This is a genomic window from Streptomyces sp. PKA51, from assembly GCF_057552455.1.
In genome coordinates this window covers 1-57487 of the sequence record NZ_BAAJPZ010000021.1, presented here as the reverse complement: position 1 = coordinate 57487, position 57487 = coordinate 1, and the positions used below count along the sequence as shown (strand labels likewise).

50 protein-coding genes and 1 riboswitch (1 of these 51 cut by a window edge) are annotated in these 57487 nt (G+C 72.4%); of the genes, 33 read left to right on the top strand and 17 right to left on the bottom strand.

Annotated elements, in window-relative coordinates:
- The 11 genes from rpsB to AC27L3_RS24730 all read left to right on the top strand — a co-directional run.
- Window positions 1–46, top strand: the final stretch of a protein-coding gene (gene rpsB / locus AC27L3_RS24780) for a 30S ribosomal protein S2 (RefSeq protein ID WP_487236265.1). It extends 812 nt beyond the left edge of the window; the window shows 46 of its 858 coding nt (coding positions 813–858); its start codon lies off the left edge, out of view; it ends in the stop codon at window positions 44–46.
- A gap of 182 nt (window positions 47–228) precedes the next feature.
- Window positions 229–1065 (top strand): translation elongation factor Ts, encoded by an 837-nt coding sequence (gene tsf / locus AC27L3_RS24775; protein WP_487236264.1) that lies wholly within the window; start codon window positions 229–231, stop codon window positions 1063–1065.
- 162 nt (window positions 1066–1227) lie between these two features.
- Window positions 1228–2007 (top strand): UMP kinase, encoded by a 780-nt coding sequence (gene pyrH, locus AC27L3_RS24770; RefSeq protein WP_344435940.1) that lies wholly within the window; start codon window positions 1228–1230, stop codon window positions 2005–2007.
- A gap of 167 nt (window positions 2008–2174) precedes the next feature.
- Window positions 2175–2732: a ribosome recycling factor gene (gene frr, locus AC27L3_RS24765; RefSeq protein WP_487236263.1), complete on the top strand. Its 558-nt coding sequence runs from the start codon at window positions 2175–2177 to the stop codon at window positions 2730–2732.
- Window positions 2732–3859 carry a phosphatidate cytidylyltransferase gene (locus tag AC27L3_RS24760; protein ID WP_487236262.1) on the top strand — a complete coding sequence of 376 codons (1128 nt, stop codon included), beginning with the start codon at window positions 2732–2734 and terminating at the stop codon, window positions 3857–3859. The genes frr and AC27L3_RS24760 overlap by 1 nt, the downstream gene beginning before the upstream one ends.
- Window positions 3860–4560: 701 nt before the next feature.
- Window positions 4561–5319 (top strand): NgoMIV family type II restriction endonuclease, encoded by a 759-nt coding sequence (locus AC27L3_RS24755; protein ID WP_487236261.1) that lies wholly within the window; start codon window positions 4561–4563, stop codon window positions 5317–5319.
- Between the two features lie 96 nt (window positions 5320–5415).
- Complete coding sequence (locus AC27L3_RS24750) at window positions 5416–6507, top strand: DNA cytosine methyltransferase (protein WP_487236260.1); 1092 nt, start codon at window positions 5416–5418, stop codon at window positions 6505–6507.
- Window positions 6508–7020: 513 nt separating this feature from the next.
- A complete protein-coding gene (gene rlmN / locus AC27L3_RS24745) occupies window positions 7021–8127 on the top strand; it encodes a dual-specificity RNA methyltransferase RlmN (RefSeq protein ID WP_487236259.1) in 1107 nt (368 codons plus the stop codon).
- Between the two features lie 74 nt (window positions 8128–8201).
- Window positions 8202–8307, top strand: a riboswitch (TPP riboswitch).
- Entirely contained in the window at window positions 8303–9406 is a 1104-nt protein-coding gene (locus AC27L3_RS24740) for a thiamine ABC transporter substrate-binding protein (protein WP_487236258.1), read from the top strand. It overlaps the preceding riboswitch by 5 nt.
- On the top strand, window positions 9382–11100 hold the full coding sequence (locus AC27L3_RS24735) for an ABC transporter permease (RefSeq protein WP_487236257.1): 1719 nt from the start codon (window positions 9382–9384) through the stop codon (window positions 11098–11100). Before AC27L3_RS24740 ends, AC27L3_RS24735 begins: the two co-directional genes overlap by 25 nt.
- Entirely contained in the window at window positions 11101–12150 is a 1050-nt protein-coding gene (locus AC27L3_RS24730) for an ABC transporter ATP-binding protein (RefSeq protein WP_487236256.1), read from the top strand.
- A 240-nt stretch (window positions 12151–12390) separates the two neighbouring features.
- On the opposite strand, the gene AC27L3_RS24725 is transcribed toward AC27L3_RS24730, so the two are convergent.
- From AC27L3_RS24725 to AC27L3_RS24705, 5 genes are all read right to left on the bottom strand, one after another.
- On the bottom strand, window positions 12391–13317 hold the full coding sequence (locus AC27L3_RS24725) for a hypothetical protein (RefSeq protein WP_487236255.1): 927 nt from the start codon (window positions 13315–13317) through the stop codon (window positions 12391–12393).
- An 84-nt stretch (window positions 13318–13401) separates the two neighbouring features.
- Window positions 13402–14616 carry a hypothetical protein gene (locus AC27L3_RS24720; protein WP_487236254.1) on the bottom strand — a complete coding sequence of 405 codons (1215 nt, stop codon included), beginning with the start codon at window positions 14614–14616 and terminating at the stop codon, window positions 13402–13404.
- The gene (locus tag AC27L3_RS24715; RefSeq protein ID WP_487236253.1) at window positions 14598–15332 is read right to left on the bottom strand and encodes an ABC transporter ATP-binding protein; all 735 of its coding nucleotides are present in this window, start codon (window positions 15330–15332) and stop codon (window positions 14598–14600) included. Before AC27L3_RS24715 ends, AC27L3_RS24720 begins: the two co-directional genes overlap by 19 nt.
- Before the next feature lie 197 nt (window positions 15333–15529).
- The gene (locus tag AC27L3_RS24710) at window positions 15530–16927 is read right to left on the bottom strand and encodes an aspartate aminotransferase family protein (RefSeq protein WP_487236252.1); all 1398 of its coding nucleotides are present in this window, start codon (window positions 16925–16927) and stop codon (window positions 15530–15532) included.
- Window positions 16912–17412, bottom strand: coding sequence for an Lrp/AsnC family transcriptional regulator (locus tag AC27L3_RS24705; protein WP_487236251.1), 501 nt, complete (start codon window positions 17410–17412; stop codon window positions 16912–16914). The genes AC27L3_RS24710 and AC27L3_RS24705 overlap by 16 nt, the downstream gene beginning before the upstream one ends.
- 171 nt (window positions 17413–17583) lie before the next feature.
- Here AC27L3_RS24705 and AC27L3_RS24700 point away from each other — a divergent pair, with 171 nt between their 5' ends.
- A complete protein-coding gene (locus AC27L3_RS24700) occupies window positions 17584–19035 on the top strand; it encodes a gamma-aminobutyraldehyde dehydrogenase (protein WP_487236250.1) in 1452 nt (483 codons plus the stop codon).
- Window positions 19036–19123: 88 nt separating this feature from the next.
- On the top strand, window positions 19124–20296 hold the full coding sequence (locus AC27L3_RS24695) for a polyamine ABC transporter substrate-binding protein (RefSeq protein ID WP_487236249.1): 1173 nt from the start codon (window positions 19124–19126) through the stop codon (window positions 20294–20296).
- Between the two features lie 10 nt (window positions 20297–20306).
- Here AC27L3_RS24695 and AC27L3_RS24690 read toward each other — a convergent pair whose 3' ends face one another.
- Window positions 20307–20996, bottom strand: a complete 690-nt coding sequence (locus tag AC27L3_RS24690; protein WP_487236248.1) for a glycerophosphodiester phosphodiesterase — start codon at window positions 20994–20996, stop codon at window positions 20307–20309.
- A gap of 7 nt (window positions 20997–21003) precedes the next feature.
- A complete protein-coding gene (locus tag AC27L3_RS24685; RefSeq protein WP_487236247.1) occupies window positions 21004–22026 on the bottom strand; it encodes an adenosine deaminase in 1023 nt (340 codons plus the stop codon).
- A gap of 116 nt (window positions 22027–22142) precedes the next feature.
- Here AC27L3_RS24685 and AC27L3_RS24680 point away from each other — a divergent pair, with 116 nt between their 5' ends.
- The gene (locus tag AC27L3_RS24680) at window positions 22143–22904 is read left to right on the top strand and encodes a DUF4190 domain-containing protein (protein ID WP_487236246.1); all 762 of its coding nucleotides are present in this window, start codon (window positions 22143–22145) and stop codon (window positions 22902–22904) included.
- On the opposite strand, the gene ybiA is transcribed toward AC27L3_RS24680, so the two are convergent.
- On the bottom strand, window positions 22853–23488 hold the full coding sequence (gene ybiA / locus AC27L3_RS24675; protein WP_487236245.1) for a riboflavin biosynthesis intermediates N-glycosidase: 636 nt from the start codon (window positions 23486–23488) through the stop codon (window positions 22853–22855). The two genes, AC27L3_RS24680 and ybiA, sit on opposite strands and share 52 nt — an antisense overlap.
- Window positions 23489–23591: 103 nt before the next feature.
- On the opposite strand from ybiA, the gene AC27L3_RS24670 reads away from it, so the two are divergent.
- From AC27L3_RS24670 to AC27L3_RS24650, 5 genes are all read left to right on the top strand, one after another.
- Window positions 23592–24041 (top strand): DUF4190 domain-containing protein, encoded by a 450-nt coding sequence (locus tag AC27L3_RS24670; protein WP_487236244.1) that lies wholly within the window; start codon window positions 23592–23594, stop codon window positions 24039–24041.
- A 263-nt stretch (window positions 24042–24304) separates the two neighbouring features.
- The gene (locus AC27L3_RS24665) at window positions 24305–25468 is read left to right on the top strand and encodes an ABC transporter ATP-binding protein (RefSeq protein WP_487236243.1); all 1164 of its coding nucleotides are present in this window, start codon (window positions 24305–24307) and stop codon (window positions 25466–25468) included.
- 152 nt (window positions 25469–25620) lie between these two features.
- Entirely contained in the window at window positions 25621–26499 is an 879-nt protein-coding gene (locus tag AC27L3_RS24660) for an ABC transporter permease (protein ID WP_487236288.1), read from the top strand.
- Window positions 26499–27284, top strand: a complete 786-nt coding sequence (locus tag AC27L3_RS24655; protein WP_487236242.1) for an ABC transporter permease — start codon at window positions 26499–26501, stop codon at window positions 27282–27284. The genes AC27L3_RS24660 and AC27L3_RS24655 overlap by 1 nt, the downstream gene beginning before the upstream one ends.
- Before the next feature lie 5 nt (window positions 27285–27289).
- Window positions 27290–28699 carry an NAD(P)/FAD-dependent oxidoreductase gene (locus tag AC27L3_RS24650; RefSeq protein WP_487236241.1) on the top strand — a complete coding sequence of 470 codons (1410 nt, stop codon included), beginning with the start codon at window positions 27290–27292 and terminating at the stop codon, window positions 28697–28699.
- On the opposite strand, the gene AC27L3_RS24645 is transcribed toward AC27L3_RS24650, so the two are convergent.
- Window positions 28696–29241 (bottom strand): phosphatase PAP2 family protein, encoded by a 546-nt coding sequence (locus AC27L3_RS24645; protein ID WP_487236240.1) that lies wholly within the window; start codon window positions 29239–29241, stop codon window positions 28696–28698. The genes AC27L3_RS24650 and AC27L3_RS24645 overlap by 4 nt on opposite strands.
- 312 nt (window positions 29242–29553) lie before the next feature.
- Window positions 29554–30906: a 4-aminobutyrate--2-oxoglutarate transaminase gene (gabT, locus tag AC27L3_RS24640; protein ID WP_487236239.1), complete on the bottom strand. Its 1353-nt coding sequence runs from the start codon at window positions 30904–30906 to the stop codon at window positions 29554–29556.
- Between the two features lie 193 nt (window positions 30907–31099).
- Here gabT and AC27L3_RS24635 point away from each other — a divergent pair, with 193 nt between their 5' ends.
- Window positions 31100–33529, top strand: a complete 2430-nt coding sequence (locus AC27L3_RS24635; RefSeq protein ID WP_487236238.1) for an ATP-binding protein — start codon at window positions 31100–31102, stop codon at window positions 33527–33529.
- An 85-nt stretch (window positions 33530–33614) separates the two neighbouring features.
- Window positions 33615–35201 carry a PucR family transcriptional regulator gene (locus AC27L3_RS24630; RefSeq protein ID WP_487236237.1) on the top strand — a complete coding sequence of 529 codons (1587 nt, stop codon included), beginning with the start codon at window positions 33615–33617 and terminating at the stop codon, window positions 35199–35201.
- Window positions 35202–35212: 11 nt separating this feature from the next.
- On the opposite strand, the gene AC27L3_RS24625 is transcribed toward AC27L3_RS24630, so the two are convergent.
- From AC27L3_RS24625 to AC27L3_RS24610, 4 genes are read right to left on the bottom strand one after another with little or no spacing between them, the layout of a single operon-like run.
- Window positions 35213–36397: a cytochrome P450 gene (locus tag AC27L3_RS24625; RefSeq protein WP_487236236.1), complete on the bottom strand. Its 1185-nt coding sequence runs from the start codon at window positions 36395–36397 to the stop codon at window positions 35213–35215.
- 46 nt (window positions 36398–36443) lie between these two features.
- Entirely contained in the window at window positions 36444–37655 is a 1212-nt protein-coding gene (locus AC27L3_RS24620; protein ID WP_487236235.1) for a cytochrome P450 family protein, read from the bottom strand.
- Window positions 37652–40747 (bottom strand): non-ribosomal peptide synthetase, encoded by a 3096-nt coding sequence (locus AC27L3_RS24615; protein WP_487236234.1) that lies wholly within the window; start codon window positions 40745–40747, stop codon window positions 37652–37654. Before AC27L3_RS24615 ends, AC27L3_RS24620 begins: the two co-directional genes overlap by 4 nt.
- Window positions 40747–41214: a pyridoxamine 5'-phosphate oxidase family protein gene (locus tag AC27L3_RS24610; protein WP_487236233.1), complete on the bottom strand. Its 468-nt coding sequence runs from the start codon at window positions 41212–41214 to the stop codon at window positions 40747–40749. The genes AC27L3_RS24615 and AC27L3_RS24610 overlap by 1 nt, the downstream gene beginning before the upstream one ends.
- Window positions 41215–41585: 371 nt before the next feature.
- Here AC27L3_RS24610 and AC27L3_RS24605 point away from each other — a divergent pair, with 371 nt between their 5' ends.
- The 8 genes from AC27L3_RS24605 (at window position 41586) to AC27L3_RS24570 (ending at window position 52484) form a co-directional block, all read left to right on the top strand.
- Complete coding sequence (locus AC27L3_RS24605; RefSeq protein WP_365967483.1) at window positions 41586–43031, top strand: aldehyde dehydrogenase family protein; 1446 nt, start codon at window positions 41586–41588, stop codon at window positions 43029–43031.
- A 175-nt stretch (window positions 43032–43206) separates the two neighbouring features.
- Window positions 43207–45141: an acyl-CoA dehydrogenase family protein gene (locus tag AC27L3_RS24600; RefSeq protein ID WP_487236232.1), complete on the top strand. Its 1935-nt coding sequence runs from the start codon at window positions 43207–43209 to the stop codon at window positions 45139–45141.
- Between the two features lie 99 nt (window positions 45142–45240).
- A complete protein-coding gene (gene dxr, locus AC27L3_RS24595; protein ID WP_487236231.1) occupies window positions 45241–46491 on the top strand; it encodes a 1-deoxy-D-xylulose-5-phosphate reductoisomerase in 1251 nt (416 codons plus the stop codon).
- Window positions 46488–47789: a M50 family metallopeptidase gene (locus AC27L3_RS24590; protein ID WP_487236230.1), complete on the top strand. Its 1302-nt coding sequence runs from the start codon at window positions 46488–46490 to the stop codon at window positions 47787–47789. The genes dxr and AC27L3_RS24590 overlap by 4 nt, the downstream gene beginning before the upstream one ends.
- A gap of 195 nt (window positions 47790–47984) precedes the next feature.
- Window positions 47985–49142, top strand: a complete 1158-nt coding sequence (gene ispG / locus AC27L3_RS24585; protein WP_365967487.1) for a flavodoxin-dependent (E)-4-hydroxy-3-methylbut-2-enyl-diphosphate synthase — start codon at window positions 47985–47987, stop codon at window positions 49140–49142.
- A gap of 126 nt (window positions 49143–49268) precedes the next feature.
- Window positions 49269–50114 (top strand): GNAT family N-acetyltransferase, encoded by an 846-nt coding sequence (locus AC27L3_RS24580; RefSeq protein ID WP_487236229.1) that lies wholly within the window; start codon window positions 49269–49271, stop codon window positions 50112–50114.
- 56 nt (window positions 50115–50170) lie between these two features.
- The gene (locus AC27L3_RS24575; RefSeq protein ID WP_487236228.1) at window positions 50171–50740 is read left to right on the top strand and encodes a GNAT family N-acetyltransferase; all 570 of its coding nucleotides are present in this window, start codon (window positions 50171–50173) and stop codon (window positions 50738–50740) included.
- Window positions 50741–50783: 43 nt separating this feature from the next.
- The gene (locus AC27L3_RS24570; RefSeq protein ID WP_487236227.1) at window positions 50784–52484 is read left to right on the top strand and encodes a proline--tRNA ligase; all 1701 of its coding nucleotides are present in this window, start codon (window positions 50784–50786) and stop codon (window positions 52482–52484) included.
- Window positions 52485–52702: 218 nt separating this feature from the next.
- On the opposite strand, the gene AC27L3_RS24565 is transcribed toward AC27L3_RS24570, so the two are convergent.
- Genes AC27L3_RS24565 through AC27L3_RS24555 form a run of 3 tightly spaced genes read right to left on the bottom strand, consistent with a single transcriptional unit; the run spans window position 52703 to window position 54651 of the window.
- Window positions 52703–53638, bottom strand: a complete 936-nt coding sequence (locus AC27L3_RS24565) for an aminoglycoside phosphotransferase family protein (protein WP_487236226.1) — start codon at window positions 53636–53638, stop codon at window positions 52703–52705.
- Window positions 53639–53692: 54 nt separating this feature from the next.
- Window positions 53693–54130 carry a DUF4439 domain-containing protein gene (locus tag AC27L3_RS24560; RefSeq protein ID WP_487236225.1) on the bottom strand — a complete coding sequence of 146 codons (438 nt, stop codon included), beginning with the start codon at window positions 54128–54130 and terminating at the stop codon, window positions 53693–53695.
- Window positions 54127–54651, bottom strand: a complete 525-nt coding sequence (locus AC27L3_RS24555; RefSeq protein WP_487236224.1) for a hypothetical protein — start codon at window positions 54649–54651, stop codon at window positions 54127–54129. Before AC27L3_RS24555 ends, AC27L3_RS24560 begins: the two co-directional genes overlap by 4 nt.
- Window positions 54652–54842: 191 nt before the next feature.
- Between AC27L3_RS24555 and rimP the strand changes: the two genes are divergently transcribed.
- From rimP to AC27L3_RS24535, 4 genes are all read left to right on the top strand, one after another.
- Entirely contained in the window at window positions 54843–55370 is a 528-nt protein-coding gene (gene rimP, locus AC27L3_RS24550; RefSeq protein ID WP_487236223.1) for a ribosome maturation factor RimP, read from the top strand.
- 2 nt (window positions 55371–55372) lie between these two features.
- Window positions 55373–56371, top strand: coding sequence for a transcription termination factor NusA (gene nusA, locus AC27L3_RS24545; RefSeq protein ID WP_344435983.1), 999 nt, complete (start codon window positions 55373–55375; stop codon window positions 56369–56371).
- 227 nt (window positions 56372–56598) lie between these two features.
- Window positions 56599–56877, top strand: a complete 279-nt coding sequence (locus tag AC27L3_RS24540; RefSeq protein ID WP_344435984.1) for a YlxR family protein — start codon at window positions 56599–56601, stop codon at window positions 56875–56877.
- A gap of 172 nt (window positions 56878–57049) precedes the next feature.
- On the top strand, window positions 57050–57487 hold a 438-nt coding region (locus AC27L3_RS24535; protein WP_487236222.1), incomplete at its 3' end, for a translation initiation factor IF-2 N-terminal domain-containing protein.

Genomic DNA, 57487 nt, shown 5'->3' with positions numbered 1-57487 from the left:
CGCCGCCGAGGCCGAGAAGCCGGCCGCGGACGCCGAGCAGGCCTAAGGCTCTGCCGCACCGGGCGTACGGCGGGGGTGGGAGTGCCCCCGCCGTACGCCCGGCGGATCCACTGTCGGACCCCGTCAGCGGGACGGGAGCCGGCAGGTGTGGTGACCTCAAGACGGACCGGCCTGCCCGAGGCCCCGCGTGGAGCCCGGCAAGGCCCAGTGCACGAGAAGGATTGAAGGATGGCGAACTACACCGCCGCTGACGTCAAGAAGCTCCGTGAGCAGACCGGCGCCGGCATGATGGACTGCAAGAAGGCGCTCGACGAGGCCGAGGGCAACCTCGAGAAGGCCGTCGAGATCGTCCGCGTCAAGGGCCTGAAGGGCGTGGCCAAGCGCGAGAGCCGCACCACCGAGAACGGCGCCGTCGCCTCCCTCATCGCCGACGACAACACCTCCGGTGTCATCGTCGAGCTGAAGTGCGAGACGGACTTCGTCGCCAAGGGCGAGAAGTTCATCGCCGTGGCCGACGCCCTGGCCGCCCACATCGCCAAGACCGCTCCGGCCGACGCCGAGGCCCTCATGGCCTCCGAGATCGAGGCCGGCAAGACCGTCCAGGCGTTCGTGGACGAGGCCAACGCCACCCTCGGCGAGAAGATCGTCGTGGACCGCTTCGCGCACTTCGCCGACGGCAAGGTCTTCGCCTACATGCACCGCACGGCCGCCGACCTGCCCCCGCAGGTGGGTGTCCTCGTCGAGCTCGACAAGGACAACGCCGAGGTCGCCAAGGACGTCGCGCAGCACATCGCCGCCTTCGCGCCGAAGTTCCTCTCCCGCGAGGAGATCCCGGCCGACGTCGTCGAGAACGAGCGTCGCATCGCCGAGGAGACCGCCCGCGAGGAGGGCAAGCCCGAGGCCGCCCTGCCGAAGATCGTCGAGGGCCGCGTCACCGGCTTCTTCAAGGAGCAGGTCCTGCTGGACCAGGCCTTCGCGAAGGACAACAAGAAGACCGTCCAGAAGGTTCTGGACGAGGCCGGCGTCACGCTCAAGCGCTTCGCCCGCATCCGCGTCGGCGCCTGAGCCGTCCGCAGGGCAGCGAATGACCCGCGACCCGATAGGGTCGTATGCAGTCGGCCGCCCACCGGCCGGCCGCTGATGTGACGAGGAGGCCATTGCCGCTGAGGGAACCGCAAGGATCCATCCGGCAATGGCCTTCTTGGTATGTGCACGAGGAGAACTCCAATGAACCAGGGTGCGGACGCCACGCAGGCCGCCGACGACACACACGCCGAGCAGGGCACACGCCGTCGGTTCCTGCTGAAACTGTCAGGTGAGGCCTTCGCCGGCGGCGGTGGGCTCGGCGTCGACCCCGATGTCGTGCACGCCATCGCCCGGGAGATCGCGGCCGTCGTCCGCGAGGGCTACGAGATCGCCGTGGTCATCGGCGGCGGCAACTTCTTCCGCGGCGCCGAGCTGCAGCAGCGCGGCATGGACCGGGCCCGGTCCGACTACATGGGCATGCTCGGCACCGTGATGAACAGCCTCGCCCTGCAGGACTTCCTTGCCAAGGAGGGGGTCGAGACCCGGGTCCAGACCGGCATCACCATGGGCCAGGTCGCCGAGCCGTTCATCCCGCTGCGCGCCGTGCGGCACCTGGAGAAGGGCCGCGTCGTGATCTTCGGCGCGGGCATGGGCATGCCCTACTTCTCCACCGACACCACCGCCGCCCAGCGCGCCCTGGAGATCCACGCCGAGGCGATCCTCATGGGCAAGAACGGCGTCGACGGGGTCTACGACTCCGACCCGAAGAAGAACCCCGACGCCGTGAAGTTCGACGCCCTCGAGTACGGCGAGGTGCTCGCCCGCGGCCTGAAGGTCGCCGACGCCACCGCCATCAGCCTGTGCATGGACAACAAGCTGCCGATCCTGGTCTTCGAGCTCCTCGCCGAGGGCAACATCGCCCGTGCGGTGAAGGGTGAGAAGATCGGCACGCTCGTGAGCGACCAGGCCACGCGGGACTGACGACCCGCAGCCGTCCGCCTCGGCCACCGAAATGAGGCGGACGGCAACTCCGCGCCGGGGGAAGACCTCGGCACGGGGATGGACAACTGCCTGCCGGTCGGACACCGTGCAGGAGAAGACGCGCGCAGGGGCGAGGCTCTGCTTACTGATAACACCAGGAGCAAGTGGTGATCGAAGAGATCCTCCTCGAGGCCGAGGAGAAGATGGAGAAGGCCGTCGTGGTCGCCAAGGAGGACTTCGCGGCGATCCGCACCGGGCGTGCGCACCCGGCGATGTTCAACAAGATCGTGGCCGACTACTACGGTGCGCTGACGCCCATCAACCAGCTGGCGTCGTTCTCGGTGCCGGAGCCGCGCATGGCCGTCGTCACCCCGTTCGACAAGACCGCGCTGCGCAACATCGAGCAGGCGATCCGCGACTCGGACCTCGGCGTCAACCCGAGCAACGACGGCAACATCATCCGGGTGAACTTCCCCGAGCTCACGGAGGAGCGCCGCCGGGAGTTCGTCAAGGTCGCCAAGACCAAGGCCGAGGACTCCAAGGTCTCGATCCGTTCCATCCGCCGCAAGGCCAAGGACGCCCTCGACAAGCTGGTCAAGGACAAGGAGTCCGGCGAGGACGACGTCCGTCGTGCCGAGAAGGAGCTCGACGACACCACCGCGAAGTACGTCGCGCAGGTGGACGAGCTGCTCAAGCACAAGGAAGCCGAGCTCCTCGAGGTCTGATGAACGACGCATCCTGGGGAGCCCCGCCGCGCCCCGGCCACTGGGGGGCCACCGACGCCGGACCCCCTCCCGGCACCCGCTGGGAGGACGGTCTCCCGGCGGGTCCTGTGCACGACATGGGCGACGCGGCGCAGACTCGCCCCATGCCCATTGTGCCCGGAGAAGGCGGATACCAGGACGACGATGCCGACCGTGACCAGGGGGCCCCGCACCTCGGCGGCCCCCTGTTCCGCGACGAACGCGATCACCGTGACACAGGGGAGCCCGCCATCCGGCCGCACGAGCCCGCCCCCCAGGCGCCCAAGGCGAAGAAGAGCGCCGGCCGGGACCTGCGCGCGGCGATAGGGGTGGGCGTCGGCCTCGGTGCCGTCATCCTCGCCTCCCTGTTCATCTACAAGCCCGTCTTCCTCGGCGTCGTCGTGATCGCCGTGGTGGTCGGGCTGTGGGAGCTGACCTCCCGCCTCGCCGAGCGCAAGGGCATCCGGGCCCCCCTGGTGCCGCTGGCGATCGGCGGCGCCGCGATGACGGTCGCGGGGTACGTGAGCGGCGCGGAGGGCGCGTGGGTGGCCATGGCCTTCACCGCGCTCGCCGTGCTGGTGTGGCGCATGACGGAGACGCCGGACGACTACCTCAAGGACGTCACCGCCGGCATCTTCGCGGCGTTCTACGTGCCCTTCCTCGCCACCTTCGTGGCGTTGATGCTGGCCGCGCAGGACGGCGCCTGGCGGGTGCTGACCTTCCTGATCCTGACCGTCGTCAGCGACACCGGGGCGTACGCGGTGGGCTGGCGGTTCGGCAAGCACAAGCTCGCCCCGCGCATCAGCCCCGGCAAGACCCGCGAGGGCCTGGTCGGCGCGGTGCTCTTCGCCATGGTGGCGGGCGCGCTGTGCATGCAGTTCCTCATCGACGACGGCGTCTGGTGGCAGGGCCTGCTGCTGGGCCTGGCGGTCGCCGTCAGCGCCACGCTGGGCGACCTCGGCGAATCCATGATCAAGCGGGACCTGGGCATCAAGGACATGGGCGCCCTGCTCCCCGGCCACGGTGGGATCATGGACCGGCTGGACTCGCTCCTGCCGACCGCACCGGTGGTCTGGTTGCTGATGGTGGCCTTCGTCGGGGCCGGCTGATCCTCAAGACCGCCCTGACCTGCGTCTTCACCGCGAGGGGGCCCGTCGTCCACAGGACGGCGGGCCCCCTCGCCGCGTCTGCGACACTGGTAGGACCATGCCAGGCCTGCTCCGGGGGACCAACGGCAGGACGGTAAAGGGCCTCTCATCCGCCGGTTTCCGTGCAGACGAGGGGCCTTCGTGCGCGTGGGTACGGTTTCGGGCCGGGCTCGGCTGATGCCCGCGATGGCGAGTGCCGGCTTCCACTCGGGTCGAAGGTTTTGCGCAAGACGATGCCACTGGCGCTGTTGGCGAAGCAGCACTCGCTTGAGTCGTCGACGCGCCGTTGTGCTTCATCCACACCCTTCGGCAGGGCGAATGCGGCGGTGCTTCGGATGAGCCTGACCGCCCGGTATCGCCGCGTGGTCCGCGCCGTGAAGACTTGTCCCGGCGCCAGGGCACGATGCAGTGCACCTGGGCGGTCGGTGGCCGGAGGGACTTGGCTGCTGCACGGCTTCGGATGAGGCCCGTTGTCGACAGCAGCCGACAGGCGAGGCCAGAAGAAGTCTTGTTTGCGACAGGCTGAAAGCCTGTGTGAGATCGTCGCGGATCACTTGCGGGTCCTCGGCGATGGGTGAGGATCCTGTGCGGGCCTGCGACAGATTGCACAAGAACCTTGCCACGTGCGCCAGTTCGGTGCTTGTACCGCGTACGATCTCCGCATGAACGCGCCATTCGCCACCCAACTCCTTGGGTGGAAGCCCGGTAAGAAGAACGCCAACTCGGCTGGTCTCGTACCGAACTGTGCCGATTCGGACAGCGCTGCTTCTGTGGAACTGGCTGCCGGCATGCTCGATGCCTTGGGAGTCGACCCCGGCGTCGCGTCCGCGGTCCCTGCCGACCCCGGAGGTCCGCTCGAGGTCGCGGTACAACAGCACCTGGCCACTTCTCTCGAAGTGACCGAGGAACGAATGTGGCACGTACAGCGCGGGCGCGTGATTTCTGATTTCTCTCAGTATGGACACCTTCGCAAGGTGGACGAGCTTCTCAAAATGGAATCAGCGCTCCGGGTCACCATTGGAACCGATTATCTCATCAAGCCCGATGTCACCGTTGCGATCCTTGGGGCGCCTACGGTCCATGGTGTCCCGTTTCTGCATGCGGCGGTGAGTTGCAAGTGGACGATCAGAAGCGATCGGGTCCAGAATGTGCGGCACGAGTTCAATCAGATGATCAAGCATCGCCGCGGGCGGCTCCCTCATCTGGTGGCTGTGACGGCCGAACCTCTCCCAAGTCGTTTGGCTTCCATTGCTCGAGGCACCGGGGAAGTCGACGCTGTTTACCATATTGCCTTTGATGCTCTTGCCGATTCCGTCGCGCAGTACGGAAACAAGACCCAGAAAGAAGCCTGGGAAGAGTGTGTCCAGCAGGGACGGCTCCTCAGCTATTCATCCCTTGCGGATTCCATAGCTTCCTGGTAGCTCCCGGACGGGGTTTGGGTCGTTGTCAGTGCCCTGCGGTACGCTCTTGCGTTGCTGCAGGGCCGTACATCCGCAACTCGACACCATGGAGATCACGTGCAACCCGTCCAGATCGTGGACCTGTTCGCCGGCCCGGGCGGGCTGGATGTGGCAGCCGAGAAGCTCGGTGTTCCCACGGTGGGCGTTGAGTGGGACTCCGCCGCCTGCATGACTCGTCGTGCGGCCGGACTCGGCACGGTTGAAGGCGACGTGCGTCGCTACGGGCCTTCGAGCTTCCCGGATGCCGACGTGCTGGCCGGTGGACCTCCCTGTCAAACCTTTACTGTCGCCGGCAGCGGGGCCGGACGACGCGCCCTGGACGACGTCCTGCGGTTCGTGGATCGCATGGTGGCCCGCGAGGACCGTGAAGAGATCGTGAAGGATCTCGCCAAGATGGAAGACGAACGCACCGGGCTGGTGCTGGAGCCTCTCCGCTGGGCGCTTGAAGCGATCGACAAACGCGACAAACCTTACAGGGCGATTGTTCTGGAACAGGTGCCTGCGGTGCTCCCCGTGTGGGAAGCCTATGCAAAGGCCCTCCACAGCGAGGGCTACTCGGTTGACTGCGGAATTTTGCAGACGGAGGCCTACGGGGTCCCTCAGACGCGAAAGAGGGCTGTGTTGATCGCCCGATTCGGTGTGGAATCCGTCGAGCTGCCACGTCCGACTCACCGCACTTACAGGAAGGGCGTTCCGCGCGAGGCCGGCGACGTGTCATTGGCGCCTTGGAGGACGATGGGCGACGTCCTTGATCGCGACTATCGATTCCTTGTGATCTCCAATTACGGGACGGGGGGGGACCCCAAGGCGCGGGGTCGGCGCGGCTCGTGGGAGCCGTCGGCAACCGTCACCGGAAAGATTTCACGAAACCGTGTGGTGTCTCCGGAGGAGCGGGAGCTCGAGCGGTTTACGTTCTCGGAGGCCGGATGCCTTCAGACGTTCCCGAAAGACTATCCGTGGTCCGGCAAGGACATCGGCCAGCAGATCGGTAACGCCGTACCGCCGCGTCTTGCCATGCACATTCTCAGCGCTGCCTTTGGTTGGGCGCCACCGACCGAAGCCGTCCTGCAGAAGCTGGATCGATGGCGGCCTGAGGTGCCCGCAGCCGAGTGCGACACCGCCCTTGAGGTCTCGGCCGCAGCGGTGTAGCACCGGTGTCGTCACGCTCGCGAGGGATGCCTGCCGCGAGTGACGCCGGCGGGGCGATCGCAAAGCGGCTCCGGTCCGTGGATGGCCGCCGCCGTGTGGTGAGGTCGGTGAAGTCTGCTGACCTGCGAGAATGTCACCTCACCGAGTGATCGCGCGCGGCGAAGCAGGGCGGGTGGACGACCCTTGACGTGCTTGATCTGCAAAGGTGCATGGACGGCCTCCAACGCCGAGGAGATGCGGAAGCGGGGATTCCTATTCGGAGGCAAGTAGCAGCCGCGGGCACCGTTGCCACCACGCCCGAAGACCAGCGGTCACGCCTACACGTAGTGGGCGCCGTTCGCCTACGGTTCCGTGACCGTGATCAGCCTCCGGCGCTTACGTGAGCGGACTCACCTGGGATCGCCTGTAGGCCCTCGGACACGGCCGGGAACGGTCCACGACCACCGGTGAGGACCGCAACAGGTTCGCTCCACGGGCCGGCTATCGCACTGCTTCTGCGACACTGGTAGGACCATGCCTAAGCCCGGAGAACTCACTTTCGTCGCCCCGCGCGGAGCCAAGCTGCCGCCGCGGCATCTCGCCGACCTCTCGCCCGCCGAGCGCCGCGAGGCCGTGGCCGCGATCGGCGAGAAGCCGTTCCGCGCCAAGCAGCTGTCCCAGCACTACTTCGCGCGGTACGCGCACCAGCCCGAGGCGTGGACGGACATCCCGGCCGCGGCCCGCGCCAAGCTGGCCGAGGAGCTGCTGCCGGAGCTGATGAGCGTGGTGCGTCACGTCTCGTGCGACGACGACACCACCCGCAAGACCCTGTGGCGCCTGCACGACGGCAAGCTCGTCGAGTCGGTGCTGATGCGCTACCCGGACCGGGTGACGATGTGCATCAGCTCCCAGGCCGGCTGCGGCATGAACTGCCCGTTCTGCGCCACCGGCCAGGCCGGCCTGGACCGGAACCTGTCGACGGCCGAGATCGTGCACCAGATCGTCGACGGCATGCGCGCGCTGCGCGACGGCGAGGTGCCGGGCGGTCCCGCGCGGCTGTCCAACATCGTCTTCATGGGCATGGGCGAGCCGCTGGCCAACTACAAGCGCGTCGTCGGCGCCATCCGTCGGCTGACCGACCCCGAGCCGGACGGCCTGGGCCTGTCCCAGCGCGGCATCACGGTCTCCACCGTGGGCCTGGTCCCGGCGATGCTGCGGTTCGCGGACGAGGGCTTCAAGTGCCGTCTCGCGGTCTCGCTGCACGCCCCCGACGACGAGCTGCGCGACACCCTGGTGCCGGTCAACACCCGCTGGAAGGTCCGCGAGGTCCTCGACGCCGCCTGGGAGTACGCGGAGAAGTCCGGGCGCCGGATCTCCATCGAGTACGCCCTCATCCGGGACATCAACGACCAGGCCTGGCGCGGTGACCTGCTGGGCCGGCTGCTCAAGGGCAGGCGGGTGCACGTCAACCTCATCCCGCTCAACCCCACCCCGGGCTCGAAGTGGACGGCCTCCCGCCCGGAGGACGAGCGGGCCTTCGTCGAGGCGATCGCGGCCCATGGCGTGCCCGTCACCATCCGCGACACCCGCGGCCAGGAGATCGACGGAGCCTGCGGCCAGCTGGCCGCCGCCGAGCGCTGAGCGGCCGCCACGGGGCGGTCACGGGCCCGGCAGGGGCCCCTGGCCGTCCTGGTACGGTTCCTTCGCACAAATGAACATTCCGACAGGGGAGCGCAGCGAGCGCTGAGAGTGCGGCACGGCCCGCAGACCCTCGGACCTGATCCGGTTAGTACCGGCGTAGGGAGTCAGCACCACCATGAACACCATCCTTCGGCGTGCCGTCGTGGCGACGGCCGCCGCGGCCCTCGGCCTGCCCGTCCTCGCCGCCTGCGGCAGCTCCGACTCCGGCTCCGCTTCGGGCTCCGGCGGCAGCGGTTCCGGCGACAAGACCGTGCGGCTGGTCTCCCACGACTCGTTCGTGGCCTCCGACGCGGTCCTGAAGCAGTTCACCGCGCAGACCGGCTACAAGGTGCAGGTGATCAAGGGCGGTGACGCCGGTGCGGCCGTCAACCAGGCGATCCTCTCCAAGAGCCACCCCCAGGGCGACGTCTTCTTCGGTGTCGACAACACCCTGCTCTCGCGTGCACTCGACAAGGGCCTGTTCACCCCCTACCGGGCCAAGGGCGCGGACCGCGTCCCCGCCGAGCTGCGCGGGGACACCAAGGACCGCGTCACCCCGATCGACTACGGCGACATCTGCGTCAACTACGACCGCGCCTACTTCGCCGACAAGAAGCTCGCGCCGCCGCAGACCTTCGCCGACCTGGTCAAGCCGGAGTACAAGAACCTGCTGGTGACCGAGAACGTCGCCACCTCCTCGCCCGGCCTCGCCTTCCAGCTCGGCACCGTCGCCGCCTTCGGCGAGAACGGCTGGCAGGACTACTGGAAGAAGCTCAAGGACAACGGCGTCGAGGTCGTCGACGGCTGGGAGCAGGCGTACAACACCCGCTTCTCCGGCTCCGCCGCCGGCAAGAAGGCCAAGGGCGACCGGCCGCTCGTCGTCTCCTACGCCTCCAGCCCGCCCGCCGAGGTGATGGGCGTCACGCCCGAGCCGGCCGAGGCGCCCACGGGCGTGGCGACCGGCACCTGCTTCCGGCAGGTCGAGTACGCCGGCCTGCTGAGCGGGGCGAAGAACACCGAGGGCGGCAAGGCCCTGATCGACTTCCTGGTGGGCAGGACCTTCCAGGAGGACATGCCGCTGCAGATGTTCGTCAACCCCGCCAACCGGGACGCGCGCGTCCCCGAGCTGTTCACCAAGTACGGCGCGAAGATCACGCAGTCGGCGACGCTCGACCCCCAGCGCATCGCGCAGCACCGTGACCAGTGGATCAAGACGTGGTCCTCGCTCGTCCTGAAGTGACCCGTCCCGAAGGGACCGATGCACCCCCGGGTGCCGCCCCGCGCGGCGGCACCCGGCGTACGGCGACGCGCCTGGCCCTGATGGCCGGGCCGCTCGCCTTCTTCGGGATCTTCTTCGCCTACCCCGTCGCCGCCATCGTCGCCCGCGGCCTGAAGGACGGCGACCGGTGGCAGCTCGCCCGCATCGGCGAGGTGCTCGGCGACCCCGCCACCGGCCACGTCCTGTGGTTCACCACCTGGCAGGCCGCCGCCTCCACGGCGCTCACGCTGCTGCTCGCGCTCCCCGGCGCGTACGTCTTCGCACGCTTCGACTTCCCCGGCAAACGGCTGCTGCGCGCCGTGGTCACCATCCCCTTCGTCCTGCCGACCGTCGTCGCCGGCTCCGCCTTCCTCGCCCTGCTCGGCCGCGGCGGACTGCTGGACGAGCTGTGGGGCGTCCGCCTGGACACCACCGTCTGGGCGATCCTGCTCGCCCACGTCTTCTTCAACTACGCCGTCGTCGTCCGCACCGTCGGCGGACTGTGGGCCCAGCTCGACCCGCGCCAGGAGGAGGCCGCCCGCGTCCTGGGCGCCGGCCGCTTCACCGCCTGGCGACGGATCACCCTGCCCGCCCTCGCCCCGGCCGTGGCCGCCGCGGCCCTCATGGTCTTCCTCTTCACCTTCACCTCCTTCGGCGTCGTGCAGATCCTCGGCGGACCGCGCTACGCCACGCTGGAAGTGGAGATCTACCAGCAGACGGCACAGCTGCTCGACCTGCCCACCGCCGCCGTGCTCACGCTGCTGCAGTTCCTGGCCGTCGCCGTCCTGCTCCTCGTGCACGCCCGCACCGTACGGCGGCGCGAGGCCACCCTGCGGCTCGTGGACGCCGCCCGTACCGCCCGCCGCCCCCGCGGCGCCGCCCAGTGGACCCTGCTCGCCTCCGTCCTGGCCGTCGTCGCCCTGCTGCTGATCCTGCCGCTCGTCGTCCTCGTCGAACGCTCGCTCGACGGCCCCGACGGATACGGCCTGGCCTACTACCGCGCCCTCGCCTCCGCGGGCGGCACCGCCGGCACCTTCGTCGTCGCCCCCCTCGAAGCCATCGGCAACTCCCTCGCCTACGCCGCAGCCGCCACGGCCTTCGCCGTCGTCATCGGCTCCCTCGCCGCGGCCGCGCTCACCCGCCGCGAGGGCAGGCTCGTCCGCGGCTTCGACGCGCTGCTGATGCTCCCCCTCGGCACCTCGGCCGTCACCGTCGGCTTCGGCTTCCTGATCGCCCTCGACGAGCCCCCGCTGGACCTGCGCACCTCCTGGATCCTCGTCCCGCTCGCCCAGGCCCTGGTCGGCGTGCCCTTCGTCGTACGCACCGTGCTGCCCGTGCTGCGCGCCGTCGACACGCGCCTGCGGGAGGCCGCCGCCGTGCTCGGCGCCTCCCCGCTGCGGGCCTGGCGCGAAGTGGACCTGCCCATGGTCGGCCGGGCCCTGGCCGTCGCCGCCGGCTTCGCCTTCGCCGTCTCCCTCGGCGAGTTCGGCGCCACCGTCTTCATCGCCCGCCCCGACAGCCCCACCCTGCCCGTGGCCGTCGCCCGGCTGCTCGGCCGGCCCGGCGCACTGAACTACGGGCAGGCCATGGCCCTGAGCACGATCCTGATGCTGGTCTGCGCGGCCGCGCTGCTGGTCCTGGAGCGCGTGCGCACCGACCGTACGGGAGAGTTCTAGATGTCCATGCTCCGGCTGGAGGACGTCACCGTCCGCTTCGGCACCCGCACGGCACTCGACGCCGTCGGCCTCACCGTCGCCGAACACGAGACCGTCTGCGTGCTCGGCCCCAGCGGCAGCGGCAAGTCCACCCTGCTGCGCGTGGTGGCCGGCCTGCAGCCCGCCGACGAGGGCCGCGTGCACCTCGACGGCCGCGACCAGAGCGGCGTACCGGTGCACCGGCGCGGCGTGGGCCTGATGTTCCAGGACCACCAGCTCTTCCCCCAGCGCGACGTCGCCGGCAACGTCGCCTTCGGACTGCGCATGCGCGGCACGGGCCGCGCCGAGACCGAGCGGCGCGTCGCCGAACTCCTCGAACTCGTCGGCCTGCCCGGCGCACAGCGCCGGCCGGTCGGCGCACTGTCCGGCGGCGAACAACAGCGCGTCGCCCTCGCCCGGGCCCTGGCCCCCCGGCCGCGGCTGCTCATGCTCGACGAACCCCTGGGCCAGCTCGACCGCGGCCTGCGCGAACGGCTCGTCGTCGAACTCCGCGAACTCTTCCGGCGCCTGGGCACGACGGTGCTGGCCGTCACGCACGACCAGGGAGAGGCCTTCGCCCTCGCGGACCGGGTCGTGGTCATGCAGGAAGGCGGACGGGTCGCACAGATCGGCACGCCGCTGGAGGTGTGGCAGCGGCCGGCGTCGGAATTCGTGGCGCGCTTCCTGGGATTCCGGAACGTCGTACCGGCGACGGTGAACGGCCGCACGGCACGAACGCCGTGGGGCGAGCTGCCGGTGCCGGAAGGCACGGCGGCGGGGGAACGGCGGGTGCTGGTGCGGCCGGCGGGCGTACGGATCGCTGCCGCGGGGGCGGGGTTGCGGTGCGTGGTGGGGGCGCGGACGTTCCGCGGGGACCACGTGGTGGTCCAGCTCCGGCCGGAGGACGGGCCGGAGCTGGAGGCGGCGGTGCCGCCGGCGGCCGCGCCGGAGGTGGGTGACCGGGTGGGCGTCACGTTCGCGGCGGACGAGGTGGTCGTTCTTCCCCCACCCCGCCCTCTCCCCGTCTCCTAGAGCCTGTCCGGCGGCTCATGCGGCCCCCGTCTGCGGGTGCGTCGTGGCTTGTCGCGCAGTTCCCCGCGCCCCTACGGGGCGCCGTGGCTGGCGCAGTGCCCCGTCAGGGGCGCGGGGAACTGCGCGATCGGCCGCCGACGGCCCCCAATCGACGCGCCACCCCGAGGCCGGGCTTGCCGCACCCACGCGGGGCGGGCGCGGGCCCTGGCGGGGCTGAGCCCCGGGCCCCCGGGGCCGGGCTCACGCCACGGGCGTCGGCACCGTGTTCTCCGGTTCCTCCTGCGGCGTGGCCGCGTGCGCGTCCGGTTCGCCGAACCAGGCCACTGCCACCGCGCCCGCCACCGCCAGGAGGAAGCCGAGGACGGCGACCCACGCGAAGCCCTCGCGGGAGGCGTCGCCGAGCCACATCACGCCGATGATGCCCGGCAGCACCGTCTCGCCGACGACCAGTGCCGCCGTCGCGCCGTTCACGGAGCCGATCTGCAGGGCCACCGTGTGCAGGTACATGCCGACGGAGCCGGAGATGAGGATGGCGTAGAGCGCGGGGTCGGCGAGCATGGTCGGCAGGTCGAAGGGGTCGATGCCGTCGAGGATGCGTACGCCGACGCCGATGGCGCCGAAGCCGAGGCCGGAGAGCAGACCGGCCAGGATGGCCGCCCGGCCGCCCAGCAGGCGTACGGCCACGGTGCCGCCGCCCATGAGGACGACGGAGATGGCGAGGAGCCACCAGTGGGTGGACATGGCGGTGGCGCCGCTGCCCTCGTGTCCGGCGGCGGTCGCCAGGAGCACCAGGGCCGAGCAGACGACGCCGATGGAGATCCATTCCCGGCCGTTGAGTCGTATGCCGAGGAGCTTGATGCTCAGCAGCGCGGTGACGATGAGGTTGGCGCTGATGACGGTCTGGGAGAGGAACAGCGGCAGCATGCGGGCGGCGAGCGCGCCGAGGCCGAAGCCGAGGAAGTCCAGGACCGTGCCGACCATGAACTCCCAGGTCACGGCGGCCTTGGCGGTGGAGGAGAGGCTGGGGCCGCCGTGCTGGGTGGTGCCCGTGGTGGAGGCCTTGGCGGCCTCCCTGCGGGCCGACTTGCGCGACCCCACGGCTTGCAGGACCGATCCTGTGCCGTAACACACCGAGGCCGCGACAGCCGTGACAAGGCCGATGATCACCAAGAGCTCCGTTCGCCTGAATTCCAGTCGCTCTTGAAGCAGACGTGGTTTCGGGCCGCGGAGTTGCCTTGGGTCAAGAAGTGGTCAAGAACGGGTCAGGGGCAGGGCGGTCAGCTCGGCGATCACCCAGGTGAGCGGTGCCAGGACGCCGACCAGGACGCCCGTGCGCACGGCGGCGGCGCCGCGCAGCAGGGACGCCGGGATGCCGAGCCGGGCCAGCGCGGCCGAGGTCTCCGCGCGGGAGGTGCGGGTGTCGGCCGCGGCCGTGACCGCGGTGGCGCTCACGCAGGCGATCACGACGCCCACGCCGAGCCAGGTCAACGGCCCGAACGGGCCGGGCCCGGTGGGCCGCCACACCGCGCCGTACAGTTCGACGGCCGCCACGGCCCCGGCGGCGACGGCGCACAGCACGCCGAGCGGGCGTCCGACCCGCGTCGCCGCGTCCTGCAGTATCCGGCCGGCCAGCAGCCGTACGGGCCCGGGCCGGCCGGACGACAGCAGGGCGCCGCACCAGTGGGTGAGCCCGGGGCCGGCCAGCACCAGGCCGACGAAGGTGAGCAGCCAGCCGCCGAGCAGGGCGGGGGAGGAGCCGCCGCCCTGGCCGGGCAGGGCCAGCAGGGTCTCGGGGGCGGGCGCCGGGGCATGTCCGACGTACGCCTCCAGGGCCAGGCCACAGGCGATGACGGCGATGCCCCAGGGGAGCCCGATGTGGGCGGGGCGGTCCTCGCGGGGGGTGGAGGGCGCGGGGTCACCGGTGGGTGCGGCGTGGGCGCCGCGTGCCCTGCGCTCGCGGCCCGGGCGCAGGAAGAGGGCGCAGGCGCCGGCACCGAGCGCCGGCAGCAGGCCGAGCAGGGTCACGGCGGCCGCCCAGGGCAGGCCGGCCTGCCCGTCGAGGGCGTGGGCGGCCGCGCCGCTGAGCGGGGTGCCGCCCAGGTCGCCGCGCAGCTCCAGGTAGGCCAGCAGGGCCAGGACGCTGCCGGTGCCGCAGGACAGGGCGGTGGAGGTGGCGGCGAGCACCGACAGCCGTACGGGGCCGAAGCCGATGGCGTCCATGCCGTCCCGCGGCCGCGTCGCGGGGTCGTTGCGGGCCACGGCGACGGCGAACTGCACGACGGCGGCCAGCGGTGCCAGGCACCACAGCAGCCGCACGAGCGACTCCTGCGGGGTGTCCGGGTGGGCCGCGGCGTACCCGAGTGCGCACAGCAGCAGGAAACCGGCCCCGGCGGCGGCGAGGACCACCAGCAGCCGGCGCAGCAGGACGAGCGGGTGGGCGCCGCGCGCTAGGCGGAGACTGAGCACGCGGCCCTGCCCTCCCCTTCGGACGCCTCGGGCGAGGGGATCGAGCCGCGGCGGCCGTCGACGAGGCCGACGGTGCGGTCGGCGAGCGAGGCGCTCTCCTCGTCCAGGGTGGCGAGCACGACGGTGATGTGGTGCGAGCGGGCCGCGGTGGTCAGGGTGCGCAGCACCTGCGCGCGGTCGGTGGCGTGCAGGGGCGCGGTCGGCTCGTCGGCGAAGACCACCGTCGGGTCGGCGGCCAGGGCCCGGGCGATGGCGATGCGCTGGCGCTGGGCCTGGGTGAGCGCCCCGGGCCGCTTGCGGGCGCAGTCGCCGACGTCGAGGCGTTCGAGCCACTCGGTGGCGGTCTGCTTGGCGGCGCGGTGGCCGGTGCCGCGCACGAGCAGCGGCAGTGCGGCGTTCTCCCAGCCGGTCAGCTCGGGCACGAGGTGCGGCCGGCTGTCGATCCAGCCGAACCGGTCGCGGCGCAGCCGCTCCCGCGCGGCGCGCGAGAGGGTGTGCACGGGGCCGCTGTTGAACCACACCTCGCCCGGGTCGGCCAGCAGCTGTCCGGACAGGCATTTCAGGAGCGTGGTCTTGCCGGAGCCGCGCGGTCCGGTGACGGCGAGGATCTCGCCCTCGCGGACGCCGATGGACACCCCGGTCAGGGCGGGGGAGCCGTTGTAGGAGTAGTGGAGTCCGCGTGCCCAGAGCACGTCGTTGTCCGGCGGGGCCACCATATCGAGCACCTCGGGTCGCTTGAGAGGGTTCGTTCCCCCGACCGGGTGAACGAACCGGAGGCCATTGGGTCACTGGCACCGTACGGAACCGGGATCCTAGCCTCCGCCCAGGCTCGGCGCTGGGGTGCCTCATTTCCTCCCATCGGGCTCATCGGCCCGCACGGCACCCCGGCGACCTCGACGACGTCGGATCTTCGTCAGATCTTCGCCCATGCCTCCGTCAGGACACCGCGGATGATCTGCTCGATCTCGTCGAACGTGCCCTGGTCGGCGATCAGCGGCGGCGCCAGCTGGATGACCGGGTCGCCACGGTCGTCGGCGCGGCAGTACAGGCCGGATTCGAAGAGCTTCTTCGACACGAAGCCGTACAGCAGCCGCTCGCACTCCTGCGGCGTGAACGACTCCTTGGTCGCCTTGTCCTTCACCAGCTCGATGCCGTAGAAGAAGCCGTTGCCGCGCACGTCACCGACGATCGGCAGGTCGTGCAGCTTCGCGAGCGTGGCGTGGAAGGCACCCTCGTTGTCGAGCACGTGCCGGTTGAGGCCCTCGCGTTCGAAGATGTCGAGGTTGGCGAGCGCCACGGCCGCGGAGACCGGGTGGCCGCCGAAGGTGTAGCCGTGCAGGAAGGTGTTCTCGCCCCGGAAGAACGGCTCGGCGATCCGGTCGGAGACGATCGCGGCGCCGATGGGGGAGTAGCCGGAGGTCATGCCCTTGGCGCAGGTGATGATGTCGGGCACGTAGCCGAACTTGTCGCAGGCGAACATCGTGCCCAGGCGACCGAAGGCGCAGATGACCTCGTCGGAGACCAGCAGCACGTCGTACCGGTCGCAGATCTCGCGCACCCGCCGGAAGTAGCCGGGCGGCGGCGGGAAGCAGCCGCCGGCGTTCTGCACCGGCTCCAGGAAGACGGCCGCGACGGTGTCGGCGCCCTCGAAGAGGATCTGCTGCTCGATCTGGTCGGCGGCCCACCGGCCGAACGCCTCGGGGGAGACGCCGGATCCCTCGTCGAGGAAGGAGGGGGCGCGGTAGATGTTGGTGTTGGGCACCTTGTGCGCGCCGGGCACCAGCGGCTCGAAGGGGGCCTTCAGCGCGGGCAGTCCGGTGATGGACAGCGCGCCCTGCGGGGTGCCGTGGTAGGCCACGGCCCGCGATATCACCTTGTACTTGGTGGGGTTGCCGGTCAGCTTGTGGTACTGCTTGGCCAGCTTCCACGCCGTCTCGACGGCCTCGCCGCCGCCGGTGGTGAAGAAGACCTTGTTCAGGTCGCCGGGCGCGTGGTGCGCCAGGCGCTCGGCCAGCTCGATCGCCTTGGGGTGGGCGTAGCTCCACACCGGGAAGAAGGCGAGCTCCTGGGCCTGCTTGGCGGCCGCCTCGGCCAGCTCGGCGCGGCCGTGGCCGGCCTGGACCACGAACAGCCCGGCCAGGCCGTCGAGGTAGCGCCGGCCCCGGTCGTCGTAGATGTAGGTGCCCTCGCCGCGCACGATGACGGGCACGGGGGCCTTCTCGTACGACGACATCCGGGTGAAGTGCATCCACAGATGGTCGTACGCCGTCCTGCTGAGGTCCTTGCTGCTCACGGCTATCGAGTTCCCCATGTATAGGTCTGCTTGCGGAGCTTGAGGTAGACGAAGCTCTCCGTGGAGCGCACGCCGGGCAGGGTCCGGATCCGCTTGTTGATCGTGTCGAGGAGATGGTCGTCGTCCTCGCAGACGATCTCGATCAGCAGGTCGAACGAGCCCGCGGTCACCACCACGTACTCCACCTCGTCCATTGCGGTCAGGGCGTCCGCGACCGGGTCGAGGTCGCCCTCGACGTTGATGCCGACCATCGCCTGCCGCCGGAATCCCACGGTGAGGGGGTCGGTGACGGCGACGATCTGCATCACGCCCTGGTCGAGCAGCTTCTGCACCCGTTGCCGGACGGCGGCCTCGGAGAGGCCGACGGCCTTGCCGATCGCCGCATAGGGGCGGCGGCCGTCCTCCTGGAGCTGCTCGATGATCGCCAGGGAGACGGCGTCGATCGGCTGGGCGCCGGTCGTGCTCTTGGGGTCTGCGCTACGAGTGGCCACGCGTTCCACCATGCAACAGGACTCGGCGGTGCGGCAAGCCCTTGACGATGAAATTCGTCGTCCAGAGGCACGGGAAGCACTGATTCCGTTGTTCTTGCTCTGCGGGTATGTCGAAAGCGCGGCCCCCCTGACTAGGCTGTGCGTCTCAGCCATTGGACGTCCGACACGAAGGGGTGGCACGACGTGACCACCGAGCTGCGCCGCCTGCGCAATTACATCGACGGGGAGTTCCGGGACGCCGCCGACGGGCGGACCACCGAGGTGGTCAATCCCGTCACGGGCGAGGCGTACGCGACCGCCCCGCTCTCCGGTGCCGCCGACGTGGACGCCGCCATGGCCGCCGCCGAGGCCGCCTTCCCCGCCTGGCGCGACCTGGTTCCCGCCGAGCGCCAGAAGGTGCTCCTGAAGATCGCCGACGCCTTCGAGGCCCGCGCCGACGAGCTCGTCGCCGCAGAGGTCGAGAACACCGGCAAGCCGGTGGCGCTGACGGCCAGCGAAGAGGTCCCGCCGATGGTGGACCAGATCCGCTTCTTCGCCGGTGCCGCGCGCATGCTGGAGGGCCGCTCGGCCGGCGAGTACATGGCGGGGATGACCTCCATCATCCGCCGCGAGCCGGTCGGCGTCTGCGCCCAGGTCGCGCCGTGGAACTACCCGATGATGATGGCGGTGTGGAAGTTCGCCCCGGCGCTCGCCGCGGGCAACACCGTCGTCCTCAAGCCCTCGGACACCACCCCCGCCTCCACCGTGCTCATCGCCGAGATCATCGGCGGGGTGCTGGAGGAGCTGGGCCACCCCAAGGGCGTCTTCAACGTCATCTGCGGCGACCGCGAGACCGGCCGCCTCATGGTCGAGCACAAGGTGCCCGCCATGGCCTCCATCACCGGCTCCGTGCGCGCCGGCATGCAGGTCGCCGAGTCCGCCTCCCGCGACCTCAAGCGCGTCCACCTGGAGCTCGGCGGCAAGGCCCCGGTCGTCGTCTTCGAGGACGCCGACATCGCCAAGGCCGTCGAGGACATCGCCGTCGCCGGCTTCTTCAACGCCGGCCAGGACTGCACGGCCGCCACCCGCGTCCTGGTCCACGAGTCGATCCACGACGACTTCGTCACCGCCCTCGCCCAGGCCGCCGCCGGCACCAGGACGGGGCAGCCGGACGACGAGGACGTGCTCTACGGCCCGCTGAACAACGCGAACCAGCTCAAGCAGGTCGCCGGCTTCATCGAGCGCCTGCCCGGCCACGCCAAGGTCCACACGGGCGGCCACCGCGTCGGGGAGAAGGGCTTCTTCTTCGCCCCCACCGTCGTCTCCGGCCTCCAGCAGGACGACGAGATCATCCAGAACGAGGTCTTCGGCCCGGTCATCACCGTCCAGTCCTTCGCCGACGAGGCGCAGGCCGTCGAGTTCGCCAACGGCGTCGAGTTCGCCCTGGCCTCCTCGGTGTGGACCAAGGACCACGCCCGCGCGATGCGCATGTCGAAGGCGCTCGACTTCGGCTGCGTGTGGATCAACACCCACATCCCGCTGGTCGCCGAGATGCCGCACGGCGGCTTCAAGAAGTCCGGCTACGGCAAGGACCTCTCCGCCTACGGCTTCGAGGACTACACGCGCGTCAAGCACGTCATGACCTCGCTGGGCTGACCTGCGGCTCCCGGGGGCGGGCGGCACCTTCCCGCCCCCGGTATCATCGACCGCCGCCCCGCCCCGCCGGTCCGATTGCGAGACGCCCGTGAAGCCCCTTTCCCGCCGTACCCTGCTGCGCGCGCTGGGCGCCGGTGCCGGGGCCGCGGCCCTCGCCGGCTGCGGGGTGCCCGCGGCGTACGTCGCCCCGGGCGAGCGGGCCGCCGCCGACCGCTCGGGCGCCGAGAAGAAGCTCGTCTTCGCCAACTGGCCGCTGTACATCGACGTGGACGAGAAGGACCCGCAGAGGCGGCCCACCCTGCAGGAGTTCGAGCAGCGCACCGGCATCTCGGTGAAGTACACCGAGGAGATCAACGACAACGACGAGTTCTTCGGCAAGATCAGCCCCGCCCTGATGAACCATCAGGACACCGGCCGGGACATCATCGTCGTCAGCGACTGGATGGCCTCCCGCTACGTCCGGCTCGGCTGGGTCCAGAAGATGGACCGCGCCGCCCAGCCCCACGTCGACCGCCACCTCGACCCGCTGCTGCGCAAGCCCTCCTTCGACCCGGGCCGGCTGCACACCGTGCCCTGGCAGTCCGGCATCACCGGCATCGCCTACAACCGCAGGAAGCTCGGCCGCGAGATACGCCACACCTCCGACCTGTGGCGCGACGACCTGCGCGGCCGCGTCACCCTGCTCTCCGGCATGGACGAGGCGTTCGCCCTGCTGATGATGGGCAACGGCGCGGACGTCACCCGCTGGACGGCCGACGACTTCCACACCATGACCGACCAGCTGCGCCGCCTGGTCCGCAGCCGCCACATCCGCCGCTTCACCGGCAACGACTACATCAAGGACCTCTCCTCCGGAGACGTCCTGGCCTGCCAGGCCTACTCCGGCGACATCATCCAGCTCCAGGCCGACAACCCCGACATCGAGTTCGTCGTCCCCGAGGAGGGCGCCGAGCTGTGGGCGGAGAGCCTGATGATCCCCGACCTCGCCCGGCACAAGCGCAACGCCGAGGCGCTGATCGACCACTACTACCGGCCCGAGGTCGCCGCCGAGCTCGCCGCCTCCGTCAACTACGTCTGCCCGGTGCCGGCCGCCCGCGACGTCCTGGCCTCCTCCGGCGAGAAGGAGACCGCCGCACTGGCGGAGAACCCGTTGATCTTCCCCACCGACGACATGCGCAAGCGGCTCGCCACCGCCCGCGACATGACCGCCCGGGAGCGGCCGGCCTTCGCCAAGGAGTGGAACGAGATCGTCGGCCTGTGACGGCCGGCGCTCACGCCGCCAGCAGCGAGCGCAGCGCGCCGATGCGGTTGGTGGTGATCGAGTCGACGCCGGCCCGCAGCAGCCGGCGCATCGTGCGCCGGGTGTCGGCGGTCCACGCGGAGACCAGCAGGCCGTCGGCGTGGTTGCGGGCGACGAGCTCGGGCGTGACCAGCCCGAAGCAGTAGTTCAGCCAGTGCGGCCGCACCGCGGCCAGCAGCGCCGCCCGCGGCGGCGCCAGCGTCGTCCACGTCAGCGCGATCTCCGCGTCCGCGTCCGCCCGGCGCACCGCGAGCATCGAGGCCGGCCCGCCGCAGTAGTACACGTGCGCCGCCGCCGCGCTCTCGCGCACCGCGGCGACGGCTGCCGGGGCCGCCGCCGCGTCGGGCAGGTCCACGAACAGCCGCACGCCCCCGCCGATCTCCGCCAGCGCCTCGTGCAGTGTCGGCACGCCGCCCGCGGTGGCCTCGCGCACCTCGGCGGCCGTCAGCGCGGCCAGGGGCCGGTCCAGGCCCCACAGCCGCTTCAGCGTCGCGTCGTGCAGCAGGACGGGCACGCCTTCCCGGGTCAGCCGCACGTCGATCTCCACCGCCCCGGCCCCCGCCCGCAGCGCCGACCGGATCGAGGGCAGGGTGTTCTCGCGGTGGACGTAGGGGTCCCCGCGGTGGGCGACGGCGACGCAGGCGGGCGGCGGCAGGGTCATGGCGCGCTCAGCCCCGCCACGCGGCGGTGTACGCGTCGATCTCGGCGTTCAGCGCGGCCTTGCCCGCCGCGTCCATGAACGACGCCTCCACCGCGTTCTTCGCCAGCGCGGCGACGCCCCGGGCGTCGAGGTCCAGCAGCCGCGCGGCCACCGCGTACTCGGTGTTGAGGTCGGTGCCGAACATCGGCGGGTCGTCGCTGTTGATCGTCACCAGCACCCCGGCCGCGACCATCTCCTTGACCGGGTGCCGCTCGATGTCGGTCACCGCCCGCGTGGCCAGGTTGGAGGTGGGGCAGACCTCCAGCGGAATGCGGTGCTCGGCCAGGTGCGCCAGCAGCCGCGGGTCCTGGGTGGCGCTGGTGCCGTGCCCGATGCGCTCGGCCCGCAGCTCCGTCAGGGCGTCCCAGATCGTCTGCGGCCCGGTCGTCTCGCCGGCGTGCGGCACGCTGTGCAGGCCCGCGGCGATCGCCCGGTCGAAGTACGGCTTGAACTGCGGCCGCGGCACACCGATCTCGGGGCCGCCCAGGCCGAAGGAGACCAGGCCGTCGGGGCGCAGGTCGCAGGCGATGCGCGCGGTCTCCTCCGCGGACTGCAGGCCGGCCTCGCCGGGGATGTCGAAGCACCAGCGCAGCACGACGCCCAGCTCCGACTCGGCGGCCTTGCGCGCGTCCTCGATGGCCTCGACGAACGCCACGTCCGGGATGCCGCGCCTGGTGGAGCTGTAGGGCGTCACCGTCAGCTCGGCGTAGCGGATGTTCTGCCGGGCCATGTCGCGGGCGACCTCGTAGGTCAGCAGCCGCACGTCCTCGGCGTCGCGGATGAGGTCGACCACCGAGAGGTAGACCTCGATGAAGTGCGCGAAGTCGCGGAAGGTGAAGAAGTCCGCGAGCGCCTCGGGGTCGGTGGGCACGGGGGAGTCGGGGTGCCGGGCGGCCAGCTCGGCGACGATGCGGGGGGAGGCCGACCCCACGTGGTGCACGTGCAGTTCGGCCTTCGGCAGCCCTGCGATGAACGAGTCGAGTCCTGACATGCGGGCCTCCATGGCTGCTGGGCTTCGGGGCGACGGCGTGCCGATCATCGTATGCGCGATGGCCGCCGGGGCATCGCCCAGGGCTTAGCATGACGGGGTAGCGACTGGGGAGGACCATGTCCGACAAGGACGACGCGCAGCACGACCAGCCGGGCGGGAACCCCTGGGCCCCGCCGGAGTCCGGTCGGGTGCCGCTGGAGAAGCCGGCCGCCCGGCCGACGCCCACCGTGGTCGAGCCCGCGCCCGGCCCCGCCGTAGCGGCTCCCGCGCCCGCGGCGCCCCCCGTACCCCCCGTCGTGCCGCCGCAGCAGGCCGCGCCCGGCGGCGCGGTGCCCCCGGTGCCGCCCGCCCCGACCGGGCCGGGCACCCCCAGCGCGTACCCGGGCGGCCCCTACGCCTTCGCGCCCGGCGCCGGCCCCCAGGGCGCGCCGTACGGGCAGACCGCCTACGGCACCGGCGCCTACGGCACCGGCGCCTACGCCTACCCCGCGCCCGGCTACCCGCAGGGCTGGCCCGCGCCGCCCCCGGTGCCCAACAACGGGCTCGGCACGGCCGGCATGGTGCTCGGCATCGTCGGCACGATCCTGGCGCCCAGCGTCGTCTTCAGCGTCATCCTCGGCGTCCTCGCGGTCGTCTTCGGGGCGATAGGCCGGGGCAAGGCCCGCACCGGCGAGGCGACCAACGGCGGTCAGGCGCTGACCGGGCTCATCCTGGGCCCCATCGCCATCGTCGCCTCGGTGCTGATGCTCCTGCTGTACATCTACTCCAACGCCACCAGCAACGACTACAACGACAACGAGGACCCGGACGACGCCACCTACGGCGCCTACATGCCGGCCCCGCCCGGCCCCGCACCGCTGGTGGCCGCCAGGCGCTGACGCGCCTCCATCAGAGCGAAGCCCAGCAGGTTCTGCCCGCACCAGCGGGCCGGGTCCTGCGCCCGCTCGTCGTCGGCGGCCAGCCCGATCCCCCAGATCCGGTCCAGGGGACTGGCCTCGACGAGCACCCGGCTCCCGGTGCCCAGCAGATACGCCCCCAGCTCGGGATGCTGCGCGAACTTGTGCACGCTGCCTTCGACCACGAGCCCGTAGCGGTGGCGTGTCCACTCCTGCTCGTCGAAGCCGCGCACCGCACGCCCGGCGTCCTTGGCCGCCTTGGGATGACCCGCCGCCAGCACCCGTGCCAGCGCCTCCGCGTCGCCGAACAGCCGCGCCTTGCCGGCCATCATCCAGTGCTCGGCCGTCGCGTACTGCACGCCGTCGACGGTGAAGGGGGAGGGCCACCACTGGCTGAAGCAGCCGGCCCCCACGCCACCGCCGCGCGGCGGTCGGTGCCCCCAGAAGAACACGTACTTCACGCGCTCCCCGCCCGCAACGGCCCCCACGAGCTCCGCCACCGACCGCGGGCCGTCCGCCCCGTCACCGGCCCGCGCCGCCCCCGCGCTCGCTTCGATCTTCGACATGCACGAAGTGTGGCATGCCGGACCGACAGCCGAATCGGGCTGCCCCGGCGGGTGATCTCCCCCTACGCTTGCCCGGCACCTTGACAGGAGGGGACTTTTCGCAATGTCGAACTACCAGAACAATCCGTACGCCGGTCAGCCGCCCTACCCGCCGCAGCAGCCGCAGCAGCCCCCGGCCGGTTACGGCTACCCCGGGCCGGCCGGGCCGGGCACCCCGCCCGCCTACCCCGCGGCCCCGCCCGTGCAGCCCTACCCGATGCCCGGCTACGGCGGCGGCATGCCGCCGCAGCCCAGCAACGGCATGGGCACCGCCGGCCTGGTGCTGGGCATCATCGGCGTCGTCTTCAGCCTGACCTTCATCTTCTGGGTCCTGGGCGTCATCCTCGGCATCCTCGCGATCATCTTCGGTGCCATCGGCCGTCACAAGGCCACCAAGGGGGAGGCCACCAACAAGGGCGCGGCCACGGCCGGACTGGTGTGCGGCATCGTCGCCACGGTCCTGCTGCCGCTGCTCGGCATGCTCTTCGCGGCCAGCCTGTTCGGCCTGAGCTGACGGCCCGCCGGTGACGGGGGACGGCAGCCGACCCGGGCCGCCCCCGTCACCGAATCCGTTGCACGACCGAAAACTGCCGACGGAATCCCTTGTTGGGAGCGGAGGTCTCTGCCAGGATCGGCAAACCGATCCGGTGGAGCGGCCTGTGGGCACAGGTGCGTGAACGGCGGAGGAGTAGGCATGCGACACGGCCCGTTTCGTAACCAGGCCGCACCGTGTGTCACCCTTTCCTGTTTGCGTTCCCCGAACCCCTGGACCAGACCATGACGGCAACCGCCACCACCGGCACCAGCGGCACCGATGTGCGCCTCGCCGGCATCAGCAAGACCTACGGCGACTTCACCGCCGTGCACCCGCTCGACCTCGCCGTCCCCGCGGGCTCCTTCTTCGCCCTGCTGGGCGCCTCCGGCTGCGGCAAGACCACCACGCTGCGCATGATCGCCGGCCTGGACGAGCCCACCACCGGCACCGTCGCCCTCGGGGGACGCGACGTGACCGCCCTGCCCGCCTACAAGCGGCCCGTCAACACGGTCTTCCAGAACTACGCGCTCTTCCCGCACCTGGACATCCACGAGAACGTCGCCTTCGGCCTGCGCCGCCGCGGCGTGAAGTCCGTCAAGAAGCAGGTCGCGGAGATGCTCGACCTCGTCCAGCTCGGCGACCAGGCCCGCCGCCGCCCGCACCAGCTCTCCGGCGGCCAGCAGCAGCGCGTCGCCGTCGCCCGCGCCCTGATCAACCACCCCGACGTCCTGCTCCTCGACGAGCCCCTGGGCGCCCTCGACCTCAAGCTGCGCCGTCAGATGCAGCTGGAGCTCAAGCGCATCCAGACCGAGGTCGGCATCACCTTCATCCACGTCACCCACGACCAGGAGGAGGCCATGACCATGGCCGACACGGTCGCGGTGATGAACGCCGGCCGGGTCGAGCAGCTCGGCAGCCCCGCCGAGCTCTACGAGACCCCGCGCACCACCTTCGTCGCCAACTTCCTCGGCACTTCCAACCTCATCACCACCGACGTCCTCGACGCCTCCGGCGACGACATCGTCCTGCGCGCCGGTGATACCAAACTCGGCCTGCCCCGGGCACGATGTACAGCCGGCGCCCGGCCGGGCGAGAAGCTCCTGCTCGGCATAAGGCCGGAGAAGATCGGCCTCACCCACGCCGACGACGCCGCCGGCGTCCCCGCCGGCCGCAACGTCGTGCCCGGCCGCATCGCCCAGGCGAGCTTCACCGGTGTCTCCACCCAGTACCTCGTCGACAGCCCCGTGGGCACCGGTCTGTCCGTCTACGAGCAGAACGTCGAGCGCGACGCCCGCCTCGTCCCCGGCGCCGAGGTCGTCCTGCACTGGAACCCCGCGCACAGCTTCGGCCTGGACGCGTCCCAGAGCATCGAGGCGGGCACCGACGCGCGAGAGGCAGGTACGTGACTGTGAGCGACGCACGCGCGGCCGCCGGGCCGCACCAGACCGCGAAAGCCGCACTGCTTCGCCGCGCGGGCGGAGAAGCGAACCGAGAAGAGGGGGCGACCGCCACCGACCACCCTCCCGCACCACCCGCCGCCCCCGCCGCCGACAGCGCCCTGCACAAGGCCGTCCGCCGCAGGAAGCGCGTCCCCTTCTGGCTGCTCCTGCCGGGCATCGCCTGGCTTCTCGTCTTCTTCGCCGCCCCCCTCGTCTACCAGGCATCCACCTCCCTGCAGACCGGCTCCCTCGAAGAAGGCTTCCGCGTCACCTGGCACTTCGCCACCTACTCCGACGCCCTCGCCGAGTACTACCCGCAGTTCCTGCGCTCCGTCGCCTACGCCGCCACCGCCACCGCGCTGTGCCTGCTGCTGGGCTACCCCCTGGCGTACCTGATCGCCTTCCGCGCCGGCCGCTGGCGCAACCTGCTGATGGTGCTCGTCATTGCACCCTTCTTCACCAGCTTCCTGATCCGCACCCTCGCCTGGAAGACGATCCTCGCCGACAGCGGCCCCGTCGTGCGCGCCCTGGACTCGCTGCACGTGCTGACCGTCACCAACGCGCTCGGCGTCACCGAGGGCCACCGCGTGCTCGCCACGCCGCTGGCCGTCGTGTGCGGACTGACCTACAACTTCCTGCCGTTCATGATCCTGCCGCTCTACACCTCGCTCGAACGCATCGACAGCCGCCTGCTGGAGGCCGCCGGCGACCTGTACGCCCGGCCCCTGACCACCTTCCGCAAGGTCACCCTGCCGCTGTCCATGCCGGGCGTCGTCGCCGGCACCCTGCTCACCTTCATCCCCGCCGCCGGCGACTACATCAACGCGGAACTGCTCGGCTCCGCCGACCAGAAGATGATCGGCAACGTCATCCAGTCCCAGTTCCTGCGCGTGCTCGACTACCCGACCGCGGCCGCCCTCTCCTTCATCCTCATGGCGTCCATCCTCGCCATGGTCACGCTCTACATCCGCAAGTCCGGCACGGAGGAGGTCGTCTGATGCGCTGGCTGCGCCGCAACCTGGTCGTCATCGCGGGCCTGCTCACCCTCGCGTTCCTGATCCTGCCCAACGCCGTCGTGACGGTGTTCTCCTTCAACAAGCCCAACGGCCGCTTCAACTACGAGTGGCAGCACTTCTCCACCGACGCCTGGAGCCACCCCTGCGGCGTCGCCGACCTGTGCGGCTCCCTCTCACTGAGCCTGCAGATCGCCCTGTGGGCCACCCTGGGCGCCACCGTCCTCGGCACCCTGATCGCCTTCGCCGTCGCCCGCTACCGCTTCCGCGCCCGCGGCACCGTCGGCACGCTGATCTTCCTGCCCATGGCCATGCCCGAGGTCGTCATGGCCGCCTCGCTGGCCACCCTCTTCCTCAACATGGGCGTCAGCTTCGGCTTCTGGACCATCCTCATCGCCCACATCACCTTCTGCCTCAGCTTCGTGGTGACCGCCGTCAAGGCCCGCGTGATGAGCATGGACCCCCGCCTGGAACAGGCCGCCCAGGACCTGTACGCCACCCCGCTGCAGACGTTCCTGCGCGTCACCCTGCCGATCGCCGCCCCCGGCATCGTCGCCGGCGCGCTGCTGTCCTTCGCGCTGTCCTTCGACGACTTCATCATCACCAACTTCAACGCCGGATCGACCGTGACCTTCCCCATGTACGTCTGGGGATCCGCCCAAAGGGGCACGCCCGTTCAGATCAATGTCATCGGGACGGCGATGTTCGCCGTCGCCGTGCTGTGCGTCCTCGCCGGACAACTGGTCGGGAGACGCCGACAAAGGAGCTGAGAACCATGGCCACCGGCGCCATGACCCATGTGAAAGCACTCTCCGACGCCACCCCCCGCCCCTACTGGCTCGACGACCCCTCCCGGCCGGACCCCCTGCCGGCCCTCGTCGGCGACGAGCACTGCGACCTGCTCGTCGTCGGCGGCGGCTACAGCGGACTGTGGACCGCCCTCAATGCCAAGGAACGCGACCCCGGCCGGGACGTCGTCCTCATCGAGGGCCAGGAGGCCGGCTGGGCCGCCTCCGGCCGCAACGGCGGCTTCTGCGCCGCCTCCCTCACCCACGGCTGGGCCAACGGACACGCCCGCTGGCCCGCCGAACTGAGCACCCTCGAAGACCTCGGCCGCCGCAACCTCGACGGCATCGAGGCCGCCCTCGCCCGCCACGGCATCGACTGCGACTTCGAACGCACCGGCGAGATCGACGTCGCCACCGCCCCCCACCAGGCCCACGAACTGCGCCTCGCCGCCGACGAGGCCGCGCAGCTCGGCATCACCGGCCTCACCTTCCTCGACCGCGACGCCGTCCGCGCCGAGGTCGACTCCCCGACCTTCCTCGCCGGCCTGTGGAACCGCACCGGCGTCGCCATGCTCCACCCCGCCAAGCTCGCCTGGGGCCTCAAGCGCGCCTGCCGCAGCCTGGGCGTACGCCTCTACGAGCACACGCCCGGCACCGAACTGTCCGTACGCCGCGCCGGCGTCGCCGTGCGCACCCCCTACGGCCGCGTCTTCGCCCGCCAGGCCGCCCTCGCCACCAACGCCTTCCCCTCCCTGGTCAAGCGCCTGCGCCCGTACATCGCCCCCGTCTACGACTACGCCCTGATGACCGAGCCGCTGACCGACGGACAGCTCGCGGACATCGGCTGGCGGCGCCGCCAGGGCCTGAGCGACAGCGCCAACCACTTCCACTACTTCCGGCTCACCGCCGACAACCGCATCCTGTGGGGCGGCTACGACATCGTCTACCGCTACGGCGGCGGCGTCCGCGCCGAGTACGACCACCACCCGCCCACCTACCAGCGCCTGGCGGAGCACTTCTTCCGCTGCTTCCCGCAGCTGGAGGGCGTGCGCTTCACCCACACCTGGGGCGGGGCCATCGACACCTGCTCCCGCTTCTCCGCCTTCTTCGGCACCGCCCACCGCGGGCGCGTCGCCTACGCGCTCGGCTTCACCGGCCTCGGCGTCGGCGCCTCGCGCTTCGGCGCGGACGTCATGCTCGACCTGCTGGCGGGCAGGCGCACGGAGCGCACGGAACTGGAGATGGTCCGCAGCAGGCCCCTGCCCTTCCCGCCGGAACCGGTCCGCTCGATGGGCATCGGCATCACGCAGTGGGCGATGACCCGGGCGGACGAGAACGGCCGAAGAAACCTCTGGCTGCGCACGATGGACCGCTTAGGGCTGGGCTTCGACAGCTAGGGCCCGGCCCGCACACGGGCAATGCACATCAGCAACGTACCGGCCAGCGCCCACGCCCCGACCACGTCCAGTGGCCAGTGATACCCGCACACTACGAGCCCCACCCCAACGGCAACGTTGAGCAGGCCGACAGCCCAAAGCCACACCCGCCGGCGGCACAGGAGCAGCGCCGCGACCCCGTACGCCACGGCCGCCGTGGCCGCGTGCCCCGAGGGGAAGAACTCGTGCGGCGCACCGGCCATGGCCGGCGGCCCCACCCGCGCCACGAGGGCCTTGAACGGTACGACGAGGGCCGGTACGGCGGCCATGGCCAGTGCGCCGGCGGCCGCCGTACGCCACTGCCGCCGCCACAGAGCGAAGGCCAGGGCCACGGCCAGCACCGGCACGGCCACCGACGCATTGCCGAGGTCGGCGAGGAACCGGGCCGCGCCGGACGGTGCGTACGCCGCCCGTCCCAGCCGCTCGTCGAGCGCCCGCAGCGGCCCGTGCGCGACGACCTGCCAGGTGGTGACGGCGAGGGCGACGAGCGGGACGAGGAACACGAGCGGCGGCCCCGGAACCGGGGGGATGGTTCCGAGGCCGCCGAACCGGCCGGTGCGCCGCGCGCCCCGGGGGGTGTGGGGCGGGCGGCCGTCCGATCGGTGAGAAGCGTGCGCGAAGGCACGGCCGCGCCCGTACTGGGGAGGTACCGGCACGGCGTCGCCCGCAGTCCCCTGCGGACGGGGTGTTTCATTCATCTGCAGAAACCGTACGGCAGCTACGGACGATCCGATAGACGGATCACCCGTCCGCCACCCGCCCCGCACAGGTTCTTCACCGGCTCACAGCAGGCGCACGGCCGGCGCACAGGCGGCTCACAGACGGCCGAGCGCACCCTCGATGATGTCGAGGCCCTCGTTGAGCAGGTCCTCGCCGATGACCAGCGGCGGCAGGAAGCGCAGCACGTTGCCGTACGTGCCGCAGGTCAGCACCAGCAGGCCCTCCGCGTGGCACGCCTTGGCCAGCGCGCCGGCGGCCTCCGCGTAGGGCTCCTTGGTCGCCGGGTCCTTGACCAGCTCGATCGCGATCATGGCACCGCGGCCGCGGATGTCGCCGATGACCGGGAACTTCTCCTGCATCGCGGCGAGGCGGGTCTTCATGACCTCCTCGATGCGCTTGGCCTTGCCGTTGAGGTCCAGCTCGCGCATGGTCTCGATGGCACCGAGCGCACCGGCGCAGGCCACCGGGTTGCCGCCGTAGGTGCCGCCGAGGCCGCCCGCGTGGGCCGCATCCATGATCTCCGCGCGGCCGGTGACCGCGGCCAGCGGCAGACCGCCGGCGATGCCCTTGGCAGTGGTGATCAGGTCGGGGACGATGCCCTCGTCCTCACAGGCGAACCACTGGCCGGTGCGGCAGAAGCCGGACTGGATCTCGTCGGCGACGAAGACGATGCCGTTGTCGTTGGCGAACTTCACGATCGCCGGCAGGAAGCCCTTGGCCGGCTCGATGAAGCCGCCCTCGCCCAGGACCGGCTCGATGATGATGGCGGCGACGTTCTCCGCGCCGACCTGCTTGGTGATCTGGTCGATGGCCTGGGCGGCGGCCTCCGGGCCGCAGTTCTCCGGGCCGGTGGGCCAGCGGTAGCCGTACGCCACCGGCACGCGGTAGACCTCGGGCGCGAACGGGCCGAAGCCGTGCTTGTACGGCATGTTCTTGGCGGTGAGCGCCATCGTCAGGTTCGTGCGGCCGTGGTAGCCGTGGTCGAAGACGACGACGGCCTGGCGCTTGGTGTACGCACGGGCGATCTTGACGGCGTTCTCGACGGCCTCGGCGCCCGAGTTGAACAGGGCCGACTTCTTCGCGTGGTCGCCCGGGGTCAGCTCGGCGAGCTGCTCGCAGACCTCCACGTAACCCTCGTAGGGGGTCACCATGAAGCAGGTGTGGGTGAAGTCGGCCAGCTGCGCGGAGGCGCGGCGCACGACGGCCTCGGCGCTGGCGCCGACCGAGGTCACGGCGATGCCGGAGCCGAAGTCGATCAGACGGTTGCCGTCCACGTCCTCGATGACGCCGCCGCCGGCCCGCGCGGTGAACACCGGCAGCACGGAGCCCACGCCGCCCGCGACAGCGGCGAGACGGCGAGCCTGGAGCTCCTGCGACTTGGGGCCGGGGATCGCGGTGACGACGCGGCGCTCCTGGGGGAGGGCGGCGCCTCCGGACAGTTCGGTCATGGGAGAGCTCCAGGGGAAAGTACGGGCTTTTGGTCGCAGGCTAGGGGCGGCGGCCGGGGCGTGGCATGTTCCGTTCGGGAGAAGTGCACGCGTCCGGTTGTCCGTATCGGACATGGTGGCCCACTAGATTGGGCCGGTCGGACAGTTCACACACGCGGGCGGGCGCGAGGGCCGGCTGGGGGCGAGGGCAACGATGGACACGGAAGGCATGGGTACGGCGGGCAGCACGGACCCGGCGCCGCGAACACCGCCGCGCCGCGTCCCGCCCCAGGCGGGACCGGCCGCGCCGGTCCCGGCGCCCCCACCGGGCGCCCCGCCGTCCACAGCGGGACGCCGGGCGTCCGTCCCGCCGCCCGCCGGCCACGCGCCGGCCGACGCCGGTGGCGGCGGAGCCGTCCTGCCGCCGTACCCCGGCCGGCACCCCGATCACCGGGCTCCGGCCGACCCGGCGACGTACGCCCCTGCGGGAGAGGGCCGGCCGGCAGGCCCCGTGGCCGAAAGGCCCCTCAAGCCTGCCGACGGCCCGGCCGGTGCCCCGGGCGCATCGCCGGCCGGCCGGCCGGCCGCCAGCGTTCCGCCGTCTTCGGCGCAGGTTGCCGACCCCTGCGGCACGACCGCTCATGCCTCGTCCTTCCTGACCTGGCTGCGGGCGCCGCGGGCGGACGCCGGGCCCGGGATCTGGGCCTTCGGGCACCGGCCCAAGCCGCCGGAGGAGCCCGATCGCATTCCGAGCCGCCAGTTGCTCAGCGGGGCCGTCATCGCGTTGCTGTGCGGCTGGCTGCTGTGGTCCCTGCTGTGGAACGGCTACCTGGGCCACTACTGGATCTGGCCGCTGTTCGCGCTGACCCCCGACTCCTGGCGGCAGGGCGGCATGCTGGCCGTCTGGGTCGTCTACGCCTACTACACGCTGTGCGCCCTCGTCCTCGTCGTCGTCTTCGGGCGCCTGGGCCGCTGGGGACAGGTGTGGCACCGCTGGGTGACGCCGGCGCTGCGCCGGCTGTGGGACGACGGCGGGGAACCCGCCCCCCGGACGCCGGGCACGGCGCACGACCCCGCCGAGTGGCCGCACCTGCGCGCGGCAGGAGCGCACGCCGCCGCCGACCGGCTCGCGGCCGACGCGCGCGCCGGGGCCATGAACGACGTGGACCACGCACGCATCGAGCGCGCCTGGGAGTCGGCGCGCGCCCGGCCCGACCGGCTCGCCGCCTTCACCGACGCCGTCCTCGAACGGGGCGCCGCCGCCTGCGCCCACCCCTCCGGCGCCCGCGACCTGCCCGTGCGCACCGCGCGCCACGACCTCCTGGCCGGCCAGGTGCGCCTGGGCACCGCCGTCGACGACGAGCGCAACCCGTACCGGCACCGGGGCGCCGGCTGCGCCCTCGACGCCGGCCTGCTCGCCACCTCCCTGCTCGCCGTCGGCCCGCCCGGCTGCGGCAAGACCGAACGCCTGGTGCGGCCGGTCCTGGAATCGCTGTGCCTGCAGGCCCTGGCCGGGCGCGCCGCGGTCGTCGCCGTCGGGGCCGCCGGCGCCGCCCTGGCCCCCGACGACGCCTTCGACGTCGTCGTCCGCATCGGCCGCCCCGACTCCGCCTACGACCTCGACCTCTACGGCGGCACCGACGACCCCGACGAGGCGGCCGCCGTCCTCGCCGAGGGACTCGTCGGCGACCTGACCACCGCCCTGCCCGGCGGGGACAGCCGGCGGGCCGCCACCGCGCTCGCCCAGCTGCTGGGCCCCTTCCGGGCCGTCCACGGCCGCTTCCCGTCCGTGCCCGAGCTGCGGGAACTCCTCGACGGTTCGCCCGCTGCCCTCGGCGCCCTGCGCGAGCGCCTCGCCGCCGGCGGCCACGAGGCCCTCGGCCGCGAGCTCGACGCCCGCGAACGCCAGGCCCACCGGCCCGGCGACCCCGCCCCCGCACTCGCCGACCGGCTCGCCCTGCTCGACCGGCCGGCCTTCGCCCCCTTCTTCGACACCACCCGCCCCGGCCGCACCTTCTCCCTGCGCACCCTCGAACACCCCCTGCGCGTACGCATCGACCTGCCCGAACGCGGGCACGCCGAGGCCTCGCGCGTGCTGGCCCGGCTGATCCTCGCCCAGTTCACCGAGTGCGCCGCGGCCCGCGCCGACCGCTCGCTGTTCGCCTGCCTCGTCCTCGACGACGCCACGCACACGGTCACCCCCGAGTCCGTACGCGGGCTGCAGCGGCTGCGCTCCGCCCGCGCCGGCGCCGTACTGACCCTGCGCACCCTCGACGACGTGCCCGAGGCACTGCGCAGCGCGCTGCTGGGCTCGGTCGGCTGCCGCATGGCGTTCTCGGGCGTGACCACCTGGGACGGCGCCCGCTTCGCCGAGGTGTGGGGCAAGGAGTGGGTCGAGACCCGCGACGTCACCGACCGCCAGGTCATCGCCCACGAGCCGATCACCCGCGTCACCCACGTCGTGCGCCGCGTGATCACCGGGCGGGCCGTGACCGCCCAGTCCGTCACCGTGCGCAAGGTCGAGCGGGAACGCTGGTCGGCCTCGGAGCTCGCCCACTCGGTCCCCGCGGGCTGCGCGGTCCTCTCCGTGACCTCGGCGAAGGGGGACAGCGCACCACCGGTGCTGGTCGAGCTGTCGAACTGAACCGGCGGCGCTCCACTGAGGCAGAATCGGTCACAGCCGTTCATACACGACGGCGCTTGTCCGGCCCGGTTCCACCGAAGGTGTCATGCCTCTCACGCTCGCCTCACTCGTCCACCACTCCGCGCTGAAGCTCTCCGTTCTCGCGGGCCGGGACCGGCTGGACACGCCCGTGCGCTGGGCGCACGTCAGCGAGCTCGCCGACCCCGTGCCCTGGATGGACGGCGGCGAGCTGCTGCTCATCACGGCCATGAAGCTCGACGCCGAGGACCCCGAGGCCATGCGCCGCTACGTGCGGCGCCTGGTCGGCGCCGGCGTGGTCGGGCTCGGCTTCGCCGTCGGCGTCAACTACGACGAGGTGCCGCAGGCCCTCGTCGAAGCCGCCGAGGCCGAGGACCTGCCCCTGCTGGAGGTGCCGCGCCGCACCCCGTTCCTCGCCATCACCAAGGCCGTCTCGGCGGCCATCGCCGCCGACCAGTACCGCGCCGTCACCGCCGGCTTCGAGGCCCAGCGCGAACTGACCCGCGCCGCCCTCGCCCCCGAGGGCCCCGCCGCCCTCATCGCCCGCCTCGCCGCCCACCTCGGCGGCTGGGCCGCCCTCTACGACGCCTCCGGCGCCGTCGTCGCCGCCGCACCCGAATGGGCCGCACGCCGCGCCGCCCGGCTGGGCGCCGACGTCGACCGGCTGCGCGAGCGGCCCGCCCCCGCCAGCGCCGTCGTCGGCTCCGGCACCGACGACGAGGACGGCGACCGCGTCGAACTGCAGTCCCTCGGCTCCGGACGGCGCGCCCGCGGCGTCCTCGCCGTCGGCACCGGCGCCCCGCTCGGCACCGCCGAGCGCTACGCCGTGCACTCCGCCGTCGCCCTGCTGACCCTGACCACCGAGCGCTCCCGCGCCCTGCAGGAAGCCGAGGCCCGCCTCGGCGCCGCGGTGCTGCGCATGCTCCTCGCCGGCGAACCCGACCATGCCCGGGCCGTCGCCGGCGACCTGTACGGCACCCTGCTGGACGCGCCCTTCCGCATCCTCGTCGCCGAGGCCGCCGAGGAGAGCGCGCTCGGCGCCCTCGCCGACGCCGCGGAGACCGCCGCCGGCCGGGCGGCCGAAGCGGTGCTCGTCGTCGCCGACGGCGCGCGGGTCACCGTCCTCGCCCCCGACGGGGGAGCGGCCGTGGGGGCGTGCGAGGCATACGCGCGCGCCGCGGAGGAGCGGCGCAGCGCCGCCGGGGACGGCGCCCCTGCCGCGCCCGCCCTCGGCCTGTCCGGCCCGGCCGGACCCGCCGGCGCGGCCACCGCCCACCGGCAGGCCGAACAGGCCCTGTCCGTCGCCCGGCGCCGGGGGCGCGTCCTCGTCGAACACGAGGAGGTCGCCACCGGCTCCGTCCTGCCGCTGCTCGCCGACGACGCGGTCCGCGCCTTCGCCGACGGGCTGCTGCGGGCGCTGTACGAGCACGACGCGACCGGGCGCGGCGACCTCGTCGCCTCCCTGCGGGCGTGGCTGTCGCGCCACGGGCAGTGGGACGCGGCCGCCGCGGACCTGGGGGTGCACCGGCACACGCTGCGGTACCGGATGCGGCGGGTGGAGGAGATCCTGGGGCGGTCCCTGGACGACCCGGACGTCCGCATGGAGCTGTGGCTGGCGCTCCAGGCGACGAGCGGCCCCGGGGGCCAGGGGTAGCGCCCCCCCGCTCACCAGGTCACGGGGATCTCCGCCGCCATGATCGCCATGCGGTTCGGGTGCCAGGGCACCTCCTGCGGGGGGACCGCCAGTCGCGCGCCCGGCAGGCGCTCCAGCAGCACGCCGAACGCGATCTCCGACTGGCGGCGGACCAGGTGCGCCCCCGGGCAGTGGTGGCGGCCGTAGCCGAAGCGCAGGTGCGGGTTGGGGGAGCGGGTGGGGTCGAAGGTCTGCGGGTCGGGGAACGCGGCCGGGTCGTAGTTGGTCGCGTCCAGGGAGAGCAGGATCATCTCGCCCTGCTTCACCCGGGCCGGCCCCAGCTCGGCGTCCTCGGTGACGAAGCGGGGGATCGCGTTGCCGAGGACGACGCTGCACCGCAGCAGCTCCTCCACGCACTGCGGCATCGTCTCCGGCCGGGCGCGTACGGCGCTCATGACGTCCGGGTGCTGGAGCAGGTTGAAGGCCGCGACGCCCAGGAAGCTCGCGAAGTCCTCGTAGCCGCTGACGAACAGGACGGACACGATGTTCGACAGCTGCTCGTCCGTCAGCCCCTGGCGCGCGGCGTTGAGGTCGGCGAGGCGGTCCGCGAGGCCGCGGGGTGCGCCGGGGCGGCGGCCGGTCATGTGCTCGTGCATGTACACGCGGATCTCCTCCCAGTTGCGGGCGAGGTCCTCGTGGGTGGGGGTGACCATGGTGAGGTCCAGGTCGGCCCGTACGGCGAGCCATTCGTGGTCCTCGAAGGGCAGGCCGAGGAGCCGGCACATGCATCGGGCGGCGACCCACTCGGCGAAGTGGCGTTGGAGGTCGCCGGGGGCGCCTTCCTTCACCAGCGCGTCCAGACCTTCGTGGGTGATGCCGGCGACCCAGTCGGCGGGCAGTTCCGGCTGGTCGCGGCCGAGGGCCTTGAGCACTTCGTCGCGCAGCCCGGCCTGCTGGAGGTGGTTCATGGCGTCGAGGAGCTCGGGCGCGAGGATGGGGGCGTCCTGGGCGGGGCTGTCGGCCTCGCCGAGGACGGAGCGGGCGAAGGAGCGGTCCCGCAGCACGTGCCGGGCCAGTTCGTAGTCGGTGACCAGCCAGGCCTCCTCGCCGGAGTTGGTGCCGACGCGGGCGACGGGGCAGCGGCTGCGCAGGTCGTCGAGTTCGGGGGCGAGCCGGTCGCCGTCGGTGCTGAAGGGATAGCGCGGGAGTGCGGTCATGGGGTGCGGGTCACTTTCCTCGTATGTCACCGTATATCACCGTGTGTCACCAGCGGACGGGGAGCCGGGCGGGGGCGCGCAGCGGAGTGGACTCGTCCCAGGGGAGGGTCTCCGCCGGAACGGCCAGTTCGATGCCGGGGAGCCGCTCCAGCAGCACCTGGATCGCGATGGCGAGCTGCATGCGGGTGAGGTGGGCGCCGGTGCAGGCGTGGGGGCCGTGCCCGAACGCGACGTGCGCGTTGGGGGTCCGGGTGAGGTCCAGGCGGTCGGGGTCGGCGAACGCCTGCGGGTCCCGGTTGGCGGACGCCGGCACGGGGACGACCGCGTCGCCTTCGCGGATCCGCTGCCCGTGCAGGGTGAAGTCCTCGGTGGCGACGAGGATGTTGATGGCGTTCATCAGCGGCACGTACCGCAGCAGCTCGTCCACGGCGGTGGGGATCCGCCGGGGCTCCTCGCGCAGCATCCGCAGCTGTTCGGGGTGGGTGAGGAGGACGAGCAGGGCGTTGCTCGTGTGCTGGATGTTGGTCTTGTAGCCGGCCATGAGCATGGTGACGACGAAGCTCACGACGTCGTCCCGGCTCAGCTCGCCGCCCGGCCGGCGGCTCTCCGCCAGCAGCAGCCGGATGTAGTCCTCGCCCTCGCCCTCCTCCTCCTTGCGGGAGATGAGGTCGCCGGCGTAGTCCTGCAGCGCGTTCAGGGCCGCGAGGACCTCGTCCATCGTCAGGCCGGACGCGCCGAGGAGCGCGAGGGTGTGCGGCAGGTAGACGTCGCGGTCCTCGTACGGCAGGCCGACGGTCTCGCACAGCACGCGCAGCGGCAGCGGGTCGGCGTAGGAGGCGACGAGGTCCGCGGTCCCGTCGTCCGCTCCGGCGACCATGGCGTCGACGAGTTCCTCGGCCGTCGCCCGGATCCGGGGCTCCATGAACTCCAGCCGTTTCCGGCCGAACATCGGCAGCACGGTGCGGCGGACGCGCTCGTGGTGCTCGCCGGTCATCTCCAGGAAGGTGGGCAGGGCCGGCGGCGGGGCGTCGTCCCCCTCCCGGGGCGGCCAGGCCGACATCAGCGGCCGCACGAGCCGGCGGTCGGCGAACGCGGCGCGCACGTCCTCGTAGCGGCTGATCAGCCAGCCCGTCTCGCCGTTGGGCAGCTGGGCCTTGACGACGGGCGCCTCCGCGCGCAGGCGGGCGTAGGCGCACGGCGGTCCGGCCGTACCGGGCTCGGTCTCGGGCACCGGGATGAGGATGTCGGACTGGCTCATGCGGTCTGCTCCGATTCCGTTTCCTTGGAGGCGTGGGGGCGGGCGAGGTAACCGGAGGCGAAGAAGTACTCCAGGTACCGGTCGAGCAGTGCGGCGTCGACCGGCGGGCAGTGCAGGCCGCTGCCGGCCAGTGCTTCCTCGGCGTTACGCCGCCCCAGCACCGGGAAGGTGCCCTTGAGGTACATCTCCTTCACGGACATGTCGGCGGTGCGGCTGCGGTCCACGCACAGCGACACGAACGGCGCCGTGGCGCTCGTCGGGTTCTCGGCGACGTGCCGCACCAGCTCGCCCACCCACGCGTCGTACGGCAGCGTGCGCAGGGCCAAGCCCGCCGCGCGCATCCGCTCCAGGACGTCGGAGAGCATCGCCGGGCGGGGGTTGGTGAGGTGGTGGACGCGTCCGTCGGCCGGCCGGTGCGTGGCGATGTGCACGAGGCACTCGGCGAGGTGGTCGACGGGGACGAAGTCCATCGGCAGCTCGATGTCGGGAGCCAGCCCGGTCTCGGCGATCACCTTGAACAGCGAGCAGATGGCCGTCTCGGTGTTGCACACGCCGTGCACCCGGTCGCCCGTCACCTCGTACGGCCGGTACACCGCCACCGGCAGGCCCTGTTCGGCCGCCTGCTGCAGCACGCCCTCGGCGACCCACTTGCTCTCCGCGTAGCCCATGGTGAGCCCGTCCGCGTGGGCCAGCGGCAGGTCCTCGGGCACCTCGCGCACGCCGGCGGTGCCGAATCCGGCGACGACGGCGACGGTCGAGACGAAGTGCACCGGCACGCGGCGGGGCGCCGCGATGCGGACGACCTCCCGGGTGCCGTCGACGTTGGCCGCGCGCAACTGCTCGTACGGGTAGAGGAAGTTCACGCGGGCGCCGTTGTGCACGATCAGGTCCAGCCGGCGGGCCAGCGTCTCGGCGTGGGCGGCCGGCAGGCCCAGCCGCGGCTGGGTGAGGTCGCCGGGGAAGCACTCCACGCGCCGCCACGCGGCCTCCTCCAGGCGCAGCCCGTAGCGGGCGAGCGCGGTGCGCACCCGCTGCTCGGCGTGGGAGGGGCCGGTCGCCCGTACGGGGCAGTGGACGCGGGCGCCGGTCGAGTGCAGCAGACGGTGCAGCAGGTGGGCGCCGACGAAGCCGGAGGCGCCGGTGAGCAGGACGTCCTGCGGATCCTGCGGGCGCGGGGCCGGGCCCTCGGAGGGCGGGAGGGCGAAGCCGAGCTCGGTCTCCCGGACGAAGTCGACGACCGGTTCCGAGGCGGCCGTACCGCCCGAGCCGGTCCGGGCCTGGCGTACGGCTCCGGCGAAGCCCTCCAGCGTGGGCGCGGCCAGCAGGGCCCGGATCAGGGTGGAGCCCAGGGCGGCGTCGAGGCCGAGCAGGGCCAGGGTGCGGGTGACGGCCTCCGAGGCGAGGAGGGAGTCGCCGCCGAGGAGGAAGAAGTCGTCGTCGGGCCGGGGGCGCACCCGGAGCACCTGCTGCCACACCTCGGTCAGGACGCCGAGCAGTCCTTCGGCCCTCGGTTCGTCCGTGGCGTCCGTCCTGCGGTCGTCCCTGTGCGGCGCGGGTGCCGCGGCCTTCAGGCGGGTGCGGTCGACCTTGCCGCCGCTGGTCACCGGGAAGTGGTCGAGGGGCACCAGGCGGGGCACGGCCTGCGGGGGCAGCCACTGGGCGCAGTAGGCGCGCAGGTCGGCCAGCGGCAGGGGGCGGCCGGGCGCGGCGGCGGTCACGTAGGCGGTCAGGGCACCCGACTCGACCTCGACGACGGCTTCGCCGACCTCGGCGTGGGCCCGTAATCGGGCCTCCACCTCGTCGAGTTCGACGCGTGCGCCGCGCAGCTTGACCTGGCGGTCGAGGCGCCCGCGGTACTCCAGCAGCCCGTCGGCGGTCCGCACCACCCGGTCGCCGGTGCGGTACAGCAGCCCGCCCGGCTCCACGGCGGGCAGCGCGACGAACCGCTCGGCGGTCAGGCGCGCATCGCCGAGATAGCCCAGGGCCAGCCCGTCCCCGCCGACGTACAGCTCCCCCTCCTCGCCGGCCTCGGCCACCGAGCCGTCGGCGCGCAGGACATGGCACGTGGAGGCGCCGAACGGGCGGCCCAGGGGGACGCCCGCGGCGTCCTCGGGCAGCGGGCGCAGCACATGGGCGGTGGAGACCACGGCGTTCTCGGTCGGACCGTAGAAGTTGACCACCGTCGTGCCCGGGCAGGCCGCGAGGACGGTGTTCGCCAGGTGCGGGTCCATCGCCTCCCCGCCGGCGGAGACGAAGCGCAGCAGCGCCAGCGCCTCGGGGCGGGTCCGGGCGACGAGATGGAAGACGCTCGTCGTCAGATAGGCCACGGTCACGCCCGCCGTGTGGAAGAGCCGTTCCAGGGCGTCGGGGGAGAGCAGTTCCTCCCGGTCGGCGAGGACCAGGCAGGCGCCGGTCAGCAGGGCGCCCCAGATCTCGATCGTCGAGGCGTCCGAGGACAGGCCGTAGGCGTGCAGCACCCCGTCTCCCGGACCGGGCGGCGGCACCTCGGAGTCGGACAACACCAGGCGCACCACGCCCCGGTGGGGTATCGCCACGGGCTTGGGACGGCCGGTGGTGCCGGAGGTGAAGGCCACGTAGGCGCAGTCGGTCGCGGAGCCGGTCCGGCGCGGGGCGGCGGTGCGGGCGACGACGGGAGCGTCGACGCTGCCGACCCCGACCGACGCGCGTAGACCGCGCACACGACGCGTACCGCCCGGCAGCATGACCGCCGCGCTCAGCCCCGCGTCCTCGGCCATCGCCCGCAACCGGGCCGGCGGCAGGTCGTCGTCGAGCGGTACGTACGCGCAGCCCGCCTTGAGGATGCCCAGCAGCGCCACCAGCGCCTCCAGCGAGCGGCTGCCGCACACGCCTATCAGCTCACCCGGCCGGACACCGTGCGCGACCAGGCGCGCCGCCAAGGCGTCGGCGTGGGCGTCGAGCTGCCCGTACGTCACGACACGCTCCCCGTGCCGGGCCGCGGGCGCGTCCGGGCGGGCCGCGGCCTGCGCCTCGAACAGCTCCGGTATGAGGGCGTCGCGCGGATAGCCCGGCAGAAGCGTGGACGGGCGCGGCGAAATGCCGGTGCCGGTCATCACGCCTCCCCGGCGAAGTCCGCGGCGAACGCGGCGAAGTCGGCGCTGCGCCAGTGCTCCGGGCGCATGCGGAAGAGGATGTCGTCCTGCAACTGGGCCGAGGTCGCCGCCAGATAGTCGCGGGCCTCCTGCGGATCCAGGTACCGGTGGGCCAGGGCCTCGCGCACGGCCGGATCGATCGGGTCCTCGATCGACGTGATCGGGCCCTCGACGCTCACGTAGCGGTACGGCCGTTTCTCGTCCTGCACGCAGAGGCTGAAACGCCCGGCGTCGCGCAGGAGCCGGGCCTTGATGCTCTCCCGGTTCGTGCCGACGACGACCTCGCCGCCGGGCTCGTACCCGTACCAGAGCGGCACGACCAGCGGCCCGCGACCGCCGCCGCCCCGGGGGTCGGCAACACCGAGGACGCCGACGCGCGGTTCGGCGAGGAAGCGCTCGCGGTCGGGGCGCGGCATGGAAGGGAGCATGCGTGTTCCTGTTCTGTGACTGGCTGGAGTGGTGCTGTTGCGGTGTGGTCACCGCGCGGAACAATCTTGAGAGCGAGAAGATCAATCCCCGGCCGGTTGGCCGGTAAACGCTGGATTTAGGCGGTTTTGAGCCGCTTTTCGGGCCGCCTGGCCGGGCCCTGCGGGCGGCCGCTCCCCGGCCCCGCCCTCTCCCGTCTCCCCGGGGCTCCGCCCCCGGCCCCCCGTCCGGCGCTTGAGGACCGCCGCAGGCGCCCCTCCATTGCGGCGCACATGCCCGCACCCGCGCTCCATAGCGGACAAGCGACCGCCGCGCCCCGCGCACCTACCGTGGGGGAGCCAACATCCACACCCCCACCTGGGAAGGGCCGATTGTGACTGCTCCCCACGCGTTCTGGCTGGCCGGCCGCGAGGCCACCGGCGAGGAGACCTTCGACGTCACGAACTCCTGGGACGGTCGTCTCGTCGGCACCGTGAGCGTGCCCACCGAGGCGCAGGTCGAGGAGGCCGTCGCCGCCGCGTACGCCGTGCGCGAGGAGTTCGCCACGACGCCCGCGCACGTGCGCACCGCCGCTCTGGACCATGTCGCCAAGCGGCTGACGGAGCGCACGGAGGAGATCGCGCAGCTGATCTCGGCCGAGAACGGCAAGCCCATCAAGTGGGCGCGCGGCGAGGTCGGCCGTGCCGTCTCGGTCTTCCGCTGGGCCGCGGAGGAGGCCCGCCGGTTCAACGCCGGTGACGCCCAGCGTCTGGACACCGACCCGGGTTCGACCGGCCGCCTGGCGCTGACCCGCCGCATTCCGCGCGGCGTCGTCCTCGGCATCGCGCCGTTCAACTTCCCGCTGAACCTCAGCGCGCACAAGGTCGCCCCGGCGATCGCGGTGGGCGCCCCGATCATCCTCAAGCCGGCTCCGGCGACGCCGATCTCCTCCCTCGTCCTGGGCGAGATCCTCGCCGAGACCGACCTGCCGGCCGGTTCGTGGAGCGTGCTGCCGGTGCCGAACGACCGCATGCCCGCCCTGGTGCAGGACGAGCGTCTGCCGGTCATCTCCTTCACCGGTTCCGGCCCGGTGGGCTGGTCGATCCTGGACTCCGTGCCGCGCAAGCACGTCACCCTGGAGCTGGGCGGCAACGCCGCGGCCGTCGTCCTGGCGGACTGGTCCTCCGAGGCGGACCTGGACTGGGCGGCGCAGCGCATCGCGACCTTCTCCAACTACCAGGGCGGCCAGTCCTGCATCTCCGTGCAGCGCGTGATCGCCGACGCCTCGCTGTACGAGCGTCTGGTGCCGAAGGTCGTGGCGGCCGTCGAGGCCCAGGTGACGGGCGATCCGTCCGACGCGGCGACCGACGTGGGCCCGCTGGTCAGCGAGGACGCGGCCAAGCGCGTGGAGTCGTGGGTGGACGAGGCCGTCGCGGCGGGCGCGAAGCTGCTGGCCGGCGGCAAGCGCGAGGGCGCGACCTACGCCCCGACCGTGCTGGCCGACGTGCCGGCGGGCGTCACCCTGGCGTGCGAGGAGGTCTTCGGCCCGGTCCTGACGCTGTCCCGCGTCGAGGGCGAGGAGGCCGCGTTCGCCGCGGTCAACGACTCCCCGTACGGCCTGCAGGCGGGTGTCTTCACGCACGACCTGCAGACCGCCTTCCGTGCCCACCGGGCGCTGGAGGTCGGCGGCGTGGTGATCGGCGACGTGCCGTCGTACCGCGCGGACCAGATGGCCTACGGCGGCGCCAAGCAGTCCGGCGTCGGCCGCGAGGGCGTGCGCTACGCGATGGACGACTACACCTACGAGCGCGTCCTCGTCCTGACGGGCCTGAGCCTGTAACGGACCACCCCGACCACCGCGCCCCGGGCAACCGCTTCCGCCCGGGGCGCGGTCCCGTCTGCACGGGGACTGGTAGAGCCGGTGGGGATCGGGTAGGTACATGGGGGTACATACGGACGAGTAGTACCGGTCGGTAGTCGACCGGACACCTTCGACTCCAGCGGTGAGGTGCCTGATGACCGCACCATCCGTACGACCGGTCTCCGAGCGCGAGGCGCGCCAGGTCGCCGAGGCGGCCCGCGAGCAGGACTGGAAGAAGCCCAGCTTCGCCAAGGAGCTCTTCCTCGGCCGGTTCCGCCTCGATCTGATCCACCCGCACCCGACGCCCGCCCCGGACGACGTCCGGCGCGGCGAGGAGTTCCTGGCCAAGCTGCGCGACTTCTGCGAGACGCGCATCGACAGCGCCCGCATCGAGCGCGAGGCCCGCATCCCGGACGAGACGGTCGCCGGGCTGAAGGAGCTCGGCGCCTTCGGCATGAAGATCGACACCAAGTACGGCGGCCTCGGCCTGAACCACGTCTACTACAACAAGGCCCTCGCCCTGGTCGGCTCCGTCAGCCCCGTCGTCGGCGCGCTGCTGTCGGCCCACCAGTCGATCGGCGTACCGCAGCCGCTGAAGCTGTTCGGCACGCGGGAGCAGAAGGAGAAGTTCCTGCCGCGGTGCGCGCGCACCGACATCACCGCCTTCCTGCTCACCGAGCCGGACGTGGGCTCCGACCCGGCCCGGCTCGCCACCTCCGCCGTGCCCGACGGCGACGACTACATCCTCGACGGCGTGAAGCTGTGGACGACCAACGGCGTCGTCGCCGACCTGCTCGTCGTCATGGCCCGTGTGCCCCGCAGCGAGGGCCACAAGGGCGGCATCACCGCCTTCGTCGTCGAGGCGGCGGCCGAGGGCGTCACCGTGGAGAACCGCAACGCCTTCATGGGCCTGCGCGGCATCGAGAACGGCGTCACCCGCTTCCACCAGGTGCGGGTGCCCGCCTCCCACCGCATCGGCCCCGAGGGCGCCGGCCTGAAGATCGCGCTGACCACGCTCAACACCGGGCGGCTGTCCATCCCCGCCATGTGCGCCGCGAGCGGCAAGTGGGCGTTGAAGATCGCCCGTGAGTGGTCCTCGGCCCGTGAGCAGTGGGGCAAGCCCATCGCCAAGCACGAGGCCGTCGGCTCGAAGATCTCCTACATCGCCGCGACGACCTTCGCCCTGGAGGCGATCGTCGACCTCTCCAGCCAGATGGCCGACGAGGACCGCAACGACATCCGCATCGAGGCCGCCCTCGCCAAGCTGTACGCCAGCGAGGCGGCCTGGCTGATGATGGACGAGCTGGTGCAGATCCGCGGCGGCCGCGGCTACGAGAGCGCCGCCTCCCTGGCCGCCCGCGGCGAGCGCGCCGTCCCCGCCGAGCAGATGCTGCGCGACTCGCGCATCAACCGGATCTTCGAGGGCTCCACGGAGATCATGCACCTGCTCATCGCCCGCGAGGCCGTCGACGCCCACCTGTCGGTCGCCGGCGACCTCATCGACCCGGACAAGTCCCTGGGCGACAAGGCCCGCGCCGGCGCCCGTGCCGGCGGCTTCTACGCCCGCTGGCTGCCCAAGCTGGTCGCCGGCCCCGGGCAGCTGCCGCGGACGTACGCCGAATTCCACCCGACCGGCCACCGCGACCTCTCGCGCCACCTGCGCTACGTCGAAAGGTCCTCGCGCAAGCTGGCGCGCTCCACCTTCTACGCCATGTCCCGCTGGCAGGGCCGCATGGAGACCAAGCAGGGCTTCCTCGGCCGCATCGTCGACATCGGCGCCGAGCTGTTCGCCATGAGCGCCGCCTGCGTGCGGGCCGAGCACCTGCGCTCCCGGGGCGAGCACGGCAGCGAGGCGTACCAGCTGGCCGACGCCTTCTGCCGGCAGTCGCGCATCCGCGTCGAGGAGCTCTTCGGGCGGCTGTGGACCAACACCGACGACCTCGACCGCAAGGTCGTCTCGGGGGTCATGGGCGGGGCGTACACGTGGCTGGAGGCCGGCATCGTCGACCCCAGCGGCGAGGGCCCCTGGATCGCGGACGCCGCCCCCGGCCCGTCCAAGGCCGAGAACGTCCACCGGCCGATCCGGTGAGCCGAAGAACGCCCGATCCGATGAACCGGTGAACTCCACCGGGTCGTACTGCCGGGACGCGCTGTCGGGCCGGCCCGGCGGTACGGCCACAATGGGGGGATGACGGACTCCCTCGCTGACCCCCACCTGCGCTACTCCGCCGCCGTGCCCGGAGGCGGCCCGCGCGAGATCGTGATCCTCGGCTCGACCGGTTCCATCGGCACCCAGGCCATCGACCTGGTGCTGCGCAACCCCGAGCGGTTCACGGTCACCGCCCTGTCCGCCGCCGGCGGCCGGGTGGAGCTGCTCGCCGAGCAGGCGCACCGCCTGGGGGTCCGCACGGTCGCCGTCGCGCAGGCGGACAAGGAGAGCGCCCTGCGCGAGGCCCTGGCCGCCCGCTACGGCCGCGAGCCGCTGCCCGAGGTCCTCGCCGGCCCCGACGCGGCCACCGAGCTCGCCCGCAGCCGGTGCCACACCGTCCTCAACGGCATCACCGGCTCCATCGGCCTGGCCCCCACCCTCGCCGCCCTGGAGGCCGGCCGCACCCTGGCCCTGGCCAACAAGGAGTCGCTGATCGTCGGCGGACCCCTGGTCAAGGCCGTCGCCAAGCCCGGGCAGATCATCCCCGTCGACTCCGAGCACGCCGCCCTCTTCCAGGCCCTCCTCGGCGGCACCCGCTCCGAGGTGCGCAAGCTCGTCGTCACCGCCTCCGGCGGCCCCTTCCGCGGCCGCACCAAGGCGGAGCTGGCCTCGGTGACCTCGCAGGACGCGCTGGCCCACCCCACCTGGTCCATGGGCCCGGTCATCACGATCAACTCGGCCACCCTGGTGAACAAGGGGCTCGAGGTCATCGAGGCCCACCTGCTCTACGACATCCCCTTCGAGCGCATCGAGGTCGTCGTCCACCCCCAGTCGTACGTCCACTCGATGGTGGAATTCACCGACGGCTCCACCCTCGCCCAGGCCACCCCGCCGGACATGCGCGGCCCCATCGCCATCGGCCTCGGCTGGCCCGAGCGGGTGCCCGACGCCGCCCCCGCCTTCGACTGGTCCACGGCCTCCACCTGGGAGTTCTTCCCCCTCGACACCGAGGCCTTCCCCTCCGTCGACCTCGCCCGGCACGTCGGCACCCTCGGCGGCACCGCACCCGCCGTCTTCAACGCCGCCAACGAGGAGTGCGTCGATGCGTTCCTGAGCGGGCAGCTGCCGTTCAATGGGATCGTGGACACCGTCGCCGAGGTGGTGGCGGAACACGGCACCCCCGCCGCGGGAACCCGCCTGACCCTCTCGGACGTCCTGCAGGCGGAGACCTGGGCCCGCGCCCGGGCCCGCGAACTGGCGGCTCGTACGACCTCGGAGGCCCGCGCATGACAGCACTGATGACCGTCCTCGGGATAGTCGTCTTCGTGGTGGGCCTGCTCTTCTCCATCGCCTGGCACGAGCTGGGCCACCTGTCGACCGCGAAGATGTTCGGCATCCGGGTGCCGCAGTACATGGTCGGCTTCGGGCCGACCATGTGGTCGCGGAAGAAGGGCGAGACCGAGTACGGCATCAAGGCCGTCCCGCTCGGCGGCTACATCCGCATGATCGGCATGTTCCCGCCCGGCGAGGACGGCCGCATCAGCGCCCGCTCCACCTCCCCGTGGCGCGGCATGATCGAGGACGCCCGCTCCGCCGCCTACGAGGAGCTGCGCCCCGGCGACGAGACCCGCATGTTCTACACGCGCAAGCCGTGGAAGCGCGTGATCGTCATGTTCGCCGGGCCCTTCATGAACCTCGTCCTGGCCGTCGCGGTCTTCCTCGGCGTCATGATGACCTTCGGCGTCTCCACGCAGACCACCACCGTCTCCCAGGTCTCCGACTGCGTCGTCAAGGCCAGCAGCCCGGCCGACAAGTGCCCCACCGGCGCCAAGGACTCCCCGGCCAAGGCCGCCGGCCTGCAGCCCAAGGACCGCATCGTCGCCTTCAACGGCCACCGCGTCGGCGACTGGGGCACCCTCCAGAAGGAGATCCGCCGCACCACCGGCCCGGCGACCATCACGGTCGTGCGCGACGGCGTCGAGAAGACGCTGCACGCGGACCTGATCTCCAACCAGGTCCAGAAGTACGACGGCAAGGGCGCCCCCATCAAGGGCGAGTACGTCACCGCCGGCTTCCTCGGCTTCACGCCCGCCACCGGCGTCGTCCAGCAGTCCTTCGGACAGTCCGTCGACCGCATGGGCGACATGGTCCAGTCCGGCGTCGAATCCCTGATCGACCTGCCCGGCAAGATCCCCGACCTGTGGAACGCCGCCTTCGACGGCGGCGAGCGCAAGGCCGACTCCCCGATGGGCGTCGTGGGTGCGGCACGCGTGGGCGGTGAGGTGTTCAACCTCGACATCCCGCCGTCGCAGCAGATCGCCACCATGCTCTTCCTGGTGGCGGGCTTCAACCTCTCGCTGTTCCTGTTCAACATGCTGCCGCTGCTGCCGCTGGACGGCGGGCACATCGCGGGCGCGCTGTGGGAATCGGTACGCCGCACGGTCGCCAAGGTCTTCCGGCGCCCCGACCCGGGCCCCTTCGACGTGGCGAAGCTGATGCCGGTGGCGTACGTGGTGGCGGGCATCTTCGTGTGCTTCACGCTGCTCGTGCTGATCGCGGACGTGGTGAACCCGGTGCGGCTGACGTAGCCGGTTCGTCGTCCTCGAACGCCGGACGGGCTGCAATGCAGCCCGTCCGGCGCTTTAGGACACGGGGACGAGCCCGCCGCAGGCGCCCCCGCCAGGGGACCGGCAATGTGCTCCCACGGCACTGCTTGCCGTAACCTCGGAGGCGGAGCCCGCCGATCTCGGGACCTTGATTCATACCTTGGGGTTGCTCGCCAGATGACAGCGATTTCGCTTGGAATGCCTTCCGTTCCGACCAAGCTCGCCGACCGCAGGGTCAGCCGCAAGATCCAGGTCGGATCCGTGGCCGTCGGCGGCGACGCCCCCGTCTCGGTGCAGTCCATGACGACGACGCGCACCTCCGACATCGGCGCCACCCTGCAGCAGATCGCCGAGCTGACGGCCTCCGGCTGCCAGATCGTGCGCGTGGCCTGCCCGACCCAGGACGACGCCGACGCCCTGCCGATCATCGCCCGCAAGTCGCAGATCCCGGTGATCGCGGACATCCACTTCCAGCCGAAGTACGTCTTCGCCGCCATCGACGCCGGCTGCGCCGCCGTCCGCGTCAACCCCGGCAACATCAAGCAGTTCGACGACAAGGTCAAGGAGATCGCGAAGGCGGCCGGCGACGCGGGCGTCCCGATCCGCATCGGCGTGAACGCCGGCTCCCTCGACCGCCGCCTGCTGCAGAAGTACGGCAAGGCGACGCCGGAGGCCCTGGTGGAGTCCGCCCTGTGGGAGGCGTCGCTCTTCGAGGAGCACGGCTTCCGGGACATCAAGATCTCGGTCAAGCACAACGACCCGGTCGTGATGGTCAACGCCTACCGTCAGCTGGCCGCCCAGTGCGACTACCCCCTCCACCTGGGCGTCACCGAGGCGGGCCCGGCCTTCCAGGGCACCATCAAGTCCGCCGTCGCCTTCGGCGCCCTGCTCTCCGAGGGCATCGGCGACACCATCCGCGTCTCCCTCTCCGCCCCGCCGGCGGAGGAGATCAAGGTCGGCATCCAGATCCTGGAGTCCCTGGGCCTGCGCCAGCGCCGCCTGGAGATCGTCTCCTGCCCGTCCTGCGGCCGGGCCCAGGTGGACGTGTACAAGCTCGCCGACGAGGTCACCGCGGGTCTGGAGGGGATGGAGGTGCCGCTGCGGGTGGCCGTCATGGGCTGTGTCGTCAACGGTCCCGGCGAGGCCCGTGAGGCCGACCTCGGTGTCGCGTCCGGCAACGGCAAGGGCCAGATCTTCGTCAAGGGCGAGGTCATCAAGACCGTCCCCGAGTCGAAGATCGTGGAGACCCTCATCGAGGAGGCCATGAAGCTCGCCGAGAAGATGGAGGCCGAGGGCGTCGCCTCCGGCGAGCCCTCCGTCAGCGTCGCCGGCTGACGCATCCGCGCCCCTGCCCGCCCCGCCCGGCCTTCGCCGGGCGGGGCGGCGGTGCAAGCGGGGAGGTACAGTGCCAGGATCCACTTCCCCGGCCTGCGGCCCCGCCACGGTGAGGCAATCCGACACGTGCTGACGACGACCACCACCAAGGTCCTGGGCCCCACCGATCTGGACGCGGCCCTCGGCGTCCTCGACCGCGATCCCGTGGCCAACGCCTTCGTCGCCGCGCGCGTCCGGGTCGCCGGCCTCGACCCCTGGCGGCTCGGCGGCGAGATGTGGGGCTGGTACGCGGACGGCCGGCTGGAGTCCCTGTGCTACGCCGGCGCCAACCTGGTGCCGGTGTGCGCCGGCCCCGAGGCCGTACGCGCCTTCGCCGACCGGGCCCGGCGCACCGGCCGCCGCTGCTCCTCGATCGTGGGCCCGGCCGAGGCGACCGGCCCCCTGTGGTCCCTGCTCGAACCGCACTGGGGCCCGGCCCGCGAGGTCCGCGCCCACCAGCCGCTGATGGTCACCCGCTCCATGCCCGCGGGCCTGGCCCCCGACCCCCTGGTGCGGCGCATCCGCAAGGACGAGATGGACCTGATCCTGCCCGCTTGCGTGGCCATGTTCACCGAGGAGGTCGGCGTCTCGCCGCTCGCCGGCGACGGTGGACTGCTCTACCAGGCGCGGGTCGCCGAGCTCGTCGGCTCCGGGCGGTCCTTCGCCCGCGTCGAGGACGGGCGCGTGGTCTTCAAGGCGGAGATCGGCGCCGCCACCGACCTCGCCTGCCAGATCCAGGGCGTGTGGGTGGCCCCCGAGTACCGCGGCAGGGGCCTGTCCGTCGCCGGCATGACCGCCGTCCTGGGCTACGCGCTGCGCGAGGTCGCCCCGGTGGTCAGCCTGTACGTCAACGACTACAACACCGCCGCCCGCGCCGCCTACCGCCGCGTCGGCTTCCAAGAGGTCGGCGCGTTCATGAGCGTCCTGTTCTGATGAGGTCGCATCCGATGCGGTCGGGCCACGGGCGGACGGCCGGGTAGCCTCGCGCCATGGATGACATCACGGTCGGACCGCTCGACCTCGCCGCGCGGGTGGACGAGGCGCTGGCCGTGCAGGCCGTCGCCTTCGGGCTGACCCCCGAGGAGGTCGGGGTCCGGCGGCACATCGTGCTGCGGCACCTCACCAGCCCCGGAGCGCGCGCCCTGGGCGCCACCACGGCCGACGGGCGGCTCGTCGGCTTCGTCTACGGCATGCCCAACGACCGCAGCCACTGGTGGTCCATGGTCGTCGAGCCCTACCTGCGGGCCAACGGGCACGACCACTGGCTCGACGACTCCTTCGTCATCACCGAACTGCACGTCCACCCCGACTTCCAGAACCGCCGCATCGGGCGCACCCTCATCACCGCCATCACCTCCACGGCGGACGAGCCCCGCTCCATCCTGTCCGCCATCGACAAGGACAGCCCGGCCCGCGCCCTGTACCGCAAACTCGGCTACCGCGACCTGGCCCGGCACGTCGTCTTCCCCAGCGCCGCCAGCCCGTACGCCGTGATGGGCGCGCAACTGCCACTGCTCGCCCCGGAAAACCGGTACGCGGAGGACGCCCCGCGCCACTAGTCTCCGGGCCAACGCCGCACCTCACGCACCCGGGAGACGACCCATGGCCCCCTTGCAGCGCATGTCCACGACCCTGCTCAGGACACTGCGCGAGGACCCGGCCGACGCCGAGACCGCGAGCCACCGGCTGCTGGTCCGCGCCGGGTACGTCCGCCGCACCTCCACGGGCATGTGGGCGTGGCTGCCGCTCGGCAAGAAGGTCCTCGACAACGTCGCCCGCGTCGTGCGCGAGGAGATGGACGCCATCGGCGGCCAGGAGGTGCTGCTGCCCGCCCTGCTGCCCAAGGAGCCCTACGAGACCAGCGGGCGCTGGAAGGAGTACGGCGACGAACTCTTCCGGCTCACGGACCGCAAGGGCGCCGACCACCTCCTCGGGCCCACCCACGAGGAGATCTTCACCCTCACGGTCAAGGACCAGTGCACGTCCTACAAGGACCTGCCCGTGATCCTGTATCAGATCCAGACGAAGTACCGCGACGAGGCCCGGCCCCGCTCCGGCGTGCTGCGCGCCCGCGAGTTCCAGATGAAGGACTCCTACTCCTTCGACCTCGACGACGAGGGACTCGCCGCCTCCTACCGCCTCCACCGCACCGCGTACCAGCGCATCTTCGCCCGCCTCGGCCTGGACCACCGCATCGTCTCCGCCGTCTCCGGCGCCATGGGCGGCTCGGCGTCCGAGGAGTTCCTCGCCCCCGCCGCGGCCGGCGAGGACACCTTCGTCGACTGCCCGCACTGCGACTACGCCGCCAACACCGAGGCCGTCACCACGGTCGTCGCCCCCGGCGACCCCGCCGCCCACGCACCGGCCGAGGAACTCCCCACGCCCGGCACCCCCACCATCGACACGCTCGCCGCGCACCTGGGCGTACCCGCGTCCGCCACCCTGAAGAACCTCCTGGTCAAGGTCGACGGCGAGATCACGGCCGTCGGCGTGCCGGGCGACCGCGAGGTCGACCTCGGCAAGCTCGCCGAGCACCTGGCGCCGGCCGTCGTGGAACTCGTCACCGCCGAGGACTTCACCACCCGCCCCCACCTCGTCCGCGGCTACGTCGGCCCCCAGGGCCTGGACATCCCCTACCTCGCCGACCCCCGCATCGCCCCCGGCACCGCCTGGATCACCGGCGCCAACAAGCCCGGAACGCACGCCCGCAACGTCGTGTGCGGGCGCGACTTCACCGTCGACCGCTACGTGGACGTCGTCGTGGTCCGCCCCGGCGACCCCTGCCCCCGCTGCGGGGCCGGCCTGGAGGTCGGGCGCGCCATCGAGATCGGCCACATCTTCCAGCTCGGACGCAAGTACGCCGACGCCTTCGCCCTGGACGTCCTCGGCCCCGAGGGCAAGCCCGTCCGCGTCACCATGGGCTCCTACGGCATCGGCGTCTCCCGCGTCGTGGCCGCCCTGGCCGAACAGACCCACGACGAGGCCGGCCTGTGCTGGCCCCGCGAAATCGCCCCGGCGGACGTCCACGTCGTGGCGGCCGGCAAGGCGGCACAACTGGAGCTGGCGACGACGATCGCCGAGCGGCTGGCGGGGGAGGGGGTGCGGGTGCTCCTCGACGACCGGACGGGCATCTCGGCGGGGGTGAAGTTCGCGGACGCGGAGCTCATCGGGGTGCCGACGATCCTGGTGGTCGGCCGCCGGGCCCCCGACGGGGTGGTCGAACTCAAGGACCGCCGCACGGGGGAGCGCGAGGAACTGCCGGTGGACGAGGCGGTGGCCCGAGTACGGACCGCCGGCGCCTAGAGCCTGTCCGGCGGATCATGCAGTGCCCCGTCTGCGGGTGCGTCGTGGCTTGTCGCGCCCACGCGGCGGTAGCCGCAGATCGACACCGTCCCGCGCCCCTAGGGGGCGCCGTGGCTGGCGCAGTGCCCCATAGGGGCGCGGGGAACTGCGCGATCGGCCGGCGACGGCCCGCAGTCGCCCACGCGGCGGGACGATCCGCCGGGCACGGCCTGGCCGCCCTACAGCAAGCCCGCGAACTCCAGGAGGAGTTCGCCCTGCCGGCGGGCGCCGGCCGCAAGCTCCCGCACCCCCGCCTCCGTCGCACGGAACAGCGTCCAGCCGCGCAGGCGGTCCGCGTCCACCTCGAGGGACTCCGCCAGCTTCGCCACGCGGCGCCGGGCCGCCGCCCCCGCGCCCGGCGCGGCCAGCAGCGTGTCGAGCCGGTCGCGGACCAGCCAGGCGAGGTCGTAGGCGCGTTCGCCGGTCAGGGGGCGCGGGGCGATCGCCAGCCAGGGCATGCGCTCGCCGGAGAGCACCGTGCCCTGGTGGTACTCGCCGTGCAGCAGCACTGCCTCGTCCGGGGGGTCGGCGACCAGCGCGTCGCGGGCTTCGAGCGCCTCGTCGACGAGGGCGCGCGCGTCGGCCGCCCAGGGCGCCTCGCGCCGCTCGCGCAGGACGGCGGCCGCGGCGCCGGTGTGGTCGGTCACCGACGGGAAGGGGGCGCCGGGCGGGGCCGGCACCCACAGGCGCTGCAGGACGGCGGCGGCCTCCAGCTGGGCCTTGGGTTCGGCCAGCGAGCGCAGGCTGACGTCGGCGTGCAGCCGTTCCAGCAGCAGTGCCCCTTCCTCGGGGTCGGCGTCCAGGACGCGTACGGCGCCCAGGCCGTCCCAGTGGGCGAGTGCGGCGTGTTCGAGGGCGGTCGTTCCGCCGGACGGGGGGCTGAGCTTGAGTGCGGCGGGGGTGCCGTCGGCCTGCCGGACGAGGATCACCATGCTGGTGCGGCCGCCGGGCACCTGCACCCGTTCGGGTGTCAGGTGCCGGCGGGCGAGGGCGGCGCGGGCCCGTTCGGGGAGCTCGTCGAGCCAGCGGTGCTCGGCCGCGCCGGCCGCGGGATCGGAGCCCAGGGTGCGCACCAGCCTCTCCGGAGGTGCGAGGCGGTCGTTGCTGATGGCCATCCCTGAGCTGTCCCTTTCGTTGCTTGCCCGGCTCGCCGTCCGGCTTCCCGCAGGTCAGGACCTGTCGGGAGCGGCCCGCTCGGTGAGCCCAGGGAAGGCTACGCTGCCCCCGTCCCAGCGTGCCGCGCGCACCGCCGCCTCGCGCAGGCCGGCCGCCGCCTCGCCGCGCAGGTCGCCGGTGGCGGCCCGGACGAGGTCGGCGTAGACCGCGGTGAGCCGGCGTTCGAGTTCGGCCGCGAGCCGCAGTGCCGCGGCGCCGTCGGGCACTGCGAAGGGCAGTGCGTAGGCGGCGGCCGCGGCGACGGGTTCGGCGCCCAGGCCGCGTACGGCGCGGGTCAGCGCGTCGCGCCGGGCCCGGTGCGCCTCGTGGGCCTCGCGGGCGTCGCCGGCGCGCCCCTCCTCGACGCGGGCGCCCACGACCCCGTACCCGTACACCGCCGCGTGTTCGGCGGCCAGGGCCGCCTGGGCGGCGGTGGTCACGGCGGCGGTCATGCGGCGGCTCCGGTCAGCAGGTAGGCGTGGGTGGCGCCCGAGGCGGCCACGGAGGCCAGCAGGCGGGCGAGGCCGGGCGGGGCGGCGGCCAGGGCGGCGGTGCGGGCGTCGACCGTGCGCCGCTCGGCCTCGGCGAGGGCGGCGAGGGCCGCCTTCTCGTCCTGCGGTACGGCCGGGGGTGCGGCGGTGCCGGCCGACGGGGAGGGGCTGTTCGGGTCCGGGCCGAAGGCCGCGGCGTGGCGGGCGACTTCGGCGCGCAGCGGCCGCAGCCGTGCGACGAGCCCGGGGTGGGCGGCGAGGGTGGCGTCGTAGTGCGCCAGGAGCGCGGTGGACTGCTGCCCGGCGCGTTCTTTCAGCCGTTGCGCGGCGGCGGAATCCTCACCACCGGAGCCCGCGCCGTTCCCGGAGCACCCGGTGAGCAGCGCCGTGGCGCCCCCGCCCAGCAGGGCCACGGCGGCCCCGCCCAGTACGCTGCGTCTGCGCGGCCCGCCCGGGTCCCGCGTCGTGGTCGCAAGCGGCACGATCCTCAATCCCGCCTCGTCTCGCCGTCGGCCGGCCCTCCCGGCATGATCACCGCACGTGAGCGTACCGGCGCGCCGGGGGGCCGCCGCGGACCCGGGCACCGAATCGTCAGCCGGCTGCCGGAACAGATAGGCTTTGACCTGACACGCGACTTTCCCACAACAGCACACGCGGCCGAGGAGTCACCCGGATGAGCACCACCCAGAGCGAGCGGCTGCGCGAGCTGCTGGCCCCCCTCGTGAGCGCGCGGGAGCTGGACCTGGAAGAGATCGAGGTGACCCCGGCCGGGAAGCGGCGTGTGCTGCGCATCGTGGTGGATTCCGACGAGGGCGTCCAGCTGGACACCTGTGCGGACCTCAGCCGCGACATCTCCGCCAAGCTCGACGAGTCGGACGTCATGGGGGCCACCCCCTACGTCCTGGAGGTCACCTCTCCCGGTGCCGACCGTCCCCTGACCCACCCGCGTCACTACGTCCGTGCCACGGGCCGGTTGATCAAGGCGCAGCTGGCCGAGGGCGGTGAGCTCGTCGCGCGGATCGTCGCCGTGGACGACGAGGGACTCGATCTGGAGGTGCCGGGCGTCAAGGGCCGCAAGCCCACCGCCCGCCGCCTGGCCTTCGACGAGATCGCGAAGGCACGCGTGGAGATCGAGTTCAACCGCAAGGCCGTGGAGCAGGCCGCAGACGACGAGACCGACGAGAGCCAAGAGGAGGCGTAGCCGTGGACATCGACATGAGTGCCCTGCGGGGTCTGGTGCGAGAGAAGGAGATCTCCTTCGACCTGCTGGTCGAGGCGATCGAGTCGGCCCTCCTCATCGCCTACCACCGCACGGAGGGGAGCCGGAAGCGCGCCCGCGTGGAGCTCGACCGGGCCACCGGCCACGTGACGGTGTGGGCCAAGGAGGACCCGCAGGACCTTCCCGAGGGCGAGGAGCCCCGGGAGTTCGACGACACCCCGTCCGGTTTCGGCCGGATCGCCGCGACCACCGCGAAGCAGGTCATCCTCCAGCGTCTGCGCGACGCCGAGGACGAGATCACTTTCGGTGAGTTCGCCGGCCGTGAGGGCGATGTCGTCGCGGGCATCGTGCAGCAGGGCAAGGACCCCAAGAACGTCCTGGTCGACATCGGCAAGCTGGAGGCCATCCTGCCGGTGCAGGAGCAGGTCCCCGGCGAGGAGTACAAGCACGGCACCCGCCTGCGCACCTACGTGGTGCGGGTGGCCAAGGGCGTGCGAGGTCCGTCCGTGACGCTCTCGCGCACCCACCCCAACCTGGTGAAGAAGCTCTTCGCCATGGAGGTGCCGGAGATCGCGGACGGTTCGGTGGAGATCGCCGCCATCGCCCGCGAGGCCGGGCACCGCACCAAGATCGCCGTGCGTTCGACCCGTTCCGGGCTGAACGCCAAGGGTGCCTGCATCGGCCCGATGGGCGGCCGGGTGCGCGCGGTGATGGCCGAGCTGAACGGCGAGAAGATCGACATCGTCGACTGGTCGGACGACCCCGCCGAGCTGGTGGCCCACGCACTGTCCCCCGCACGGGTGAGCAAGGTCGAGATCGTGGATCTGGCCGCGCGCTCCGCCCGGGTGACCGTGCCCGACTACCAGCTCTCCCTCGCCATCGGCAAGGAGGGGCAGAACGCCCGGCTCGCGGCCCGGCTGACCGGCTGGCGGATCGACATCCGTCCCGACACCGAGCAGCCGGCGCAGGCCGAGGGCGCCTGATCACCCGGGGCGCCCGATCACCCGGTGGGCGCTCGGGGGTGAGGGGGAGCGCGCGAGCGCTCCTCCCAAGCGGTCCGGAACGTCCGTAAAACGACCTCGCCGGACCGCCGCAACCCCCGACCGGCGCCTTCCGGACCCGGAAAAGCGGTCGATCATGGCCGAAACGCATACGCGCACGATCAGTGCCCCGAAGGGGTGAGGTCGGCGCGGGGAGGTAGACTTAACCAGTGTCTGGCCGGACGCATGCCCGCGCATGCCCTGAGCGCACCTGTGTGGGGTGCCGGGAGCGAGCGGCCAAGAGCGAACTGCTGCGGACCGTGGTGGCCGGGGGCGCATGCGTCCCCGATCCTCGCGGTACGCTGCCCGGCCGGGGTGCATCCGTGCACCCCACACTGGTCTGTCTCGAGCTGGCGGTCCGCCGCCGGGCGTTTCCCCGGGCCTTCCGGATCCAGGGGCCGCTCGACACCGCGGAGCTGCGCCGGCACATCGAACAGACCGACCGGTAACGGCTGCACTGCCAGGCAACACCGTAAGAAGAACGGCACGGGAAACCGTGCGGTCAGGTACCTCGCGAGTTGGAAGTAGGTCGAGATTGCGATGAGCACTCGATGAGTACGCGATGAGTACGCCCATGAAGTAGCGACGGTCCGGTGGACACCCGGACCTAGAAGGAGCGAAGTGGCTAAGGTCCGGGTATACGAACTCGCCAAGGAGTTCGGAGTGGAGAGCAAGGTCGTCATGGCCAAGCTCCAAGAACTTGGTGAATTCGTCCGTTCGGCGTCCTCGACCATCGAGGCGCCGGTCGTCCGCAAACTGACTGACGCGCTGCAGGGGCCCGGCGGCAACGCCGGCAAGGCCGCTGCCAAGCCCGCGGCGCCGCGCAAGGCCGCGCCGCCGAAGCCGGGCGCCCCCACTCCGGGTGCCCAGGCCCGGCCCGCCGCCCCGGCCCCCAAGCCGGCCGCGGCGCCCGCCCCCAAGCCCGCCACCCCGAGCGCCGGCCCCGCGCCGACGCCCGGCCCGCGTCCGGGTCCCAAGCCCGGTCCGGCGGCCCCCAAGCCCGCCCCGGCCGCCCCCGCGCAGCCGGAGTTCCAGGCCCCCCAGGCGCCGGCCCCGGCC

Coding starts and splice junctions, on each gene's coding strand:
- tsf (WP_487236264.1), top strand. CDS start 229: ATGGCGAACTACACCGCCGCTGACGTCAAGAAGCTCCGTGAGCAGACC.
- pyrH (WP_344435940.1), top strand. CDS start 1,228: ATGAACCAGGGTGCGGACGCCACGCAGGCCGCCGACGACACACACGCC.
- AC27L3_RS24760 (WP_487236262.1), top strand. CDS start 2,732: ATGAACGACGCATCCTGGGGAGCCCCGCCGCGCCCCGGCCACTGGGGG.
- AC27L3_RS24755 (WP_487236261.1), top strand. CDS start 4,561: ATGAACGCGCCATTCGCCACCCAACTCCTTGGGTGGAAGCCCGGTAAG.
- rlmN (WP_487236259.1), top strand. CDS start 7,021: ATGCCTAAGCCCGGAGAACTCACTTTCGTCGCCCCGCGCGGAGCCAAG.
- AC27L3_RS24740 (WP_487236258.1), top strand. CDS start 8,303: ATGAACACCATCCTTCGGCGTGCCGTCGTGGCGACGGCCGCCGCGGCC.
- AC27L3_RS24730 (WP_487236256.1), top strand. CDS start 11,101: ATGTCCATGCTCCGGCTGGAGGACGTCACCGTCCGCTTCGGCACCCGC.
- AC27L3_RS24715 (WP_487236253.1), bottom strand. CDS start 15,332: ATGGTGGCCCCGCCGGACAACGACGTGCTCTGGGCACGCGGACTCCAC.
- AC27L3_RS24710 (WP_487236252.1), bottom strand. CDS start 16,927: ATGGGGAACTCGATAGCCGTGAGCAGCAAGGACCTCAGCAGGACGGCG.
- AC27L3_RS24705 (WP_487236251.1), bottom strand. CDS start 17,412: ATGGTGGAACGCGTGGCCACTCGTAGCGCAGACCCCAAGAGCACGACC.
- AC27L3_RS24690 (WP_487236248.1), bottom strand. CDS start 20,996: ATGACCCTGCCGCCGCCCGCCTGCGTCGCCGTCGCCCACCGCGGGGAC.
- AC27L3_RS24685 (WP_487236247.1), bottom strand. CDS start 22,026: ATGTCAGGACTCGACTCGTTCATCGCAGGGCTGCCGAAGGCCGAACTG.
- AC27L3_RS24680 (WP_487236246.1), top strand. CDS start 22,143: ATGTCCGACAAGGACGACGCGCAGCACGACCAGCCGGGCGGGAACCCC.
- ybiA (WP_487236245.1), bottom strand. CDS start 23,488: ATGTCGAAGATCGAAGCGAGCGCGGGGGCGGCGCGGGCCGGTGACGGG.
- AC27L3_RS24670 (WP_487236244.1), top strand. CDS start 23,592: ATGTCGAACTACCAGAACAATCCGTACGCCGGTCAGCCGCCCTACCCG.
- AC27L3_RS24665 (WP_487236243.1), top strand. CDS start 24,305: ATGACGGCAACCGCCACCACCGGCACCAGCGGCACCGATGTGCGCCTC.
- AC27L3_RS24655 (WP_487236242.1), top strand. CDS start 26,499: ATGCGCTGGCTGCGCCGCAACCTGGTCGTCATCGCGGGCCTGCTCACC.
- AC27L3_RS24650 (WP_487236241.1), top strand. CDS start 27,290: ATGGCCACCGGCGCCATGACCCATGTGAAAGCACTCTCCGACGCCACC.
- gabT (WP_487236239.1), bottom strand. CDS start 30,906: ATGACCGAACTGTCCGGAGGCGCCGCCCTCCCCCAGGAGCGCCGCGTC.
- AC27L3_RS24635 (WP_487236238.1), top strand. CDS start 31,100: ATGGACACGGAAGGCATGGGTACGGCGGGCAGCACGGACCCGGCGCCG.
- AC27L3_RS24630 (WP_487236237.1), top strand. CDS start 33,615: ATGCCTCTCACGCTCGCCTCACTCGTCCACCACTCCGCGCTGAAGCTC.
- AC27L3_RS24625 (WP_487236236.1), bottom strand. CDS start 36,397: ATGACCGCACTCCCGCGCTATCCCTTCAGCACCGACGGCGACCGGCTC.
- AC27L3_RS24620 (WP_487236235.1), bottom strand. CDS start 37,655: ATGAGCCAGTCCGACATCCTCATCCCGGTGCCCGAGACCGAGCCCGGT.
- AC27L3_RS24615 (WP_487236234.1), bottom strand. CDS start 40,747: ATGACCGGCACCGGCATTTCGCCGCGCCCGTCCACGCTTCTGCCGGGC.
- AC27L3_RS24610 (WP_487236233.1), bottom strand. CDS start 41,214: ATGCTCCCTTCCATGCCGCGCCCCGACCGCGAGCGCTTCCTCGCCGAA.
- AC27L3_RS24600 (WP_487236232.1), top strand. CDS start 43,207: ATGACCGCACCATCCGTACGACCGGTCTCCGAGCGCGAGGCGCGCCAG.
- dxr (WP_487236231.1), top strand. CDS start 45,241: ATGACGGACTCCCTCGCTGACCCCCACCTGCGCTACTCCGCCGCCGTG.
- AC27L3_RS24590 (WP_487236230.1), top strand. CDS start 46,488: ATGACAGCACTGATGACCGTCCTCGGGATAGTCGTCTTCGTGGTGGGC.
- ispG (WP_365967487.1), top strand. CDS start 47,985: ATGACAGCGATTTCGCTTGGAATGCCTTCCGTTCCGACCAAGCTCGCC.
- AC27L3_RS24575 (WP_487236228.1), top strand. CDS start 50,171: ATGGATGACATCACGGTCGGACCGCTCGACCTCGCCGCGCGGGTGGAC.
- AC27L3_RS24570 (WP_487236227.1), top strand. CDS start 50,784: ATGGCCCCCTTGCAGCGCATGTCCACGACCCTGCTCAGGACACTGCGC.
- AC27L3_RS24565 (WP_487236226.1), bottom strand. CDS start 53,638: ATGGCCATCAGCAACGACCGCCTCGCACCTCCGGAGAGGCTGGTGCGC.
- AC27L3_RS24560 (WP_487236225.1), bottom strand. CDS start 54,130: ATGACCGCCGCCGTGACCACCGCCGCCCAGGCGGCCCTGGCCGCCGAA.
- rimP (WP_487236223.1), top strand. CDS start 54,843: ATGAGCACCACCCAGAGCGAGCGGCTGCGCGAGCTGCTGGCCCCCCTC.